The sequence below is a fragment of the Neptunicoccus cionae genome (assembly GCF_002860325.1).
Classification (GTDB): Bacteria; Pseudomonadota; Alphaproteobacteria; order Rhodobacterales; family Rhodobacteraceae; genus Amylibacter; species Amylibacter lutimaris.
In genome coordinates this window covers 1,078,399-1,134,953 of sequence record NZ_PKOJ01000001.1, presented here as the reverse complement: position 1 = coordinate 1,134,953, position 56,555 = coordinate 1,078,399, and the positions used below count along the sequence as shown (strand labels likewise).

General features: G+C 57.4%; 59 protein-coding genes (2 of these 59 only partly in view). 22 read left to right on the top strand and 37 right to left on the bottom strand.

What is annotated here, in order from left to right; all coding sequences use genetic code 11:
- Positions 1-777 carry the 5' portion of an NAD(P)/FAD-dependent oxidoreductase gene (locus C0U40_RS05495; RefSeq protein WP_101654684.1) on the bottom strand. It extends 450 nt beyond the left edge of the window, so only the first 777 of its 1,227 coding nucleotides appear in the window; its start codon is at positions 775-777; its stop codon lies off the left edge, out of view.
- A 108-nt stretch (positions 778-885) separates the two neighbouring features.
- Between C0U40_RS05495 and C0U40_RS05490 the strand changes: the two genes are divergently transcribed.
- From C0U40_RS05490 to C0U40_RS05460, 7 genes are all read left to right on the top strand, one after another.
- Entirely contained in the window at positions 886-2,250 is a 1,365-nt protein-coding gene (locus tag C0U40_RS05490) for a hypothetical protein (protein ID WP_101654683.1), read from the top strand.
- An 82-nt stretch (positions 2,251-2,332) separates the two neighbouring features.
- Positions 2,333-3,616, top strand: coding sequence for an ABC transporter substrate-binding protein (locus tag C0U40_RS05485; RefSeq protein WP_101654682.1), 1,284 nt, complete (start codon positions 2,333-2,335; stop codon positions 3,614-3,616).
- Between the two features lie 293 nt (positions 3,617-3,909).
- Entirely contained in the window at positions 3,910-4,836 is a 927-nt protein-coding gene (locus C0U40_RS05480; RefSeq protein ID WP_101654681.1) for a branched-chain amino acid ABC transporter permease, read from the top strand.
- A complete protein-coding gene (locus tag C0U40_RS05475) occupies positions 4,833-5,777 on the top strand; it encodes a branched-chain amino acid ABC transporter permease (RefSeq protein WP_101654680.1) in 945 nt (314 codons plus the stop codon). The genes C0U40_RS05480 and C0U40_RS05475 overlap by 4 nt, the downstream gene beginning before the upstream one ends.
- Entirely contained in the window at positions 5,774-6,490 is a 717-nt protein-coding gene (locus tag C0U40_RS05470; RefSeq protein ID WP_101654679.1) for an ABC transporter ATP-binding protein, read from the top strand. Before C0U40_RS05475 ends, C0U40_RS05470 begins: the two co-directional genes overlap by 4 nt.
- Entirely contained in the window at positions 6,483-7,178 is a 696-nt protein-coding gene (locus C0U40_RS05465) for an ABC transporter ATP-binding protein (RefSeq protein ID WP_101654678.1), read from the top strand. Before C0U40_RS05470 ends, C0U40_RS05465 begins: the two co-directional genes overlap by 8 nt.
- Before the next feature lie 12 nt (positions 7,179-7,190).
- Positions 7,191-8,354, top strand: coding sequence for an amidohydrolase family protein (locus tag C0U40_RS05460; protein WP_101654677.1), 1,164 nt, complete (start codon positions 7,191-7,193; stop codon positions 8,352-8,354).
- A gap of 144 nt (positions 8,355-8,498) precedes the next feature.
- Here the strand turns inward: C0U40_RS05460 and C0U40_RS05455 are convergent, their stop codons facing one another.
- The 9 genes from C0U40_RS05455 to C0U40_RS05415 all read right to left on the bottom strand — a co-directional run bounded on the left by C0U40_RS05455 (position 8,499) and on the right by C0U40_RS05415 (position 17,757).
- Positions 8,499-9,440 carry a fatty acid desaturase family protein gene (locus tag C0U40_RS05455; RefSeq protein WP_101654676.1) on the bottom strand — a complete coding sequence of 314 codons (942 nt, stop codon included), beginning with the start codon at positions 9,438-9,440 and terminating at the stop codon, positions 8,499-8,501.
- A gap of 60 nt (positions 9,441-9,500) precedes the next feature.
- On the bottom strand, positions 9,501-9,911 hold the full coding sequence (locus tag C0U40_RS05450; protein ID WP_101654675.1) for a MarR family winged helix-turn-helix transcriptional regulator: 411 nt from the start codon (positions 9,909-9,911) through the stop codon (positions 9,501-9,503).
- Positions 9,912-10,496 carry an amino acid synthesis family protein gene (locus C0U40_RS05445; RefSeq protein WP_101654674.1) on the bottom strand — a complete coding sequence of 195 codons (585 nt, stop codon included), beginning with the start codon at positions 10,494-10,496 and terminating at the stop codon, positions 9,912-9,914. It abuts the gene before it with no gap.
- Entirely contained in the window at positions 10,493-11,077 is a 585-nt protein-coding gene (locus C0U40_RS05440; protein ID WP_101654673.1) for an amino acid synthesis family protein, read from the bottom strand. Before C0U40_RS05440 ends, C0U40_RS05445 begins: the two co-directional genes overlap by 4 nt.
- Entirely contained in the window at positions 11,070-11,885 is an 816-nt protein-coding gene (locus C0U40_RS05435; protein ID WP_101654672.1) for a UPF0280 family protein, read from the bottom strand. The genes C0U40_RS05440 and C0U40_RS05435 overlap by 8 nt, the downstream gene beginning before the upstream one ends.
- A complete protein-coding gene (locus tag C0U40_RS05430) occupies positions 11,882-13,303 on the bottom strand; it encodes a 6-hydroxynicotinate reductase (protein ID WP_101654671.1) in 1,422 nt (473 codons plus the stop codon). Before C0U40_RS05430 ends, C0U40_RS05435 begins: the two co-directional genes overlap by 4 nt.
- Positions 13,296-16,034, bottom strand: a complete 2,739-nt coding sequence (locus C0U40_RS05425) for a molybdopterin-dependent oxidoreductase (protein ID WP_286134788.1) — start codon at positions 16,032-16,034, stop codon at positions 13,296-13,298. The genes C0U40_RS05430 and C0U40_RS05425 overlap by 8 nt, the downstream gene beginning before the upstream one ends.
- The gene (locus C0U40_RS05420) at positions 16,031-16,852 is read right to left on the bottom strand and encodes an FAD binding domain-containing protein (RefSeq protein ID WP_101654669.1); all 822 of its coding nucleotides are present in this window, start codon (positions 16,850-16,852) and stop codon (positions 16,031-16,033) included. The genes C0U40_RS05425 and C0U40_RS05420 overlap by 4 nt, the downstream gene beginning before the upstream one ends.
- Positions 16,853-16,983: 131 nt before the next feature.
- A complete protein-coding gene (locus C0U40_RS05415) occupies positions 16,984-17,757 on the bottom strand; it encodes a transporter substrate-binding domain-containing protein (protein ID WP_180957624.1) in 774 nt (257 codons plus the stop codon).
- Positions 17,758-17,895: 138 nt separating this feature from the next.
- Here C0U40_RS05415 and C0U40_RS05410 point away from each other — a divergent pair, with 138 nt between their 5' ends.
- From C0U40_RS05410 to C0U40_RS05395, 4 genes are all read left to right on the top strand, one after another.
- Positions 17,896-18,636: an amino acid ABC transporter ATP-binding protein gene (locus C0U40_RS05410; RefSeq protein ID WP_101654667.1), complete on the top strand. Its 741-nt coding sequence runs from the start codon at positions 17,896-17,898 to the stop codon at positions 18,634-18,636.
- Positions 18,637-18,645: 9 nt separating this feature from the next.
- Complete coding sequence (locus tag C0U40_RS05405) at positions 18,646-19,404, top strand: amino acid ABC transporter permease (protein ID WP_101654840.1); 759 nt, start codon at positions 18,646-18,648, stop codon at positions 19,402-19,404.
- Positions 19,405-19,414: 10 nt separating this feature from the next.
- Complete coding sequence (locus tag C0U40_RS05400; protein ID WP_101654666.1) at positions 19,415-19,750, top strand: carboxymuconolactone decarboxylase family protein; 336 nt, start codon at positions 19,415-19,417, stop codon at positions 19,748-19,750.
- Between the two features lie 83 nt (positions 19,751-19,833).
- Complete coding sequence (locus C0U40_RS05395; RefSeq protein ID WP_101654665.1) at positions 19,834-21,072, top strand: NAD(P)/FAD-dependent oxidoreductase; 1,239 nt, start codon at positions 19,834-19,836, stop codon at positions 21,070-21,072.
- Between the two features lie 45 nt (positions 21,073-21,117).
- Here the strand turns inward: C0U40_RS05395 and C0U40_RS05390 are convergent, their stop codons facing one another.
- Positions 21,118-23,328: a PAS domain-containing hybrid sensor histidine kinase/response regulator gene (locus C0U40_RS05390; RefSeq protein ID WP_101654664.1), complete on the bottom strand. Its 2,211-nt coding sequence runs from the start codon at positions 23,326-23,328 to the stop codon at positions 21,118-21,120.
- 78 nt (positions 23,329-23,406) lie between these two features.
- Positions 23,407-24,426: a nicotinate-nucleotide--dimethylbenzimidazole phosphoribosyltransferase gene (cobT, locus tag C0U40_RS05385; RefSeq protein ID WP_101654663.1), complete on the bottom strand. Its 1,020-nt coding sequence runs from the start codon at positions 24,424-24,426 to the stop codon at positions 23,407-23,409.
- Between the two features lie 111 nt (positions 24,427-24,537).
- Between cobT and C0U40_RS05380 the strand changes: the two genes are divergently transcribed.
- On the top strand, positions 24,538-25,317 hold the full coding sequence (locus C0U40_RS05380; RefSeq protein ID WP_286134786.1) for an adenosylcobinamide-GDP ribazoletransferase: 780 nt from the start codon (positions 24,538-24,540) through the stop codon (positions 25,315-25,317).
- On the opposite strand, the gene C0U40_RS05375 is transcribed toward C0U40_RS05380, so the two are convergent.
- Positions 25,318-26,427: a pyridoxal phosphate-dependent aminotransferase gene (locus tag C0U40_RS05375; RefSeq protein ID WP_101654662.1), complete on the bottom strand. Its 1,110-nt coding sequence runs from the start codon at positions 26,425-26,427 to the stop codon at positions 25,318-25,320. It lies immediately after the preceding gene.
- Positions 26,428-26,696: 269 nt separating this feature from the next.
- Between C0U40_RS05375 and C0U40_RS05370 the strand changes: the two genes are divergently transcribed.
- Positions 26,697-26,885: a hypothetical protein gene (locus tag C0U40_RS05370; RefSeq protein WP_101654661.1), complete on the top strand. Its 189-nt coding sequence runs from the start codon at positions 26,697-26,699 to the stop codon at positions 26,883-26,885.
- Positions 26,886-27,024: 139 nt separating this feature from the next.
- Here the strand turns inward: C0U40_RS05370 and C0U40_RS05365 are convergent, their stop codons facing one another.
- From C0U40_RS05365 to C0U40_RS05345, 5 genes are all read right to left on the bottom strand, one after another.
- Positions 27,025-29,937 carry a valine--tRNA ligase gene (locus C0U40_RS05365; RefSeq protein WP_101654660.1) on the bottom strand — a complete coding sequence of 971 codons (2,913 nt, stop codon included), beginning with the start codon at positions 29,935-29,937 and terminating at the stop codon, positions 27,025-27,027.
- A 98-nt stretch (positions 29,938-30,035) separates the two neighbouring features.
- Complete coding sequence (locus C0U40_RS05360; protein WP_101654659.1) at positions 30,036-30,770, bottom strand: maleate cis-trans isomerase family protein; 735 nt, start codon at positions 30,768-30,770, stop codon at positions 30,036-30,038.
- A gap of 21 nt (positions 30,771-30,791) precedes the next feature.
- On the bottom strand, positions 30,792-31,916 hold the full coding sequence (locus tag C0U40_RS05355) for a M24 family metallopeptidase (RefSeq protein WP_101654658.1): 1,125 nt from the start codon (positions 31,914-31,916) through the stop codon (positions 30,792-30,794).
- The gene (locus tag C0U40_RS05350) at positions 31,909-32,991 is read right to left on the bottom strand and encodes a pyridoxal-phosphate dependent enzyme (protein ID WP_101654657.1); all 1,083 of its coding nucleotides are present in this window, start codon (positions 32,989-32,991) and stop codon (positions 31,909-31,911) included. Before C0U40_RS05350 ends, C0U40_RS05355 begins: the two co-directional genes overlap by 8 nt.
- 86 nt (positions 32,992-33,077) lie before the next feature.
- The gene (locus C0U40_RS05345) at positions 33,078-33,845 is read right to left on the bottom strand and encodes a response regulator (protein ID WP_101654656.1); all 768 of its coding nucleotides are present in this window, start codon (positions 33,843-33,845) and stop codon (positions 33,078-33,080) included.
- Positions 33,846-34,026: 181 nt separating this feature from the next.
- Here C0U40_RS05345 and mce point away from each other — a divergent pair, with 181 nt between their 5' ends.
- A complete protein-coding gene (gene mce, locus C0U40_RS05340; RefSeq protein ID WP_101654655.1) occupies positions 34,027-34,431 on the top strand; it encodes a methylmalonyl-CoA epimerase in 405 nt (134 codons plus the stop codon).
- Positions 34,432-34,710: a DUF1467 family protein gene (locus C0U40_RS05335; RefSeq protein ID WP_101654654.1), complete on the top strand. Its 279-nt coding sequence runs from the start codon at positions 34,432-34,434 to the stop codon at positions 34,708-34,710.
- Positions 34,711-34,731: 21 nt separating this feature from the next.
- Here C0U40_RS05335 and C0U40_RS05330 read toward each other — a convergent pair whose 3' ends face one another.
- Together C0U40_RS05330 and C0U40_RS05325 are read right to left on the bottom strand one after the other, a co-directional pair.
- Positions 34,732-35,553, bottom strand: a complete 822-nt coding sequence (locus C0U40_RS05330) for an inositol monophosphatase family protein (RefSeq protein WP_101654653.1) — start codon at positions 35,551-35,553, stop codon at positions 34,732-34,734.
- Between the two features lie 80 nt (positions 35,554-35,633).
- Positions 35,634-36,017 carry a helix-turn-helix domain-containing protein gene (locus tag C0U40_RS05325; protein WP_101654652.1) on the bottom strand — a complete coding sequence of 128 codons (384 nt, stop codon included), beginning with the start codon at positions 36,015-36,017 and terminating at the stop codon, positions 35,634-35,636.
- 365 nt (positions 36,018-36,382) lie between these two features.
- Here C0U40_RS05325 and C0U40_RS05320 point away from each other — a divergent pair, with 365 nt between their 5' ends.
- Positions 36,383-37,345: an NADPH:quinone oxidoreductase family protein gene (locus C0U40_RS05320; RefSeq protein ID WP_101654651.1), complete on the top strand. Its 963-nt coding sequence runs from the start codon at positions 36,383-36,385 to the stop codon at positions 37,343-37,345.
- 81 nt (positions 37,346-37,426) lie between these two features.
- On the opposite strand, the gene C0U40_RS05315 is transcribed toward C0U40_RS05320, so the two are convergent.
- Positions 37,427-38,311, bottom strand: coding sequence for a LysR family transcriptional regulator (locus tag C0U40_RS05315; protein WP_101654650.1), 885 nt, complete (start codon positions 38,309-38,311; stop codon positions 37,427-37,429).
- A gap of 125 nt (positions 38,312-38,436) precedes the next feature.
- Here C0U40_RS05315 and C0U40_RS05310 point away from each other — a divergent pair, with 125 nt between their 5' ends.
- The 3 genes from C0U40_RS05310 to C0U40_RS05300 all read left to right on the top strand — a co-directional run bounded on the left by C0U40_RS05310 (position 38,437) and on the right by C0U40_RS05300 (position 40,354).
- A complete protein-coding gene (locus C0U40_RS05310; protein ID WP_101654649.1) occupies positions 38,437-38,649 on the top strand; it encodes a DUF1127 domain-containing protein in 213 nt (70 codons plus the stop codon).
- Between the two features lie 157 nt (positions 38,650-38,806).
- The gene (locus C0U40_RS05305) at positions 38,807-39,571 is read left to right on the top strand and encodes a Bax inhibitor-1/YccA family protein (protein ID WP_101654648.1); all 765 of its coding nucleotides are present in this window, start codon (positions 38,807-38,809) and stop codon (positions 39,569-39,571) included.
- Positions 39,572-39,664: 93 nt separating this feature from the next.
- Complete coding sequence (locus tag C0U40_RS05300) at positions 39,665-40,354, top strand: NAD-dependent deacylase (protein ID WP_101654647.1); 690 nt, start codon at positions 39,665-39,667, stop codon at positions 40,352-40,354.
- On the opposite strand, the gene C0U40_RS05295 is transcribed toward C0U40_RS05300, so the two are convergent.
- The 5 genes from C0U40_RS05295 to C0U40_RS05275 form a co-directional block, all read right to left on the bottom strand.
- Complete coding sequence (locus tag C0U40_RS05295; RefSeq protein WP_101654646.1) at positions 40,351-41,316, bottom strand: 2-hydroxyacid dehydrogenase; 966 nt, start codon at positions 41,314-41,316, stop codon at positions 40,351-40,353. The genes C0U40_RS05300 and C0U40_RS05295 overlap by 4 nt on opposite strands.
- Before the next feature lie 53 nt (positions 41,317-41,369).
- The gene (locus tag C0U40_RS05290) at positions 41,370-41,723 is read right to left on the bottom strand and encodes a tRNA-binding protein (RefSeq protein WP_101654645.1); all 354 of its coding nucleotides are present in this window, start codon (positions 41,721-41,723) and stop codon (positions 41,370-41,372) included.
- Positions 41,720-42,541, bottom strand: coding sequence for a pyrroline-5-carboxylate reductase (gene proC, locus C0U40_RS05285; protein ID WP_101654644.1), 822 nt, complete (start codon positions 42,539-42,541; stop codon positions 41,720-41,722). The genes C0U40_RS05290 and proC overlap by 4 nt, the downstream gene beginning before the upstream one ends.
- A 101-nt stretch (positions 42,542-42,642) precedes the next feature.
- The gene (locus C0U40_RS05280; RefSeq protein WP_101654643.1) at positions 42,643-43,146 is read right to left on the bottom strand and encodes a YbjN domain-containing protein; all 504 of its coding nucleotides are present in this window, start codon (positions 43,144-43,146) and stop codon (positions 42,643-42,645) included.
- A gap of 268 nt (positions 43,147-43,414) precedes the next feature.
- Positions 43,415-44,116, bottom strand: coding sequence for an orotate phosphoribosyltransferase (locus tag C0U40_RS05275; protein WP_101654642.1), 702 nt, complete (start codon positions 44,114-44,116; stop codon positions 43,415-43,417).
- Between the two features lie 112 nt (positions 44,117-44,228).
- Between C0U40_RS05275 and C0U40_RS05270 the strand changes: the two genes are divergently transcribed.
- Positions 44,229-45,428 carry an AMP-binding protein gene (locus C0U40_RS05270; protein ID WP_145991888.1) on the top strand — a complete coding sequence of 400 codons (1,200 nt, stop codon included), beginning with the start codon at positions 44,229-44,231 and terminating at the stop codon, positions 45,426-45,428.
- On the top strand, positions 45,425-46,525 hold the full coding sequence (locus tag C0U40_RS05265) for a thiolase family protein (protein ID WP_101654640.1): 1,101 nt from the start codon (positions 45,425-45,427) through the stop codon (positions 46,523-46,525). Before C0U40_RS05270 ends, C0U40_RS05265 begins: the two co-directional genes overlap by 4 nt.
- A gap of 1 nt (position 46,526) precedes the next feature.
- Here the strand turns inward: C0U40_RS05265 and C0U40_RS05260 are convergent, their stop codons facing one another.
- The 11 genes from C0U40_RS05260 to coxB form a co-directional block, all read right to left on the bottom strand.
- Positions 46,527-47,075, bottom strand: a complete 549-nt coding sequence (locus tag C0U40_RS05260) for a biotin transporter BioY (RefSeq protein ID WP_101654639.1) — start codon at positions 47,073-47,075, stop codon at positions 46,527-46,529.
- Between the two features lie 10 nt (positions 47,076-47,085).
- Positions 47,086-47,688, bottom strand: coding sequence for an energy-coupling factor transporter transmembrane component T family protein (locus C0U40_RS05255; RefSeq protein ID WP_101654638.1), 603 nt, complete (start codon positions 47,686-47,688; stop codon positions 47,086-47,088).
- Entirely contained in the window at positions 47,682-48,377 is a 696-nt protein-coding gene (locus C0U40_RS05250) for an energy-coupling factor ABC transporter ATP-binding protein (protein ID WP_101654637.1), read from the bottom strand. Before C0U40_RS05250 ends, C0U40_RS05255 begins: the two co-directional genes overlap by 7 nt.
- 3 nt (positions 48,378-48,380) lie before the next feature.
- The gene (locus tag C0U40_RS05245; protein WP_101654636.1) at positions 48,381-49,646 is read right to left on the bottom strand and encodes a M16 family metallopeptidase; all 1,266 of its coding nucleotides are present in this window, start codon (positions 49,644-49,646) and stop codon (positions 48,381-48,383) included.
- The gene (thrC, locus tag C0U40_RS05240) at positions 49,643-51,031 is read right to left on the bottom strand and encodes a threonine synthase (RefSeq protein WP_101654635.1); all 1,389 of its coding nucleotides are present in this window, start codon (positions 51,029-51,031) and stop codon (positions 49,643-49,645) included. Before thrC ends, C0U40_RS05245 begins: the two co-directional genes overlap by 4 nt.
- Positions 51,032-51,042: 11 nt before the next feature.
- Positions 51,043-51,738 carry an SURF1 family protein gene (locus C0U40_RS05235; protein ID WP_180957622.1) on the bottom strand — a complete coding sequence of 232 codons (696 nt, stop codon included), beginning with the start codon at positions 51,736-51,738 and terminating at the stop codon, positions 51,043-51,045.
- Positions 51,739-51,899: 161 nt separating this feature from the next.
- A complete protein-coding gene (locus C0U40_RS05230) occupies positions 51,900-52,703 on the bottom strand; it encodes a cytochrome c oxidase subunit 3 (RefSeq protein ID WP_101654633.1) in 804 nt (267 codons plus the stop codon).
- Positions 52,704-52,839: 136 nt separating this feature from the next.
- Entirely contained in the window at positions 52,840-53,436 is a 597-nt protein-coding gene (locus C0U40_RS05225; RefSeq protein ID WP_101654632.1) for a cytochrome c oxidase assembly protein, read from the bottom strand.
- Entirely contained in the window at positions 53,436-53,636 is a 201-nt protein-coding gene (locus C0U40_RS05220) for a hypothetical protein (RefSeq protein WP_101654631.1), read from the bottom strand. The genes C0U40_RS05225 and C0U40_RS05220 overlap by 1 nt, the downstream gene beginning before the upstream one ends.
- Before the next feature lies 1 nt (position 53,637).
- The gene (cyoE, locus tag C0U40_RS05215) at positions 53,638-54,585 is read right to left on the bottom strand and encodes a heme o synthase (RefSeq protein WP_101654630.1); all 948 of its coding nucleotides are present in this window, start codon (positions 54,583-54,585) and stop codon (positions 53,638-53,640) included.
- A 48-nt stretch (positions 54,586-54,633) separates the two neighbouring features.
- Complete coding sequence (gene coxB / locus C0U40_RS05210; protein WP_101654629.1) at positions 54,634-55,536, bottom strand: cytochrome c oxidase subunit II; 903 nt, start codon at positions 55,534-55,536, stop codon at positions 54,634-54,636.
- A 182-nt stretch (positions 55,537-55,718) separates the two neighbouring features.
- Between coxB and tldD the strand changes: the two genes are divergently transcribed.
- Positions 55,719-56,555 carry the 5' portion of a metalloprotease TldD gene (tldD, locus tag C0U40_RS05205; RefSeq protein ID WP_101654838.1) on the top strand. 591 nt of this gene lie beyond the right edge of the window, so 837 of the gene's 1,428 nt are visible here — the first part of the coding sequence; the start codon lies at positions 55,719-55,721; its stop codon lies beyond the right edge, outside the window.

The window sequence follows — 56,555 nt, the reverse complement described above, 5'->3', positions numbered from 1 at the left end:
GCGATCAAGCGGTTGTTCTGCGGCAAAGATGTAAGTGTAGCGTTTGCGCGGCTCTACCGGAAGGTCAATGCCCGCCATTGCCGCCGTCTGCGCTGCGCGCGGGCCGGATGCGTTCACAACGGTTCCGCAGGACACGACCTCCCCCGACTTCAGGGTCACGGATTCCACACGATCCCCTGCGACAGAACAGCCCAACGCGACCACCTCGTTTTCGATGTATTCGACGCCCCGCTCGCGACCGGATTTCTTCCACCAGTCAAACATTGTGCCGCCGTCGAAATAGCCTTCGTTCAGTCTGTTATGGTTCGCGGCAATGATATCGTCGAGTTGGTAAAACGGATATTCTGCCGCCAGTTCCGCCACAGACATATGCCGCGTTCCCGCGCCCTCTTGGGCTTGAAGACGTTGTACATCTTGCAATGTCTGTGCAAATTCCGGCGTATCGGCAAGGTAAAGATACCCGAAATTTTGCAGCACCAGATCAGGCACACGATCATCACCGCCCATGAATGCATTGAAATTATTCACAAATTCCGCACCAAACTGTGATACGTGAATATTTATGGCGCGACTGAATTGCTGCCGCATACAGCTGTTTGTGTGAACAGTCGAACAAAACTCATAGCTCGCATCCCGCTCTACCACCAGAATACGCCCGTCAAATCCTGACATTTCTGTCAGCCACCATGAAATAGAAGCGCCGTAGATCGCGCCGCCTACAATGACCACATCGTAAGAATCGTATTTTGGAGTTTTCGGATAGATGCCCGCAGCCATGCCAGTTCCCTTCCCTGTTCCGATTACAAAGGCGTAGCTTGGGGCTGGCAGTGACACAAGCCCAGACTATAGCTGTTCAAACCCGAAATAGTTTTCTAACGTCCCCACATGCACAAGACCTGGCTGTCATTTGTCCTTTTGTTGGCGCCCGCCGCCGCCTTTGCCCACGCTGGCCAGCAGGGTCTGGTGCTGCTGTTGCCCACTGAAATCTATATCGTTTCCGGTGGCTTGGTGGTTGCGGCAACCGTGGGACTCGCAGCGTTGATGGAACATGACAGCTTGCACCGCCTGTTCCGCGCCCGTCGCCTTTTCGCAGTGCCTGCCCCATGGTTTGCGGGTCCGAGCCTGATCTCTACTGGGATGTTTTTCGCCTTTGTCTGGCTCGGATTGTTCGGGCCTTACGATCCGCTCGACAATCTGATGACATTGGGGCTTTGGACTGTTGTCTGGATTGCACTGGTGGTCCTTTGCGGCCTGTTCGGCAATCTTTGGGCTTGGTTGAACCCGTGGAGTGGGCTTTTTCGCCTGCTCTCCGGTCCTGATCCGACTCCGCCATTCAAACTGCCAGACCGGTTAGGATGCTGGCCTGCGGTTCTGTTGCTGATGGCATTCAACGGGTTTGGCATCGCCAGTGTAAACGCCACTGATCCGCGGGTTCTGGCAATTCTTGCCAGCCTTTACTGGATGTTTACCTTCGTGATGATGATGCTCTTTGGCGCACAAAACTGGTTACAGCGTGGGGAGTTTCTGACTGTATTTATAGGATTGATCGCCAAAATCTCGCCCTTCAAAAGAGACTCCGCGCTTTACATCGGCACACCCGGCTGGCGTATCACAACGGCCGCTACCCCAAGTCTCTCACATGCAATTTTCGCGCTGCTCCTGCTTGGCACCGGAACTTTTGACGGTTTGAACGAGACCTTCTTTTGGCTGGTCCAACTTGGCGTAAACCCGCTGGAATTTCCGGGCAGATCGGCCATTGTAAAAGAAACCCTTAGCGGGTTAATCATCACAAATCTCTGTCTTTGTCTGCTTTTTTATCTCTGCGTGCGGATGACGGCGCCAAAGGGGCAAACCGGAAATCTGTTTCGCCAGCAAGCATTGACCATCCTGCCGATTGCGCTGGCCTATCACTTTGCCCATTTTTTACCCGGCTTTCTGGTGGACGCGCAGCACACGCTGGTTGCGCTGTCCAACCCGCTGGGCAAAGGGGCGGATTACCTTAATCTCGGCCCGTTTTTTGTGACCACCGGCTTTTTCAACACAACGGCCACTGTGCGGGTTATTTTTCTGTCCCAAGCAGCAGCAATTGTGATTGGCCATGTGCTAGCCATACTTCTGTCCCACCGCGTTGCAAGCAACTATTTTGCGACGAGACGCGCCATTCTGATCAGCCAGCTTCCCCTGTCCACCTTTATGGTCGGCTACACGATTTTGGGGCTATGGCTGCTGGCCACCGCGAAGGGAGCGTAAAAAAAATGTAGACAAATTGTTAGTGTACATACAGACTTGAAGAAAAAAGACTAACCCACCAACAGACGACTCGGAGGTTCCAATGAGTAAATTGATTAAGCCTACCCCTACGTTGACGCGCCGCACCCTGCTCGGAACAGCAGCCGCAGCGGCCGCCACCCCGCTGCTGGGCCGCTATGCCCAAGCGCAAAGTTCAGAGCCTATTCGCATCGGTTTTCAGGTGCACCGCACCGGCATCGGCGCATCCTACGGGCGCTGGTATGACCGTACCACCACCGCCGCCGTGAAGCGGATCAATGATATGGGCGGGATCAACGGCCGCCCTGTAGAGATCGTTGCTGAAGACGATGGCACCGACCCGAAACGGGGCGCCGAAGTGGTTGAAAAATTTGCCACCCAACACAATTGCGATATCGGGTTCGGGACGCTGTTCTCCCACGTAGTTTACGGTTCCGCCCCGCGTGCCGGCGAATTGAAACTGCCGTATTTCGTAGTTTCCGAAGGACACCATGTTGCCTCTGGGGCGTTGAACCGCTGGACCATGCAACCTGCGATCACAGATGTGAAATCACAGGTTCAGGCGATGGCACCATTTGTGGCCGACAATCTGGGCAAAAAAGTTACCATGATCTATCCGGATTTCGCCTTCGGTCATGATCACCGTGATTATTTCTCTGAAGCGATCGAAAAACAGGGTGGCGAAGTTGTAGCCAAGATCGCCATCCCGCCGAGCGAGACCTCCTTCACCAAATATTTCCCGAAAATCCCACGGGATACCGAAGTTATCTACCACGTAATGATCGGCCCCGCTGTTCTGACCTTTGTGAAGGAAATGGGCGAGTTCTTTGGCCCGTCGAAACCGGAAATCTTCGGCTTCCTCGACAGCCTTGAGGCCGTGGATATCAACTCCCCCGGCTTGGAGTTCCTTGAAGGCACTTATTTCTGGGAAGGTCATCCCCGCTATGCGCAAGCGGACCAGTCCAGCCATGACAAAATGTACCGCGAAGCTGTGGGCGTGGATGAAAACGGTGCGTCCGTGTCCGATCCCAAGGATGTTGCGACCTATTCCCATATGTTCGGCTGCTGGGAGACTCTCAACATCGTGAAACGCGGGATGGAGGCTGCCGATTACAAGAGCACAGCCGACCGGTCCAAGCTGATCGAGGCAATTGAGGAGATGTCCGATATGCCATTGTCGGATGATCATCCGCAGGGTGCGAAACGCTTTAATGGCAAAACCCACCAGACATTCGGCCACCAGTATATTTCCAAAGTGGACAGCGGAAAACTCGTTCTGGCGCATACATCTTCGATTGAAGATACGCTTTACGAGGACGAGGTGGATTACACCACACAAAGCTTCTGATCCACCGGAGCAGTCGGAAATTGGTAAGCCACCCTGCATTTTCATGCAGGGTGGCCCCCAAGGCATAACCGCCACATAACCGCTCAGTGGCGTGCCTTAACACTTGCATTCGGGACGGGGCATATACTGTGCCGCCCTTAGCCAAAGACGATCACCGCTTGTGCCGAAAGCCGCTAATGCCCCCAGTTTCATTCACTATTCATACAATCCGCGGGTTTCAGAATCTGTGCAATACCGCACTGTTTTGCAAACCTGTCGCCCCACCAATCACCACCTGCACGGGGACCTAGCCGATGGAATTTGGTCCCCACCTCCTTCTCGCCTCGCTTGAGGGCGCAACCACTGCCGCCGTGCTGGCGTTGACAGCCATGGGGCTGAGCATCGTTTTCGGGGTGATGCGGGTGGTGAACGTCGCTCACGGAGAGTTTTACATGGTTGGTGCCGTGCTCGCATGGTTCATCGCCACAAGCGTCGGGGCACACCCAGCACTCGGCTTTGTAGCGGCGCTTCTGATTGCGCCCCTGCTGGTAGGCTTTCTTGCAGCGGGGGTAGACAGGCTGATCCTGCGCCATATCAACTATGATCCGGAACGCACCATCGTTGCCACCATCGGCACGTTGTATATCCTGCAACAAACAACGCTGATGACATTCGGGCCGGATGCCCGCCCAGTGGAGCCGCCGTTCAATTCCCGCATCGCGTTGCCGTGGTTTGAATGGGGCGAGAACGGATTTGAATTTTACTTTCCGTGGGGGCTGTCGACCACATCTTACAAGCTGTTCGTGATTGCAGCCGCCGTTGTGATCCTGATTACCCTGTGGCTGGCCATCACCCGCACCAAGGCAGGGCTGGTGATGCGCGCCACACAACAGGACAGTGATATGGCCCAAGCCTTTGGTATCCCTGTCAAAACCGTCTATTCGGCCGTCTTCGGGCTGGGTGCGGGACTGGCAGCTATCGGCGCGGTTCTGGTGGTGCCGATCCAGCAGGCCTATTACCTGATGGGACATGATCCGCTGCTGCTGTCCTTTATTGTTGTGATTATCGGTGGGCTTGGTTCCCTGCCCGGTACCATCATCGCGGCCATTCTGATCGGGATGGCGGACGGGATTATTTCTGTCTTCTTCACGCCGACACTCGCCAAGATCTTCGCTACTCTGGTGGTTGCCATGGTGCTGGTGTTCCGTCCCAAAGGTCTGCTCGGGAAGTCCACATCATGAGCGATACAAGTAAATCTCACGGCTTGCATCTGGGGCTGATTTGCGTACTTGCGCTGGCCTATTTTGTGCTGCCCGCCTATCATTCGGGCAATCTGGCCAGTGTCATGGTCATCGCCATCTACGCGATGGGATACAACCTGCTTTTCGGCTACACAGGTCTGCTCTCCCTTGGCCATGCGCTGTTCTTTTCTGCCGGACTCTACGGGCTCGGGCTGATGATGCATCTGGCGGACTGGACGCCGCTGCCTGCCTTTGCCGCCGGTCTGATCGCCGCCCTTGTGGTTTCTGCCGTGATCGGGTTTCTGATCCTGCGCACCACAGGCGTTGCCTTTATGATCGTAACACTGATGTTCGCGCAGGCGGGTTATCTGACGATCCTCTACTTTGGCAAATACACCCGTGGAGACGAAGGCTTTGCTCTGCAACAGGCGAGCCGCCAGATTGCGGGCTATGATCTGACCGATCCGGGCGTGCGTTATTACTGTGCATTGGTGCTGTTCTCTGTCACGCTTCTGGGGCTGGCCTATATTATCCGCGCGCCATTCGGGCGGACATTGGTGGCCATTCGCGAAAACGAGGAACGTGCGCGGATGCTGGGCTATAACGTCACCGCGATCAAGCTGAAGGCGGTGATTGTGTCGGGTGTTGTTTCGGGCGCTTCGGGCGCGACCTACGCGCTGCTGTTCGGCTATGCGGGGGCCACATTTGCCACCGTACAATATTCGATTTTCCCCCTGCTCTGGGTGCTGGTCGGCGGGGCGGGCACAACTGTCGGCCCCTTTGTGGGCGCCTTGTTCATGTTCTATCTGATCGACTATGCCTCTGGCAAAACCGAGGCTTATCTGCTGGTGGTTGGTGTTACGCTGGTGCTGGTCACACTGTTTCTGCCCCATGGTATTGTGGGCACGATCCGAACCCGATTCCTGAGGTGGCTGCCATGATCCTGACGACACGCGGACTGACAAAAGCCTATGCCGGTGTGAAGGCCAATACGGATGTGGATTTCGATCTGCCCGCGGGCCAGACCCGCGCTATCATCGGGCCGAACGGGGCGGGGAAATCCACCTTTGTTGGCATGATTTGCGGGCGCATTCCGGCCACTCGTGGCACGGTGACGTTTGACGGGCAGGATGTGACCACCCTGCCCGCCCACAAGCGGATCGAGCGGGGCATGGCCTATACTTTCCAGATCACTTCGGTGTTTCCGGGGCTTCCGGTGCGCGAGAATGTTGCACTGGCCGCGCGGCGCGGGCTGGGCCGGAACAAGGCTGCGGTCCGGAATAAAACCGATGAGGTTCTGAGCCGCCTCAACATAAGCGACCGCGCCGACCAGATGGCTGGCGATTTATCTTATGGCCACCAGCGCATTCTGGAGATCGGCATGGGGCTGGCACAGGAACCACGCCTGTTCATCCTGGATGAACCCACCCAAGGGCTGGCGGAATCCGAAGTTGAGGATTTCAACACGCTGATCAAAACGCTGGATGCGGAAACCACAATCCTGTTGATCGAACACAATATGAACGTGGTGATGGAGGTGGCGGAGTACATCACTGTGCTGGATCAGGGAATGGTTCTGGCCAATGGCACGCCACAGGAAATCCGTGCCAATGCCGCCGTACAGGAAGCCTATCTTGGGAGCGGTCATGCTTGAACTTACACATATCCAGTCGGGCTATGGCCGTGTGCAGGTGCTGTTTGATGTCTCCCTCAGCGCGAAAGCGGGGGAAATCACCTGCATTATGGGCCGCAACGGAGCGGGCAAGACCACCACGTTGAAGGCGATCATGGGAATGTTGCCCCTTACAGCGGGTTCTGTGACGCTGGACGGTGTGAACCTGTCCGACCTGCCACCCCATGACGTACCAAAATCCGGAATCGCCTATGTTCCCCAAGGCCGGCGGCTGTTTTCCGAACTGACCGTGGCGCAAAATCTGGAGGTGGGGTTGCTCCACACCAAAGACAAAGCTGCCACACGTGAAGAAGTGCTGGATTTGTTCCCCCGCCTGCGCGAGCGGTTGAAACAACAGGCGGATACGCTTTCGGGGGGCGAACAGCAGATGCTTGCCATGGGGCGTGCGCTGTGTTTGCGCCCCAAAGTCCTGCTGCTGGACGAGCCGACAGAAGGGCTGCAACCCTCCATGATTGATTTGATCCGTGACGTGGTCTTGCAGATGAAATCCCGCAATCTGGCGGTTGTTCTGGTGGAGCAGCGCATTGATGCGGTTCTGAACATTGCCGATCAGGTGGTGTTCGTGGAAAACGGCCGCTCGCTGGAGACGACAGACACGGGTGCGCTGCGCGAAAACCCCGAAAAACTACACCACTACCTTGGCGTATAGAGGAGAGAGCCCATGGAAAAGACAGTGATCAAGAACATCGGATTAATGCTCTCCGGCCGGATCGAAGAGCCGATTCTGGACGCGGATTGCATCATCGCCATCGACGGCAAGATCAGCGAAATCGGCCGCGGTGCGGAAATGGACATAGAACAGGCCGACACGATGGTGGATGCCAATGGCGTCACGCTCGCCCCCGGTTTGATTGACAGCCATATCCACCCCGTTGTCGGGGATTATACCCCGCGTCAGCAGCAGTTGCACTGGATCGACAGCACCCTGCACGGCGGTGTCACCACGCTGATTTCGGCGGGCGAAGTGCATATGCCGGGGCGCCCCAAAGATGTGGTGGGGTTGAAGGCGATGGCGATCGCCGCCCAGCGCTGGTACGAAAACTTTCGTCCCTCCGGTATGAAAGTCCACGCCGGTGCGCCTGTGATCGAACACGGTATGGTGGAAGAGGATTTCAAGGAACTGGCCAGCGCCGGTGTCAAACTGCTGGGCGAAGTGGGGCTTGGCACCGTGAAGGATGGCAAGACCGCGCAGCAGATGGTGAGTTGGGCGCGCAAATACGGGATACAGTCCACTATCCACACCGGCGGGCCGTCTATTCCGGGTTCCGGTCTGATAGATGCCGATATGGTGCTGGAAACCGGCACGGATGTTGTCGGCCATATCAACGGGGGGCATTCCGCCCTGCCCGACGACCAGATCGTCTGCCTGTGCGAAAACTGCACCGCCGCACTGGAGATCGTGCATAACGGCAATGAACGGGCGGCTCTGCTGACGCTGAACACCGCGCGTGAGTTGGGCAAGCTGGATCAGGTGATCCTTGGCACGGACGGGCCCGCAGGATCGGGGGTGCAACCCCTTGGTATCATGCGGATGGTGGCAATGCTGTCCTCGCTCGGGAATGTGAAGGCAGAAACCGCCTTCTGTTTTGCCAATGGCAACACGGGGCGGCGGCGGGAGCTGGACACCGGCCTGATCGAAGTGGGCAAGGCTGCGGATTTCGTGCTGATGGATCAGGCGCAACATGCGCCCGGCAAGCATATTCTGGAAAGCATTGAACTGGGCAATCTGCCCGGTGTCGGGATGACGATCATTGACGGCAAGGTGACCTCGGGACGGTCCCGCAACACCCCGCCTGCGAACAGGTTGCCAGAGGTTATAAGCTGAAAATCCGTGCAGTCGGGGACGCGGACGCCGCTGACCGCCCGATCACCCTGCCCCCATGACGCGTCATATATGAAGCTTCATATTTGCAGGGTCATAATTAACCCTCTGTTAAGAAATCCTGCTAACTGGCTTCACGCCAGCCCTTCACCCCGCCGGACGGGATGCCGCCAGTTTCAGCACGTCCCAGTAATTCCGCCCGATCCGCATCTTATCGCCATAGCCCTTTTCCAGCATCAGCCGGTGCAACCGTGGCAGATGCCGACAGGGCACATGCATGATCAGGTGATGCTCCAGATGGTAATTCACCCAATACGGCGCCAGAAACAGCCGCATCAGCGGTCCCGCCTTGGTGGTGCGCACATTGCGCAGGGGATCGTCTGAAAACTCAACCACGCCATGTTCGGCAATATTGCGCACCCGCAGCACCAGTTGAAACCAAGTCAGCAGCGGCAGCGCCCAAAAGGCAAACCACCACCACCACGCGCCAACCGCCCACATCACCGAAAAAATCACGCCATTGGCGATCAGCGCACGCCCCAGCACCGGTCCGGAAAACGCCTGTGCGAGATCCTGACGGGACATGCCCTCCGCTTCGCCTGCCAGTTTGAAAGCCATCATGATCTGCTGGCTGCGCTGGCGAAATCCGGTCTGCCCCGTAATATCCCGCAACAGCTTGCGCCGCAGACTGGCCTTGGTCGTCGGAAAGGCGCGCGACAGGTTCAGGTCCGGGTCTTCTTCGGTCTGGGTGTGCTGGTGGTGCTTCAGATGATAGCGGCGGTATTCGAACATATCTGCAAGGATCGGCCGCCCGCAAAGCCACTCCCCCGCAAATTCGTTATACTTCCGCGTCTTGAACAGGGCCACATGGGCCGCTTCATGCATCAGGATTGCCAGCCCCAATTGGCGCGAACCGATCAGCATAACCGCCAGCACAAAGGTCAGAACATTGGGCCAGAGCGCAAACAACGCCAGCGCCAGTGCAATAACGCCCCAGCAATGCAACACCAGCCACGCGCCCCAAAGATCGGAACGGCCATTAAAGCTGCGGATTTCCTCTGTACTCAGATATGCACGACCCGGTGTCATGACGTCCTCCCGACTAGCGGGCACAACAACCGCTCTGGTTGCAGCCCCTCCCCGTCCAGATCACGTCAGACGCTTCAACATGTCCAGAAAAACCTTGCGTTCCGTATCGCTCAGGGGCGCCAGAGTTTCCTCTGTTACTTTTTCACCAAAGGCGTGAAGCTGGTCAATTACATCCTGCCCCTGCGCGCTGAGCGACACAACCGTGCGCCTTTTGTCACCGGGATCAGGGCTGAGTTGGATGAACCCTTTGGCTTTCAACCGCGTCACAACGCCCTTGATCGTGGCCACATCCATCGCCGTGCGTCGCCCCAACAGGTTCTGCGAACAGGCCCCCATTTCCCCGATCCGCACAAGGGCTGCAAATTGGGTCGGGGTCAGCCCGAGATCGGAGTGTTTGTTAAAGATCAGTGCATGCCGCTGGTTTGCCAGCCGCAGGATATAGCCTATCTGTTCGTCCAGACGATACGCCATTCAGCGCAACCCGTCCTTGCCTTCTGCCTGTTCGTGGGTAAGCCCGCCAACGCGCGGCAGCGGGCGCCCGCTGTCCGTCACCGCCACAGCCACAAGGATTTCATTGGCGCGGGGTGCATCATTCATCCGCACCTCTACCCCGTCGAAATGGCTGCGCACGTAAGCCGCATCCTTATGGCCCAGCGGCACGTCCAGATCCTGCCCCGGACCCCCCATTTTTTTCGACGAAGGCACCAGAGCCGCCCCTTTCTCAACCGCCTTGCGAAGCGGTGCACCCAGTTTGGGGTGCAGGATCGCAGCGGCGTGTTCCAGTTCACCGTTTTCGCCCACCATCGCGGACTTTCCATAGCTTTCCGCCTGCTCCGGTGTGATCCCAAGCGCCTGAACGCAGCGCTCTCCCAGCAGTCCACCCAGTTCAGCGCCAATGTCCATCAGCGGCGTCAGGTCTTCGGTATAACTGCCCGCGAAGGGATTTTCGATCACGGCAACAGCCACCGCCTTGCGCGTGGGTGGCGAAATCTCGCGGCCCATTTCCAGATGGGTTTCTTCCACCCAAACAGCGGTTTTTCTGATTTTCGCGCTCATCTCAACCCGTCCTTCCCTGTAATCTCGTCTGCGGCCAAACCACCGACCCGCGCATGAATGCGCGCGCCTGTGCTCATCACCAGAATGAAGGCCAACTCGTCGGCGCGGGGCGCATCATTCATACCGATTTCCATCGCGTCAAAATGGCTGCGCACGTAGGAAGCGTTGATATGGGTGATCGGCACGTCCAGCCGTGTCCCCGCCGCACCGACCTTTTTCGTCGATGGCACAATCGCCGCCGCATCTCCAAGCAGTTCGCGCATGGCATAGCCCCCCGGCGCATGCCAGAGCGCACCGTGTTCCAACTCTCCGGCGGTGCCCACGATAGAGCCCTTGCCATAGCCTTCAACAACTGAAGCATCCCCGCCCAAAAGCGCCAGCGCCTTTTGCGCCATCTCCAGCCCCAAAGGCTTCAGATTTTCCATAAATCCTGCGATATCAGCAACATAACTTCCCGCAAACGGATTTTTAATCACCGCTACAGCCGCGACACGGCGCAGGGGCACCTCCGGCTCGGGGCCGAATTCGTGATGGATTTCCTCCATCGTTGTCATAATCTTGCGAACCACTACGTCAGGCATGTGCCAGCTCCTCTATCCCGATCACACGGCTTTCCCCCTGCAACAGCAGGTAAGCCGCTTTTATGCGTCCTTGCGCCTGTAAATCCTGCGCAAGTCGCGCGCCATTTTCCAAGGCGCGCCTTTTGTCCTTCGCCCCCAAAGGGCCGCATCCCGTAACAACCATCCGGTCGCCCAGATCGCTGTCAGGGTCCAGCCGGTCTGCCCTCTCCCGCGTGATAGCGGGATGGTCCGGCAAATCAACCCTGTTGGCAATCAGTGTCGCTGCGGCATCCGCCACCGCCGCGCAGTCAGCCAGAACCGTCACGCTTTGGGCGATCCCAAGGGACAGGCTACGCCCGCCCTGCCCGCTGGTGGCAATCCCGCCAATCCCGTCACCCGAGCGCAGTGTCACATTGCCCAGCGCCGCTGCATCCAGTCCGGCAATACCCACGTTAAACGTTTGTCCTTTGGCCAAAAACACCGCGATGTCACCGCCGTTGTTCACATATGCCCGTTCAGGGCGTGTTTGCGTCCGGATCGCGGTTAAAACTTCATCTGCAACAGCCCCTGCCACCGCAGCCATGGGCGTGACGAAATCCCGATATCCCGCCGCCGCCCGCGCCATACGTTGTGCCACATGCCCGCGCGGCGCCACCGGCATCGGCTTGCGCAACAGGGGGAGTTCCGCGACAAGTTCTTCAAGGATCGTGGAAAAACGTGCTTCAGCGGCGGCAAACGCGGCTTCACGGTCACCGTCAACGCCGATGATCAGATCAATCGGCCCGTGCTGCAGGTGCAACCTGTCGGCGGAAATCCGTGCTGCGATCATTCTGCCGCCTCTGCGCCACCAATGCGGCGTTCCTTGCCGTCCAGCACCTCGTCAACCTTGCGAATCTCGGCTTCATACCCGCCCAAAGCAATATAATCGCTGCGACGCATGGTAAATTCGATCGGCGCGACAAGAGCGGGCGTCGGCACATAGCCAAAGGCGTTAGATGGCATTTGAGTCACATCGGCCATCACGGTGATGCCCCCACCCGGCCAGAGATAGGCCTCGGCGCCGCCTATCGTCACTTGTGTCAGCGTATCGCGCACGGATCGGGTCAACTTTACCGGATTTTCCGTGACCCCCGCCCGCAGGGATCCCCCTGCGCCGCCCATGAACAGCACCGAACAGACGGAAGGCTCGCAATTCTCGGCCACCCTTTCCGCACTGGCCCGCAACGCGGCGGGTGCTTCCGCAGGTTGGGGCACCAGATCCTTATCCAGCTCGAAATAGGCCCATTGTTCGCCAGTCGTCGAGATCATAAACAACCGCAATCCGGGCCATGCCACTTTGGGGTTCACGTTTTTGATTACTTTCAGCGGATCGGAAATATCGGTGCCGCCCCATCCCGTGCCCGGTTCGGCCACCTGAAAATACCGCCCCGGAGTAGAGCGGCGACCGACCACGCGGATGCCGCTCGGCGGGATGTCCAGCAGGACGCCGGCCTGATGTTCGGACAGTACACCGGTGATATGATCGTCCACCACAATCACCTCGTCTGCATGCCCCTTCCACTGGGCCGCAAACATGCCGATTGCGGCGGAACCACAGCCCACCCGCATCAGTCTTTCCTGCTCTCCGTTGATGATCGGCGCCTTACCTGCTTGTACAATTACAACAGAACCATCATCAATCTCCATCTCGACGGGCTCACAATTGCACAAAGCCAACAAAGCATCGCAAGTGACGCGGCCTTCCTTCTTCGACCCTCCGGTCAGGTGGTCCACCCCGCCAAGGGACAGCATCTTACTGCCATATTCGCTCGTCATCACATGACCGATGGGCTCTCCGTCCACGCGCACGATGGCCCGTTCCTCTCCTATGTGGCGGTCTGTGTCGATTTTCACCTTCACGCCGCAATAGCTGAAGATGCCTTCTGTCACGACCGTCACCATGTCCACGCCCCGCGTTTCCGCCGAGACGATAAACGGCGCAGGCTTGTAATCAGGATAGGTAGTGCCCGCACCAATAGCCGTCACAAACGGACGCGAACCTTGCACAATGTCCCCGTCCCATTCGGCCCCTTGCAGGAACGGCACAGCCGGACCGCCGTTTTCAATCACAGTCAACGGATCAAGCCTCACCAGTTCGCCGTCATGATTTGCATAACGGTCACAGGCACCGGAACGGCCTTCGGCGATGTAGCACAACACCGGACAGGCATCGCAGCGGATCTTCTCAACAGCAGCCCGTTCAGTCATGACGCGCCTCCTTCATTGCGGCTTTCAGACGGGAGGGCGTAACCGGAACCTGTCGCAATTGCACCCCTGCCGCGCGATTAATTGCGTTGATCAAGGCAGGTGCGGTGGGAATTAACACATGCTCTCCAAGCCCCTTGGCCCCATAAGGACCATGGGCGTCCGGTTCTTCGATAATCAGGGTTTCGATTGGCGGAATGTCTCCGATCGTCGGGATCAGATAGTCGTGCAGGTTTTCGGTACGTCCCGGGATAAACTCTTCCATCAGCGCCATGCCCAACCCTTGCGCAATCCCGCCGTGGACCTGCCCTTCTACCAACATCGGGTTCACCGCATGACCTACATCATGGGCCGCCACAAAGCGCACCGGATGCACAGTGCCATAGCGCATATCCACATCTACAACCGCCAGATGGGCGGCGTAACCGAATTGCGCGTAAGGCACGCCCTGTCCGTCTTTATCAAGCGGTTTGGTCGGTGGATCATAGGTTTCTTCGGCCCGCAGGACATAGCCTTCCGAGTCGCTTGCCAGACCGCCAAGGGCAACTTCGTGCCGCGCGGACCCGTCCCGCACGATCAGCGCACCTTCAGACGGTTCAATTACCGCCGCTGCGCTGTCAACATTGCACCGGCGCAGGATTTCCGCGCGAAGCGCCAGACCGGAGAGGCGTGCCGCATTTCCGGACACGAACGTCTGTCGCGAAGCACTGGTTTTGCCTGCGTCCGGCGTCACATCCGTGTCCGCACCGGTCAGGTGCAAGTGCTTCACATCCACCCCGAGCGCCTCTGCAAATATCTGGGAAATAACGGTATTTGCGCCCTGCCCGATGTCCATTGCCCCCTGATGCAACACTATCGTGCCGTCGCTGCGCACGCCCGACTTGATCGTCGAAGGGTTCGGCAAAGAGGTATTCCCGCAACCGTACCAGCCCGCCGCGATCCCGACGCCGCGGCGTAAGGGCCCGCCCTTTGCATTGAACGCCGCCGCTTCTGCCTTGGCCTTGGCCCAAGGTTCGCGCAGCGCTTTGAAACAGGCCTTGATCCCGACCCCCTGCTCAAACACTTGCCCGCAGACCGTTGGCGCACCATTTTCCAGCGCGTTCAGCTCGCGAAACTCCAGCGGGTCCATGTCCAGTTTGGCAGCGAGTTCGTCGAACAGAACCTCCTGCGCAATGGCAGCTTGTGGCACGCCAAAGCCGCGAAAAGCACCCGAAGGCGGGCAATGGGTATGTATACCCTTTGCCTCGGCGCGGTAATCGGCAATGCGATAGGGACCGGAGGCATGGACCGGTACGCGGTTGGCAACCGTCGGCCCCCAGCTTGCATAGGCGCCCGTATTGAACAGACCGTCAAAGCGGAAACCTTGCACGCGCCCCGTAGAATCCACACCAATGGTCAACTCGATGTCAGATGGATGGCGTTTTGTCGTGGATTGCATGGATTCCGCGCGGGAATAGGCCATGCGCACCGGACCGTTGATTTTCAACGCGGCCAGCGCGAGGTAAGGTTGCATCGAAATATCCAGCTTGGAGCCGAACCCGCCGCCCACAGCCGTGGGAACAATCCTGATCCTGTCACGATCAATTCCAAGAATTTCTTCCATAGAATCCAGATCCATAACCGGCGCTTGGGTGCAGCCGTGGATTTCCACCCGCCCGTCTGTCACTGTGGCGAACCCCGCTTCCGGTTCGATATAGGCGTGTTCCACAAAGCCTGTGCTGAAGCGGCCCGACACGCGCTGCGCCGCCCCGTTTAAAGCACGATCCGCATCGCCGCATTGGACAAATCCGCCGGTCATAACATTGCCACTGCGGCCCGAATGAAGCTGTGGCGCATCCGCTTCCATTGCAGGACCACAGTCCATTACGGCGGGTAACTCCTGCCATGTGACGGGAAAATCTGCCGGATCGAACCGTGCCATCAGTTCCGGTGTGCCAACAACCGCGGCCACGGCTTCACCTCGAAAACGGGTTTCAGCTACGGCAAACACCGGCTGGTCCGCAAAAGGCGGGATCACCCCGAAACAGTTACGCCCTTTAATGTCTTTCGCGCTCAGCACTGCCAGCACGCCCTCTGTGTGGGTGCGAAACCCTTCGAGATCGCCAAATTCAAAACGCGCCCGTGGATAGGGAGAGCGGATCACCTTTATTACCGGTGTGTCTGCGGGCGCGACATCGTCCCCGAAGGCTTCGCGCCCCTCTACCTTTGCCACACCGTCGAGCCGCCGGATTGATTTACCCATCCCACCGGACACAGGCAAAGGCCCCGCTCCGCCTGCCGCCGCCTCGGCCACAGCGTCAAGTATCTTGCGATAGCCTGTGCAGCGACACAACACGCCGCCAAGCGCATCTTCCACACTGCTGTTTTTATTTCGTAAATACGCAGTCGCAGACACCATCATACCCGGTGTACATATACCGCATTGGGCGGCGCCGTGATTTTGAAAGGCCTCTGCCAGTGCCCGGGTGTCTTGGTCGTACTGAACCAGACCGGACAGGGTTTCCACATGGCACCCGTCAGCCTGCGCTGTGGACATGAGACAGGCGCACACCGGCGCACCGTCCACCAGCACGGTACAGGCGCCGCAATCCCCTGCGTTACAGCCGATTTTCACATCCCGCTCCCCAAGACTTTCGCGCAAAGTTGCAGAAAGCCGTTCGCCAGCTGCAGGGCTGGACCGAACGGGTTTGTTGTTCAGGGTGAAGGCGATCCCTTCGGGGGCAGCATCTTTCATGTGCTCTCCAGACATCTTTCGATGGCTTCCTCTATCATCGGCGCGACGACCTCCAGACGGTATTCTGCTGACCCGCGCACATCATCAATCGGGGACAGCACAGAGAGGTGGTCCGGCGTGACCAGGCCCGCAACCTGCCTGCATCCTTGCAGTTCTGCCTCCAGTTCCGGCAGGCGCTGTGCCACTGGAGAACACGCCCCCACCGCCACCCGCGCGCGGGCGATTGCACCATCTTGAATTTCAATGAGCACAGCGACCATCGCAATGGAAATTACCAGATATTTGCGGCTGCCCAACTTGCTGAAGGCGCTGCGCGCCTGCCCAGCATCGGCAATATGTACTGCTGTCAGAATCTCTCCGGCTTGCAGGGTTGTTTTGCGCACACCAAGAATAAAATCTTCCAAGTGTAACAACCGCCTACCGGAAGCAGAGGTCAATTCGACCTTCGCCCCAAGCGTTAGCAACGGTGGAACACTATCCGCTGCCGGAGACGCATTGCACAGGTTTCCCGCGATGGTTCCGGCATTCTGTATCTGGATCGAGCCGACCTCTCTGGCGGCGGCTTTCAACCCGTCAAACGCCAGCGGAAGTTCTGCTTTCAGAATATCGCTCCAGCAGGTCGCACCACCAATGCGCCACCCTTCCGGCGTTCGGGTGATTCCGGTCATACCCTTTATCCGCGTCACGTCCAAAATCGGGCCTTCGGGCAGACGGTCGCCGTTCATCGGGAAAAAATCCGTGCCACCCGCCAGAATTCGCAGACCTTCTGTCTGCGCATCCTGCACAGCCTGATCCAGCGTTGTCGGTTGGAAGTACATGGGGCAGCACCTCTCGGCGGTTATTCGTTTGTACACTAATAAACAACCCAATCCCTGAGTCTGTCAACCAATAAACCGCAACGAAAAAGGGCTGCCCGATGGCAGCCCTTTCGCGCGTCTTTGAGGGTGGTTCAAAGACCCCATTTTTCCCGCGTCGCTTCAAAAAAGCCTTCGCCTTTTTTCAATTCGATCCAGTTATTCACATAGTTGATCCAGACCTGATCCGCTTGCGGCATGATCATTGCAATCGGCGTGCTCGACGGAGCTTCCACATTCTTGACCCGTGTCACCGGAAACTTGGCTTCCAGCGTGGACCCTTCGATGTTCGAAGTGATGAACACATCCGCGCGACCGGCGATAACCTCCTGAAACCCCCGCGCAGGTGCCTCAACGACTTTGATGTCTGCGTCCGGATACCAGTCACGCACCATCTTTTCAAACGACGTACCAAGAGTGGTCGCAACCTTCACATCCGCCTTGTTGATGCTGTCCGTCCCATCAAACCGGTCCGCTTTGTCCTTCGTAGTGAAGGGCACGATTTCTACCGCGATATAGCTGTCGGAAAATCCGGCAACCTTCATGCGCGCGGCAGAAATAGAAGCCGAGCCCGTCAGGTGGTATTTGCCCGCGACCACACCATTCACAAGCGTTTTCCAATCTGTGGGGACGAATTCCACCTCCACACCCAGATCTTTGGCCAGCTCGGTCATGATATCAATATCATATCCTTTGTAGCTGTTTGTTGCCGGATCTTTCAGCGTCATCGGGTTCCAATCCCCCGTTGTACCAACTTTCAACGTGCCGCTATCCAGTATTTCATTCAACGCGGATTGCGCTGAAGCACCGAAGGCCGCTCCAAGGCTCAAGAGGGCTGCGGTGATCCCGATTTTCCATAACTTCATCATGAATTTCCTTATGTCATCCCCGCACCATTTTGTGACGGGCTGCGTTTCATCGTTGAATAAGGGAATAATCCCCCGTTAAACTCAAGTGAATTCGTCCCCTCGGGGAAGTAACCCCCAATCAGGGAATGACGAGACACAATGTCTGACAACAAGATCGAAATGATCGGCGTGAACAAGTGGTTTGGCGACTTTCATGTGCTTAAAGACATCAATCTGACCGTTAAATCCGGGGAGCGTGTTGTGATTTGCGGGCCGTCGGGTTCCGGTAAATCCACTGTAGTGCGATGCATCAACCGGCTTGAGGAGCATCAAAGCGGCATCATCCGCGTGGATGGCATAGAGTTAACCAATGACAAAGCTGCCATCGCCACCATCCGCTCCGAAGTGGGTATGGTGTTCCAGCAATTCAATCTGTTTCCCCATCTCAGCGTGCTCGACAATCTGATCCTTGGCCCAATGAAAGCCCGTGGCCTGTCCCGTACAGAAGCCACCGATCGAGCAATGCACTATCTGGAGCGGGTGCGCATTCCCGAACAGGCAGACAAGCGCCCCTCACAGCTTTCGGGGGGGCAGCAACAACGGGTCGCGATCGCGCGCAGTCTGACAATGGAGCCAAAGGTCATGTTGTTTGACGAACCCACTTCGGCCCTTGATCCCGAGATGATCTCCGAAGTGCTGGACGTAATGGTTTCGCTGGCACAGGACGGAATGACCATGATCGTTGTAACGCACGAAATGGGCTTTGCACGTAAGGTTGCCGATCAGATGATCTTTATGGACAGCGGTGAAATTGTAGAGGCCGGTCCACCCGAACCGTTTTTCACTGCTCCTAAATCAGGGCGCTGTCAAAAGTTCCTCTCTCAGATACTTCAGCACTAGGGGGTGCCTTTGAAACTCCTTTCAGCCTTCCTCATCCTGCTCACACTTTCCGGCTGTGCCTCATCTGATGTGTGGGGCTGGTATGTTATTGATCCCACTACGAAATCCGGCTGGATCAATATCAAATTCCTGATAAACGGGATGGGAAACACCATCCTGATCTCTCTGATTGCCGCGTTTTTTTCCATTGCGCTCGGGCTGCTGGTGGCTCTGCCCGCCCTGTCCCATCGGCGTTGGCTTCGAATTGTTAACCGCATCTATGTAGAATTTGTACGTTCGATTCCATTGCTACCGATGTTGTTCTGGGTCTTTTACGGGCTGCCGATTATCTTCAAGTCCATGGGGCTGAATATCCCGATAGATCCTTTCTGGGGGGCTGTGATCACACTGGCCCTGTCAGACAGCGCCTTCACGGCCGAGATCTACCGTTCCGGCATACAATCCATCGCCCGCGGCCAGACCGAAGCGGCCCAGACTGTCGGGCTGAGCTATGCCCAGACCATGCGATATGTGATCCTGCCCCAAGCGATCAGGCGCATCCTTCCACCGCTGGCGAACCAGTTCATTTACATCGTTAAAATGTCGGCATTCGCCAGCGTCATTGGCATGCAGGAATTGACCCGCCGCGCCAACGAACTGGTGGTCAGCGAATATCGCCCGCTGGAACTCTACACATTTCTTATTCTGGAATATCTGGTGCTGGTTCTAATCATCAGCGCCGGTGTGCGCTGGCTGGAACGGCGCATGGGTGCGGACGAACGCAGTTAAGGAGAAAACGATGGATTGGGACGATTTTATGCAGGGCGCGCAGGCCGATATCGGGATGCTCTCCAAAGAGATTCCCGAAACTGTCGCCGGTTTCAACCAGATGGGCGCAGCGGCGAAAAAATCCGGCGCACTGCCAGAAAAGACAAAGGAAATTATGGCATTGGGAATTGCAATCACCACCCGCTGTGACAGTTGCATCGGCTTCCATGTGAAATCGCTTGTCCGGCTCGGGCTTACGCGGGAAGAACTATGCGAGGCTCTGGCAATGGCGACATACATGGGCGGAGGCCCGTCCTATGCCTATTCGGCCAAAGCGTTGAAAGCATATGACACGTTTTCAAAGTGAACTTACCTGACTGACAGGAACATTTCTTTTGCAAATCATACCACTGTAGATATTCCTGATAACAATGAAATTTGCGAGGCATCATGGCTGAAGTAGTAATTGCCGGAGCAGGCATCGTCGGGATTTCCACGGCGATCTGGCTGCAACGGGCGGGGCATTCCGTTACCATAGTTGACCGCGAAGGCCCTGCGGCGGGGACGTCCTATGGTAATGCAGGTGTGCTGGCTTCCGGTGCTATCGTGCCGGTGACGACTCCGGGCCTGTGGCGCAAGGCGCCTTTCATGGTACTGGACAAAAACAGCCCTCTGTTTTTGAAATGGTCCTATTTGCCTAAAATGATACCCTTTTTGTGGAAATTCATGCGCAATGCAACAGATGCCCATGTAACCGGCTTTGCTTCTGCTATGGCCGGTTTGCTGCATGACAGTGTGGACCAGCACCGCGCCCTTGCTGCGGGAACGGGTGCCGAAAAATTTATCACCGGAGAAGACTTCTGCTTTGGCTATCCCACCAAACAGAGTTTCGATGCTGATGCTTACGGCTGGAAACTCCGCAGAAACAACGGCGTGGTTTTTGAAGTTCAGTCGGGCGCTGAATTTGCCGGATATGACCCCCTTTACGCAGACAGTTTTGGCATTGTCGTGCGCTGTAAAAATCACGGTCGCATTAGCGATCCCGGAGCCTATATAAAGGCACTTGCCCGACATTTTGAAGAAGAAGGCGGCAAGATCATAATCGCACATGTGTCTGATGTGATCCGCGATGAAACCGGCCTGCGCGGCTTTGAAACCGATGCCGGAGAACTGCGCGGGGACCACGCAGTGCTGGCGCTTGGCGCATGGTCCAAACCGCTTGGCCGGAAGATGGGCCTTGAAATACCGCTTGAAAGTGAACGCGGGTATCATATCGAACTGGTTAATCCTTCCCACATGCCCAAAGCGCCGATGATGGTTGCAGCAGGAAAGTTCGTCATTACACCGATGGCAGGGCGCATCCGTTGCGCCGGAGTTGTGGAGTTTGGCGGTTTGACGAAGCCCCCCTCGGAAGCTCCGTTCAATTTGCTAAAGCGGCACATCCGCGACATCTTCCCCAAACTGACTTATGACCGGATGGACACCTGGATGGGCCATCGCCCGTCCACACCGGACAGCCTTCCCCTGATCGGCAGCACAGACGAAACAAACTCGGGATACGCCGCATTGGGCCACCAACACGTCGGGTTGACTGCGGGTCCGAAAACCGGCCGCATTGTTGCCGATTTGATCAGCGGACGAAAACCGAACATGGATCTCGCGCCTTTTTCCCCGGCCAGATATCGTTAAAACGGCGCAACTTGGTTTCCCTGTGTGAGGAACAGCAGAGCTGGATCAATGTATGAAAGCGGCCTCCCCAACTGAGCCTGTCCCGATATGCCCGATCGTTTCCAGAAGCCGCTTCCGGCTCAGCGGCTTGGCCAGAAAGCCGTCCATACCGGCCGCCGCACATTTTCTGCGATCCTCGCCCGAGGCATTGGCGGTTACCGCGACAATCGGACAGCGCCGTAATCCCCTGTCGGTTTCAATGGCGCGGATATCGCGGGTCGCATCAAGCCCGTTCTTGTTGGGCATGCTGATGTCCATCAGGATGCAATCATAGCGGTTGTCAGCATATTGCCGGACCGCCTGCACACCGTCATGTGCAAATTCCAGCGCGTGGCCCGCATTCTTCAGCATGGACTTGATCAACAGGCGGTTCGTACGGTTATCCTCCGCGACAAGCAGCCTTTTCTGCCGACAATTCTCTTGTCCCGCTTCCCCTGCGCAAGCCGCAACTACGGCAGGCGGGGCCTGAAGCGGCCCCAATGGCAGCGAAAGCCTGACAGTGCAACCTGCACTGGCGCCGGATTCGATGCTAATCTGTGCCCCGATCAAACGGGCAAGATCACGGGCGCTGGACAGGCCCAGCCCGGCCCCATCGAAGGGGCGGGTCATGGTGCTGTCTTCCTGTTCGAACACCTCAAATATACGCTGCAAATTCGCAGGTTCTATGCCAACGCCGGTGTCCTGAATGGCGATTTGCATACAATTGGCCGTATCCAAGGCGACCGAAACTGATATACCCCCGCTGACGGTGAACTTCACACTGTTGGACATAAGACGGCACAGAATGCGTCGCAGTATGACAGGGTCAGCGATCAGCGGGGCGCGCGCGGCGGGGGCGATCCCGACATGCAGGCTTAGCCCTTTTTCTTCCCGCTCCTGACGGTACGCATCGCTAACCTGTTGCAAAACTTCGTCAATTCTGAACTGCACCGGCGTATGTACGAGCTTTCCCGCTTCCAGATCGGCAACGACATTAATGTTTTCCACGATACCGGAAAGCCGTTTCGCAGAACTGTCCAGCATGGCCAGCGCAACTTCCCGTTCCCGACAGATATCTGCATCTTTCAAAAGTTCCACACCGCCGCATATTCCGTTGGCCGGTGTGCGCAACTCGTGGCTCATGCGGGACAGAAACTCGGTTTTTGCGGCGCCGGCGTCCTCGGCCCGCGCAAGCGCATCCAGCAAGACCTTCTCCTGCCGCACGGTCGCAGAGACATCCCGTTCAACGGCGATGTAACCGTCGACGGTTCCATCCTCGCCCAGAAACGGGGTCTGATGCGTTTCCATCCAGAATTCCCTGCCGGATTTGGTCTTGTTGCGGATGCGCGCGCTGGCAGGTTTCCCGTTGGATACCTTCTTCACCATCTTATCAATAACGCGCATATCCGTTTGCGGATGGTTCAGAAGCGCACCGATCGAACGCCCGATCGCCTCTTCCGCAGTGTAACCCGTCAGGGTAACGAAGCGCGCGTTAACCCAAGTAACCTTCCGCTCTTTATCCATAAGAACAATACTGTCGGACGCATGTTCAGCCACCAGCGCAAGGCGACCAGCCTCTTCGGATTTTACGATGAGGGCGCGCTCGGCCTCGCGGTTGCGGGCCCCTCTGTGGGTAAGATGGGAAAAAAGATAGGCAACGATCAGGATCATTGAAACGACCGCCGCCATTTCGGAAGCGATCATTTCTACCTTTGCAGTATCGTCAAGAACAGAATGAACCAGAATTATCGCACCAGCGAGCCCGAGCACATATAGCCTGACCTTATGAGACGGTGGATGGAAGCGGGCCATCAGCAAGGAATTCATGATGGCCCCGAAAAGATACGCCCAACTGAACATTCGCAGGCTTTCAGAATAGGTTCCAGCGATCACCATTCCAGCGCCAAGCCCCGCAACCTGAAGCAGGCTGACAAGCGTGACGCACAAGCTGACACGTATTCCCTCGAAATTCTTCCGACGTCGGATCCTCGCAAGGAGGAAATATTCCAGCATTTCCAGCGGGAAAACGACACTTCCGACCAATAGGGCATAAAGTGGAGAGATCAGGGCAGAAATTAAAGCACAACCGACCATCGCGAGTATAAGGCGGATCGGAAGGGCCGCGATACGCCCGCGAACGTACCGTCGCATCAGACCAGCCTCGGAAGAGGCTTCTTCGAACCGTTCCAGATCACTCAGAACTCGTGGTTCAACCTGCGAAATCGTTTCCTGTTTCAAAGCCTTGGCCCACCCATCCCGATTGGTACAGTAGGACGCTAGCTCTGTTTTCTTAACAATTTCTCTACCTGAACGGTTTTATCCGCCGTCCGCGACACCGGCCTCTGCAAAGGTTGCCATGCCGGAATGACAGGCAAGCGCTGTTTTTAAAACGCCGATTGCTACCGCAGCGCCGGAACCTTCGCCAAGCCGTAACCCCATGGAAAGTATCGGTTCCTTGGCGATTTCCCGCAAAGCCCTTGCGTGTCCTGCCTCCTCGGACTGATGTCCGGCCACAGCATGATCAAGCGCGCCCTTGCAGGCCGTTTCCAGACAAGCCGCCGCGGCTGTTGAAATAAATCCGTCAATTATTACGGGGATTTTATGAAAACGCGCCGCAGCGATTGAACCTGCCATGGCCGCCAGTTCACGTCCGCCCAGACAGCGCAGCGCCTCCAGACCGTTGCCTTTTGCCTGCGGATTGGCGGCCAGACCTTCGTCAACCACCTGCGCCTTGAGCGTCAATCCAGCATCATCCACGCCTGTGCCACGACCGACCCAATCGCTGGCACTGCCACCAAACAGGGCGGCGCAGATCGCCGCGCCGGAGGTGGTGTTCCCGATGCCCATTTCACCAGCCACAAACAGATCCGCCGCAGGATCCACCGCCTTCCAGCCAGTTGCAAGCGCCGCTACAACTTCGGCCTCGCTCATGGCGGGACCGGCGCTGAAATCCGCTGTAGGTGTATCAAGATCCAGCGCGATGACGTCGAGGCTTGCCCCGACAGAAGCGCAAATCTGGTTGATCGCCGCGCCGCCGTGTTGAAAATTCAGCACCATCTGGGCCGTCACCTCGGCCGGGAACGCCGAAACGCCGCGCGCGGCAACTCCGTGATTTCCTGCGAATACAACCACTTGGGGATTCTCGATCCGTGGCGCAGCCTCTCCGCGCCAGCCTGCATACCAGATTGCCAAATCTTCGAGTCGCCCCAAAGCACCCGGCGGTTTGGTGAGTTGGCCGTTCCGTTCCTGCGCGGCTTCAATGGCAGAGCCGTCCGGTGCACCAGCCTGTTCAAGAAGGGTTTGGAATTCAGCAAGGCTCGAAAAAGGTTGTGTCATAGATCTTTGGTTCCTGTTTACGCCCGTTCGCGGCGGAAGCTTTGTTGTCTGAAGCCGTGTTTACCCATAAATTCCCCTCTGTAACACCGGATTCGCGAAGGCCTACCCCCCATGAACGACATGCGTAGTACAGGTTTTGTGAAACCCGATCTCGATCCGGTGGACATCGCCGCAGCTTTCACCCTTCTGACGCGCATTCCCCTTCCCGTAAATCACCTCCGCGCCGGAGAGCGCGCGGCTCAGGCCGCTTGGGCCTATCCTGTGGTCGGGGCAGTGTTGGGATTGATAGCAGGCGCATTCGCCATAACCCTGCATTGGATCGGGGTTTCAACGGGGATCGCTGCGGCTTGCGGTCTGGGCGCGTTGATGCTGATGACGGGGGCTTTACACGAAGACGGTATTGCCGATTGCGCCGACGGGTTCGGGGGTGGAGCCACCCCTGCCCGCCGCTTGGAAATTATGAAAGACAGCCGTATCGGAGCCTTCGGTGCGGCAGCGTTAATCGTGGTCTTGCTGGCACGCTGGTCCGGCTATGGCACTGTAATCGAAGGAAACTGGCTGGCGGCATTTGTTGCCGCAGGTGCCATTAGCAGGCTGCCGATGGTACTGGTTATGTATGGCATGCCGCTGGCGCGAAGGAACGGGTTTGCGGCGACAGTTGGAATGGTCACCGCGCCGACGGCTATCGTTGCGGGTCTGCTGGCTCTGGTCATCGGGCTGCTATGTCTCGGCCTGTTGGCGATACCACTTATTCTGGTGGCAGTCCTGTCCTGTCTGCCGCTCTGCTGGCTGGCATGGCGGCGCATCGGGGGGTATAGCGGCGATGTGCTGGGCGGGTGCCAGCAAATCGCCGAGATCGCCGCACTGGCAGTTCTGAGCGCTGCTTTATAGTTAATCGCCGCTGGCCGCTTCCAGAGCGAGCGGGAATTGCAACTCGAACAACGACAGATCCGAAGGTGTTCCGACCGACAGGCGGATACAGCGGTTTTGCGGTGCCACGAAAGGCATCCGCACAAAGATATCCCGCGCAACCAGTTGATCCAGAACCGCCTTGGCAAAAGCTGCATCCTGTCCGCAATCAATCGCGACAAAGTTTGTGGCAGACGGCACCACGGACAGCCCCTGCTCTGCCGCGATTTTCTCGATCCGTTTCCGCCCCTGCGCCACGCTCTGGACAGTCTGTTGCAAATACCTCTGGTCTTGCACAGCAGCAAGCGCGCCTGCCTGACTGATCCGGCTCAGCCCGAAATGGTTGCGTATTTTGTTAAAACTGGTGATCAGATCCGCCTGCCCGATCCCGTAACCGATCCGTGCGCCAGCCATTCCGTAAGCCTTTGAAAAAGTGCGCATTCGGATCACATTGCGGTCTTCGGTATCCAGCGCAGGCGCGTGTCCTGCCGGGGCAAATTCGATATAGGCTTCGTCCAGTATGAACAGACAGTTGTCCGGAACCGCTTCAATCGCGGCCTGAATAACCTCGGCGCTGTGAACCGTTCCCATAGGATTGTCAGGATTGGAAAGGTAAACCAATCGCGCACCGACCTCAGCCGCCTTCTCTATCAACGCAACCGGATCTTCATAGTCCCCCTTAAACGGCACCGTCACCAGTTCCCCGCCAAAGCCGGCCACATGGTAGTTGAACGTCGGATAAGCCCCTGCCGAGGTTACAACCTTCACGCCGGGCTCAACAAACATCCGGGCGATATAGCCGAGCAGACCGTCAATTCCTTCACCAACGATGATATTCTCCGGCTCGATAAAGTGGAGCCTGCTCAGCGCCTGTTTCAACTCGTAGCTCTCGGCGTCGCCGTATTGCCATACCTCTCCTGCGGCTCTGGTCATGGCCGCGATCGCATGAGGGCTGGGGCCAAAAACGTTCTCATTCGCACCCAAACGCGCCGCAAAACTGCGGCCCCGCGCACGTTCCTGCGTTTCAGGCCCGACAAAAGGCACCGCTGACGGTAGGGTTTCTACCAGTTTTGTGTACATCGGGCCGGTCATGGCTGTCTCCTCGTCCGCAGTATTTTATCCTTGATACTCTTCAACACGATCACGGCTGAGCCTACAAGCCCAAGCGACCTGCCCGAAGGCTGCAAACCCGTGCAAGGTACTGTGATCGCATCACCCGCCTAGCAGATTCACGACAATCTGCTTCGTTAAAAAGCGGGATACCGGTTACCACAAAAAGCACACAATATACCGGTTATTGACGATCAACCCACGCGACCTACCTTATATAGTGTAAAAACTGTCACACAGGATGGCTGCCGATGAAACCGATAGAGTTGAAAGATTTCACAAACCGCGTGAATCGCGCGAAACGCGTGTTTCCCGTTCTCGATCTGCGCAAGCTAAATCTCATTCATGCCGCGCCGGTGGAAAACGATCAGGTTTTCCTGACACTGCGTCACGATCCAGCCACGGGAACACTGTTCCCAAGCCTTGGCCCGACGCACTGATCGTTTCGAAAAACGGCTCTTGCCCTTTGGGCTTTGGTTGCCTGTTTCTGCCTCACAGTCGCAACCCGCAGGCGTTCTTCGCCGCGCTGCCCAGACTGACCCCGGCCTTTGAGCCGGGGTATTTTTTGGGCGAAACGGATTAGCCGAGCGCGGCGACCCGATCAAAAGCCGCTTGTAGGGTATCCTGTTCCACACCTGCGGCTTCCAGACGGTCGCGGTTCTCGGCAACGACGGCTTCTGGCGCGTTGGCGACGAATTTTTCGTTCGCCAGCTTACCCTTCAACCCGCCAATTTCCTTGGCCAGCTTGTCGATTGCCTTTTGCAGACGGGCCTTTTCCTCTTCGATGTCAATAACATCGGCCAATGGCAGACAGAAGGAACCACCTTCCACCGGCAATGTCACAGCACCCTTGGGTGCTTCATCTGCCGCGGTCAGTTCGGAAATCCGCGCCAGACGCATGATCATGGGAAGGTTCCGGTCCAGCGCCGCCTTACCTGCATCATCCAGTGCCAGTTGTACCATCAGAATCTTCGCACCGGCATTTACACGCATTTCAGACCGGACAGAGCGTACCTGTTCAATCAGGCCGATCACCCAGTTCATTTCCCGATCTGCCTCTGCGTCGACCAGTTCCGCCCCATAGGTCGGCCAGTCTGCGTGGATCAGCATTTTCTGCCGCTCTGCAATATCGCCCCAAAGCTGTTCGGTGATGAACGGCATGATCGGGTGCAACAGGATCAGGCATTGATCCAGCGTCCATGAAAGGGTCGCTTTGGTTTCCGCCTTGGCAGCCTCGTCATCGCCCTGCAACAGGGGTTTTGACAATTCCACATACCAGTCACACACCTTGCCCCAGACGAAGGCGTAAAGCCCGTTGGCCGCGTCGTTAAACCGGTATTGTTCAAGCGCAGTATCAACGACTTCGCGCACTTTGGCAGTTTCGCCCACAATCCATTTGTTCAACGTTTGCTCGACCTTGGCGGGATCGAAATCAGGCTGTGGCGTGGCTTCGTTGAACTCTGCAAAGCGGGCCGCATTCCACAGTTTTGTGCCGAAATTCCGGTTGCCCTTCACGCGGTCCACCGACAGTTTCAGCGTACCGCCAAGGGCCGCCATAGAGGTCATGGTAAAGCGCAGCGCGTCTGCGCCAAATTCGTCGATCAGGTCCAGCGGGTCCACCACATTGCCGAGCGTTTTGGACATTTTCACGCCCTTCTCGTCCCGTACAAGTGCGTGCAAGTAGATGGTATCGAACGGAATTTCCTTTACCACCTCTAGCTGCATCATCATCATCCGCGCCACCCAGAAGAACAGGATGTCAAAGCCGGTGATCAGTGTCGAAGTCGGGAAGTACCGCTTCAGTTCCTCGGTGTCATTGGGCCAGCCGAGCGTCCCGATCGGCCAGAGACCGGAAGAAAACCACGTATCGAGCACGTCCGGATCGCGCCAGACCGGCACTGCTCCGGCCAGCCCGAGTGGACCGCCGAGACTCACGGTTTCGGGTTCTTCATCCACCAAGAGAACCGTACCGCCGTAGTATTCCATCGTCTGGTTGGTCAGATCGGATTCATTGGCCGCGCAAAATTCCTTCCAAGGTGCCTGCGGGATGATCTGGCCGTTTTCCATTCGCGGTCCGTACCAGACGGGGATCTGATGACCCCACCACAACTGGCGGGAAATACACCACGGCTCGATGTTTTCCATCCAGTGATAATACACCTTCTTGTCCCGCTCCGGCAGGATGCGGACAGTTCCGTCCTTAACCTTTTCCAGTGCCGGCACAGCCAGTTTGGCCGCGTCCACATACCACTGGTCGGTCAGCATCGGTTCCATCACCACTTTGGAGCGGTCACAGAAAGGTTGCATGATCTTCTTGTCTTCCACCTCGATCATCAGACCTTCGGCATCAATATCCGCGATCACCGCTTTGCGCGCCTCGAACCGGTCCATCCCGCGATAGGCGTCAGGCACCAGATTGATCTGCTCCACATCCGCCTCGGTGAACTCCGCCCCTTTGGCAAGTTCGCCGGCACGCTCTGCCGCCTGGGCGTAGGGCATACCATCGTCCCGCATCCGCGCCTTTGTGTCCATCAAACGGTACAACGGGATGTTGTTGCGCTTGGCCACGCCATAGTCGTTTGCATCATGGGCGCCGGTGATCTTAACCGCGCCAGACCCGAATTCGGGATCGGGATAGTCATCGGTGATGATCGGGATCAGACGGCGGTGCTCTTTCGGGCCAACCGGAATTTCGCAGAGCTTACCGACAATCGGCGCATAGCGTTCGTCTTTGGTGTGGACCGCAACCGCACCGTCGCCCAGCATGGTTTCAGGCCGCGTGGTCGCAATAGAAATATAGTCCCGCGTTTCGCGCAGGGTAACGTTGCCGTCTTCGTCTTTTTCAACGTATTCATAGGTTTCGCCGCCCGCCAGCGGGTATTTGAAGTGCCACATATGGCCGTCGATCTCTATGTTTTCAACTTCCAGATCGGAAATGGCGGTTTCAAAATGAGGGTCCCAGTTTACCAGCCGTTTGCCGCGATAAATCAAGCCCTTGTTATAGAGATCGACAAAGACTTTAAGCACCGCATCATGGAAATTCTTATCCATGGTAAAGGCGTTGCGTTCCCAATCTGCCGACGCGCCAAGGCGTTTTAGCTGGGAAATAATGGTGCCGCCCTTTTCGTCCTTCCACGCATGGACACGCTGCAAGAACGCATCGCGGCCCATTTCTGCGCGGGTCGGTCCCCCTTCGGCGGCAAGCTGTTTTTCAACCTGCAACTGGGTGGCGATCCCCGCATGGTCCTGTCCGGGCTGCCAGAGCGTATCGAAACCGCGCATCCGGTGCCAGCGGATCATAATATCCTGCAAAGTGTTGTTAAAGGCGTGGCCAACGTGCAGGGCGCCCGTCACATTGGGGGGCGGAATCATGATGGTGAAGGCTTCGTCGCGGGATTTGTTGGCTCCCGCGCGGAAGGCCCCTGCCTTTTCCCATTTTTCGAAAATTGCCGCCTCGGATTTGGCCGCATCAAAATTCTTTTCCATCGCCATAGGTTCAGTCCCGCCTAAAAGTCATCGCCACCTTCTAACCAGCCCGTGGCCAAAGGAAAACCCCAAGAAAGTGCTGTTTGCGCCTGTCAGTGCTGGGGTCAGAGCCGGAACAACCGCCCCGGTCCCGGCACATTACGCCCTGCCAGATGGGCCAGATGCCACGCCAGCGCAGAGTTGCTGGAAATCACCGGCTTGCCGATCCGCGCCTCGGCCTGTTCGATGATGTTGAACGCGCGCAGATTGGTGCAAGAGGCAAAGACCAGATCGCAATCCCCCTGTCCCAGTTCCTCAACCGCTGCCAGGACCGAAGATTCCGCGATCCGCGCCACCACTTTTTCGCGACCCTCTTCAAAGCTGGTAAAACCGGTGATGGCAAAACCGTTTTCTTCCAACAGCTTGCGCATCGCTGCCGAAACATCTGCCACATAGGGTGTCAGAAACCCGATCTTTTCCGCGCCAAGCGCACGGCAGGCGGCCATGACCGCCGTCATCGGGTTGGTCACCGGAACACCCGCATGGGAGGTGTGGACACAAGCAGCGACTCGGTCCTCCCCGATAATCGTCGCGCCAGAGGTACAGCCATAGCCGATCGCCCCGAAAGACACACCTTGTGGCAGAAGGGCCGCGCTTGCCGGCAAGTCCGCCTCCATTTGCGCCAGTGTTTCGGGGGTCACATCCGCCTGACTCGGCAAACGGCTGTGATAAACCGGCACTCTGGCCGGACCGAAAACACCGGACAGCTCCGGCTCCATCGTTTCATCGGTAGACAAGACAATCAGGCCCAGCGCCGCATTATCTCCGTATCCCTGATCCGTTTCAAACTGCTGTGCCATCTGCGCCCCTATTCTGTTGTGTCAGATCACCGGCAGCTCACGCGGTGCGCGCTGCGTCAGCAGCACGGGGGCGGAATTGGTGATCAGGATGTTTTCTTCGGCAACCATCATACGGGTTTCATCCAGCATTAGCGAGGGTTCCAGCGTCAGAACCATCCCCGCCTGCAATTCGGTGTGATCATGGGCCGCAATAGAAGGCCATTCCGTCAATTGCATCCCGAGCCCGTGGCCGAACCGCCCTACATCGGATCCGCCTTTCAGCACGCCCTGCATCGCCGCGAAGAGATCAGCCATCGTTTTTCCTGCGCGCGCCATATCAAATGCAGCTTCGGTGGCATCCCAAAGACGGGCATGGGCCGCGCGGGCAGCGTCATTGGCGGTGCCGATGGCGAAATTGCGGTCGAAATCGCAGAAATACCCCTTCAGGCTGGCCCCCGTGTCCAACATCAGAACATCCTCCTGCGCTAGTGGGGTTTCATCAGGCGGCGAGATCACATCCGTGTAGCCGCCAGGCCCAGCGCCGCCCACCAGATAGGGCGTTTCTTCGGCGCCCTCTTCCAGCAGGGCGATGCGAAAGCGGCGGAAAACTTCGGACAGGGCTGTGCCTGACTGCGCAAATTCCGGTACGCGGGCGAAGGCGCGGGAACCAATCTGGCAGATGTCTTTCAAAATCGCGATTTCCGCATCCGATTTCACCATCCGCAGGGATTTTATCAGCGGCGTACAATCCGCAAATTCTGCTTTCAGGGAAGTTTTAAGCGTTTGAAAATCAGTCAAAGGCATACGCAGACTGGATTCCTCGCCCATCGGCAGGCCGATTCTGCGGTATGGGATAAGCGCCTCGACCAGCAGGTTGATGCCTTCGTCAAATCCGCGCGGGCTGGGCCAACTGCGAATGTCGCTGACCCAAGTGCGCCCCATCAGGTCAGCACCGATGGCGGGAATGACGGCAACCGGCGCGCCGGATTGGGGCAGGATGACAAACCACGGGCGGGTCGGGCTCTGCCAGAACAGGCTACGAAATCCGGTGAAGTAACGAACCTCGGCCTCAGTGGTTAACAGGATCGCATCAAAATCTTCCGCTGCCATAAGGGTCTGGGCCCGCGCAAGGCGGGCCTCAAATTCGACAGCAGGAAAGTCAGTCATCCGCCGCACCTTCAGACAGGATCGCCAGCACCCGCGCCTGCGGGCCAAGCTGTGCGGCATCTGCCACAACACCTGCAAAGCCTGCACCGCCCGAGGGCGAGGTTTGAAGGCCAAAAGGTTCAAGCTGCTTTATTTTTTCCGCAACATCGCTGTCTTCCAGCGTCAGAAAACCGTCCGCATCCCGCGCCAGCGCCTTGAGTGCGAGATGTGAGGGTTCCTTACAGTCGAGTCGCCCCATATTGGATGCAGGCCCGTGGGTTTCAACAGGTTTTCCGGCGCGGATACTTTCCTGCAAAGCAGGAGCTGCAGTCGGTTCGACGACTGTAACCTGCACGTCATCGCCCCAGTGCTGGCGAAGGGATGCAGCAACTGCCGCGGCCAGACCGCCAACGCCCGCTTGCAAATAAATATGGGTCGGCGGCGCATCGTTTTCAGCATCATATTGTGCGAACATCTCTGCGCTCAGCGCAAGATACCCCTCCATTACATCCTTGCCGGAAGTGTCAGCTTCCCACGTACTATCCGACAAAAGCCGCCATCCGTTATCCTGCGCAGCTTTGGCGGCCGCAGCCATGCTCGCCTCATAATCGGCCCCTTCCACGACCACATCCGCCCCTTTATCCCGAAGACGCTGGGCAAACCCCGATGGCACGGTTTCCGCCAGATAAATAACGGAACGCGCCCCGAAAACTTTCGCCCCCGCAGCAACCGACAATCCGTGATTGCCCGCACTTGCGGTCACAAAAACCTGTCCTGTCAAAGCCTGGCTGGCAACTTGCGGGTCTGCCAAGGCATCTCCGGCCTTTTCATAGGCGGTCTTTGCAATAGAGAAGGCCGCGCCGAGGGCCTTGAAGCTGCCGAGCCCCATACGCCCACGTTCATCTTTTATGAACAGACTGCCAATGCCGAGCGTTTCCGCAAGTTCAGGTACCCCAACCAAAGGGGTGGCAGCATGAGCCGGACACAAGTTCAACAGCTTTAGCACAAGGTAATCATCAACAGTGATCTGACCTTCAGCCAAACCAGATTGCGGGGGCAGGCCCGCAGGCCGCCAGGGATTCGCGAGATATTTCATCCCTTAAACCTGCGCCGAAACAACCAAGACTGATAGTCCTAAAGCGGCATCACACGCCTGAAATGCCCCCCCTCCGGAGAGAGCATTTACGCCACATGTTCACGGTTGCGGATCAGCGGTGTGCTCTCGGACAGCTTGCGACGCAGTAATTCGAGCATCTGCCGCCCGCTTTTGTCGCTCTGTGCACCGGATTCGATCCGGCTGAAAAACACCCGGGCCTGTCGGGTCAGTTCCACGTCTCGGGCGGTCTGGCCGACGCTATCCACAAATTGTGCGCAATAACGTAATTTATGCCGGTCGTTTTCCGGCAGCGCGGTTTCCAGCAATTTGCGTATCCTGTCCAGATCATCAAACAACGCCTGCCGGTCCAGATCCGCCACGTCCTCGTCGCCCCGATCTGACACTTTTGTTCCGCTAACGCGCTCCATGCCGCTTGCTTTTAGTATTGCCACGATTTGGTCCTGAAATTTTGACAGGTTCTGGATCGGCTTACCAAGGAAACCCTGCGCCCCCGCCTTTTTCACCGCTTCCTGCACATGCGCGCTGTCATCCCCGCTTAGCGCGATTGTGATCTGGTTGGGTATTTTCCGACCGGCAACATCGCGTATCAGGTCAATTCCCGATCCGTCCGGCAATCCCAGATCGACAATAACGATGTCCGGTTTATAAAGCTTCAGGTGTTTGCAAGCGGATTTCACACTATCGACACGGCGCAACCGCGCCCCGCTGCGCAATGCCATCAACCGGACCGCTTCGGAACAGTACCTGCTGTCTTCAGCCAAGAGGATTGTCACCCCGACAAGGGGCCTGCTGCGCGCGAAATTGGCGGTGAAGGGATCAATATCATGTGGCATGTCTGCCCCCGGGCTGTTTCTGGAAACCTGCCTAATGGAACCTCAAATTTGCTAACAGTTCCCTAATAGACGTAAGGTTTTCATAAAACCTGCCTGCAGCGTGAACGGGTGCGCCCTTTGTCGCGTTGCCAAATCCGACCCTCCGCGCCATATCAGGCCTACGGGATTAGAGGAGATAATGATGATTGGACGTTTGAACCACGTGGCGATTGCCGTGCCGGATCTGGAAGCCGCATGCGCGCAATACCGCGATACGCTCGGGGCGAATGTGGGCGCACCTCAGGACGAACCGGATCACGGGGTTACCGTGGTGTTTATAGAACTCCCCAACACCAAGGTAGAATTGCTCTACCCGCTGGGTGAGAACTCTCCGATTCAGGGGTTTCTGGACAAGAACCCTGCCGGCGGCATTCATCACATCTGTTACGAAGTAGACGACATTCTGGCAGCACGGGACCGTCTGCAAGCAAGTGGTGCGCGGGTTCTGGGTAGCGGCGAACCTAAGATCGGGGCTCACGGCAAACCCGTCCTTTTCCTTCACCCCAAGGATTTTACCGGAACCCTTGTTGAACTGGAACAAGTCTAGATGACAATCGGCGCAGCTCTCGTACTTTATGCGGTGGTCTGGTTTATGACCCTGTTCATCGTCCTTCCGATAAAACTGAAGAGTCAGACGGAAGATGGTGCAGTTGTCAAAGGCACCCCGTCTTCCGCACCTGCAAATCCGCAGCTTGGTAAAAGAGCGCTGATTGTAACGGGTGTGTCGGTGGTGATCTGGCTGGGCCTGATGGGAATCATCGTTTCGGGCATCATTCCGTTGGAAACTTTTGATTTCTACAACGGAATTGAAAGCGGGCACTACTAACGCCCTGCTGTCTTTCACCAGTTAAACAATACCGTCGGCCTGTAATAATGTCAGGGCGGCGGCATGAAGCGAGGGATCACCGGCGGCAATAACCTGGCCACCGTTATAAGCCGGTTCACCGTGCCAGTCGGTTACGATTCCGCCAGCAGCTTCTATCACGGCCAAAGGCCCTTGGATGTCATAAGCGTTCAGCCCCGCCTCGATCACCAGATCCACCTGACCGGCAGCAAGCAGTCCGTAAGCGTAGCAATCTATACCATAACGGGTCAGTTTGACCCTATCCCGCACACGATTGAACGCGGCCTGTTCGTGCTGGGTCCCGATTTCGGGAAAGGTTGTGAACAGGATGGCATCCTGCAACCCTCCACAAGTGCGCGTCCCGAGCGCACGTTCCCCGGAAGGGTGCAGCCACTGTGCCTGCTTTGGTGTGCCAATGAACCGCTCCCCTGTAAACGGCTGGTCGATCATGCCAATAAGCGGGCCGCCCTCAGGACCGACAGCAATCAGAACGCCCCAAGTCGGGGTTCCCGAGATAAATCCCCGTGTTCCGTCAATCGGGTCCAGCACCCATGTCAGGCCGCTGGTGCCTTCATAGGCTGCAAACTCTTCGCCAAGAATACTGTCCTGCGGACGGTGCTGCGCCAGAATCTCGCGCATTTTCCGCTCGATCAGGCGGTCGGCCACAGTAACCGGATCAAAATCGCCATCCAGTTTGTTTTCGATGTCCTGCCCTGCCCCGCGAAAATACTGCAGTGCAATCGGCCGCGCCGCATCCGCCAGCAGATGAGCGACACGCAGCAGTTCGTCGTGGAGTGCGGAAGATAACGGGGCTGTCTCGGGCATAGGCGCGCTCGTCTGTTAAATAGTTGTCTTGGACAACTGCGCGTCTAGCCTGAAACGGACCGGTAATCCAGCCGGATGTCTCAGTTGGTGCTGAGAACCCGTGCGAGATCGAACAGCTTGCGGCGTTGGTTCTCGGGGATAGCATAGTAGGAACGCACCAACTCCAGCGCCTCTTTATCTGAAAGAAGGTCGCCTTGCTGTGCATCACCGGATGCTTGCATTTCCGCCTCGAGAATTTCTTCTGGTTTGTCGAAACCTTCGAAGAAGAAGCTGACAGGAACCTCCAGAGCTTCGGCAATATCCCAGAGCCGCGATGCGCTGATCCGGTTCATACCGGTCTCATACTTCTGGATTTGCTGGAACTTGATCCCAACCTTGTTGCCGAGCTGTTGCTGGGTCACGCCAAGCATCCATCGACGGTGCCGCACACGCTTTCCAACATGGATATCAACCGGATGTTTCATTCAAAAAGTCTCCACTGTCCTGTCTAACGACATGTTCCCGCAGCTGATCTTCATCTCTGACGACAGATGCGACTGATTTTCAAAATTTAATTTATTGTCTTTAACCTCGGGGCGACTCGTCCCACATACGCCCCTTGTACTTTCTTTTAACGTGCTAGACCGAATTGCATACAATCTAAAGATGATCGTTTAACATGTTCGCAGGTCTGGAAGCGAAAATGCAGATTTTTTTGCATTATGCAAAAACTTTTTCGCCGTTTCTTCCATTAAAAGTCTCAATTGTGCATTTATTCGGCGAAAATCCCCGTTTCCCCTCGTTGCGAACTTCGTTTAAACCACTGCACAGTTAAAGGAGGAACACCCGAATGCGTGCAATGCAAGTCACCCAACATGGAAGTCCGCTCGAACTACGGACGGTAGAAAAACCCGAGCCAGCCGACGGGCAGGTCCTGATCCGTGTCGCCGCCTGTGCGCTGAATTTCGGGGATCTGCTTCTGGTCAAAGGGACCTATCAGGAAAAACCGCAATTGCCCTTTACGCTCGGAATGGAGATTTCCGGAACGATTGATGCGGTCGGCCCGAATGTAAAAGGTTTGTCCGTGGGACAGAAGGTTATTTCCTACATCGGATTTGGCGGGATCGCCGAATTTGCCGCTGTGGATGCCGACATTTGTCTTCCCGTGCCAGACAGTATGCCAATGGTTGATGCGGCCGCGTTTCCGGTGGGATATGGCACCGCCCATCTGGCGCTGGATCACAGGGCGCGGATGCAACCGGGGGAACGGCTGCTGGTGCTTGGCGCATCCGGCGGCGTCGGCCTGACAGCGGTTGAACTGGGCAAGCTGATGGGAGCCGAGGTTATCGCGGTGGCACGCGGCGCAGATAAACTGAAGATCGCACAGGAAGCCGGTGCAGATCACCTGATTGCTTCTGACAGCGGCAATTTAAGAGAACAGGTAAAAGCTCTCGGCGGCGCGGATGTCGTCTATGATCCTGTGGGCGGCGATCTTTTTAAGGAAGCCTTGCGCGCCACGAACCCCGAAGGCCGCCTGATCCCACTCGGCTTCGCCTCGGGCGAGGTGCCACAAATTCCGGCCAACATCCTGCTGGTGAAAAACCTGACAGTGATCGGCTATTACTGGGGCGGATATTCCAAGACCAACCCTGCAGTGCTGAACGACAGCCTCGCAAAACTGCTGGAATGGTACGCGGACGGCAAAATCAAACCCCATGTCAGCCACACCCTGCCGATGGAACAGGCCAACGAGGGTCTGGAACTGCTGCGCACCCGCAAAGCGACCGGCAAGGTTGTCATCACGATTGATTAAGTGAAAAAGGGGGCACATGGACTGCCCCCTTTCTACTACTAGCATTTGCCTGCCGAACGCTCCTTTAGGGAGCCGTCATACTCAGACAGCAATCTGCATCCTTCGGGGCGGTTCCATAGAGCAGCAGTATTCCTCTCTGACCATTTCAGCCAGAAGCGGAGCCATTTCGTTGCGGCTGGCCGGAGCAATCATCATGTTGATCTGGAATTCCGGCAATTCGGGCAATGCGCCTTGCGGGACCGCCTCCAGATAAGGCGGGGCTGTCCCTTGTAACCGTGCCTGCACGCCAAGATCCGCACTTAAAGAGGCTTCCACAGTCATGGACGACATGGATTCCACGGCCATTTCCCAGGGAATCTGCGCCTCATCCAGAGATTTCAGGGCTATGGGGCGGAAAATACATTGGGACTCAAACGCGATCCGGAGCGGGCGTTCCTTCCATGTGGTCCCGCCCGGCGCGCCGTACCAGACAAGATCCAGACTGGCGAGACGGACGGAATCTTCTGCACCGCCGGTTTCTGTCGTCAGGATCACATCGCATTCCCCTGCTTCAAACTGGCGTTTCAGTTCGGACGTATAGCAGGACACCATCTTCACTTTCACCTTGGGATAGGCCGAAGCAAACCGTTTTAGAACCTTGGGGATGTGGGGATAGACGATGTCATGGGGCACGCCGAACACGATTTCGCCCTCAAATTTTTGATCGGTCATGCGGGACCAGACCTCGTCATTCAGCGCAAGCAGGCGCCGCCCGTAGCTGAGCAACACTTCCCCTTGTGCGGTCGGGGTCACACTCCGATTGGCGCGGTCGAGCAAGCTTTGTCCAAGCGATTCTTCGAGCCGTTTCAACTGCATGGAAACCGCTGATTGGGTCAGGTTGAGCTGCGCTGCCGCACGCGTAACACCGCCGGTGTCGGCCACCGCAACAAAACTGCGCAGAGCAGTTAAATCCAGATTTCGAGCCATATCAAATTCCCTGATGATTAAACCAACAAACATTCGTTTTAAAAATGGATACACCTATGGCAGTTATATATCAAGAAGTTTGATGCAAACCGGATTTGACATCCGAAATTGGAAAGGATAGCCTCATGACTTATACAGTTACCCCACTGCCCCGCATGACGAAACGCCCACGCGGTCTGTTCCGTCGCCTTGCGGACGCCTTTCATCTCCGCAGCCAGCGCCTTCGGTTAATGCAACTGACGGATCAGCAACTTGCCGACATCGGCCTTACCCGCGCTGATGCAGAAGCCGAGGCCCTCCGCAGCCTGTGGGACGCACCAAGCCATTGGAAAGGCTAATTCCCGCAACCATAGCGAAAATTGTGCTGCTTTAGGACTAACAGCACAATTTTCAACGGGTTTCTCTTGAAAAATCGCTCCATCCCACCGATATTCTTTGTAACCCTTCCGGACTTCCCGGAGGGATGTTCAACAGTTTTTCGAGGAGAAAACCAAAATGGCACAATACGAGACAGTCCGCCGCGCAGGTGTGGGTGTCGAAGCAACCCAGATCGACGCAGGGTTGCGCGCGCATATGAACAAAGTCTACGCCCTTATGGGTGTTGCAATGTTCATCACCGGCATCGTCGCCTATTTCGTCGGCACGGACTTCGCTCGCGCCGTCAACGGCGAAGCGACACTGATCTTCCCTGTGGCCATGCTTCAGGCCATGTTCACCAGCCCGATCAAATACGTCATCATGTTTGCTCCGCTGGCCGTGGTCTTCGGCTTTGGCGCGATGATTAACAAGATGTCACTGGGTACCGCACAAATGGTGTTCTGGGGCTTCTCCGCCCTGATGGGTCTGTCGATTTCCTGGATCTTCGCGGTTTACACCGGCTTTTCCATCGCACAGATCTTCTTTGTGACCGCGATCGCTTTCGCGTCCCTGTCCCTCTGGGGCTATACCACAAAGAAAGACATCTCCGGCTGGGGCAGCTTCCTGTTCATGGGTCTGATCGGCATTATCGTTGCAATGATCCTGAACATCTTCCTGCAGTCTCCTGCCATCATGTTCGCAATCAACGCGATCGGTGTGCTGATCTTTGCAGGTCTGACAGCTTATGACACGCAGAACATCAAGAACACCTACCTTGCTCACGCCCATCACGGCGACAACGAATGGCTTGGTAAATCCGCGATCATGGGCGCACTGGGTCTGTATCTGAACTTCCTCAACATGTTCATGATGCTGCTGGCCTTGTTCGGCAATCGCGAATAATCGCAGCCGACAGGATTGCTTACCGGATAACAGCCGGGGCCACTGGCCCCGGTTTTTTTATGAGTCATTAGCGAATACGCAAAGGGGCCGAACATGAAACTGGTCATTCTGACAGGCGCGGGAATATCCGCTGAAAGCGGCCTCGGCACCTTTCGCGATGCGGGCGGGCTGTGGGAAAAATACCCGATAGAACAGGTTGCCACCCCCGAGGGTTTCGCCGCCGATCCGGCCCTTGTGCACGAATTTTACAATGCCCGCCGCGCCAACTGTCAGTCCTCTGCCCCGAACGCTGCGCATGATGCGCTGGCGCGACTGGAAGGCGCACTCGGGGATGACTTGCTGATTGTGACGCAGAATGTGGACGATTTGCACGAACGTGCCGGCAGCAAGGCGGTCTGGCATATGCACGGCGCCCTGAACCGCGCTAGATGTGCCGCCTGCGAACAGACATGGGACGCTCCGGCAGAGATGCACCCCAATGACCCCTGCCCGAAGTGCAACACAGCGGCCACCCGTCCGGATGTGGTCTGGTTCGGGGAAATGCCCTATTTCATGGAAGATATTTACGACCGGCTGCATCGCGCAGACCTGTTTGTGTCTATCGGCACATCGGGCAACGTCTATCCCGCTGCCGGTTTCGTTCAGGAAGCCGCCGCCGCAGGCGCACGCACGCTGGAGTTGAACCTGGAACCCTCGCTTGGCGCATCGCTCTTTGATGAAAGCCGCACCGGTCCTGCCAGCCGGATCGTTCCGGAATGGGTGGACAGCCTTATAACGGGTTAAACCGTTACCCTATTGGGCACATCCTCACCCGCGAAAAAGGCCCGCAGGTTTTCTACCGCCATCAGCCCCATATCCGTGCGCACATCCAGCGCCGCCGTGCCCAGATGGGGCAGCAGCGACACGTTTTTCAGCTTGCGCAATGCCTCTGGCACCGTCGGCTCGTTTTCATAAACATCCAAACCAGCGCCACCGATGCTGCCCGATTGCAAGGCTGCGATCAAAGCCGCCTCGTCCACCACATCGCCCCGCGCCGTGTTCACCAGAATACCATGAGGCTTCATCGCCGCCAGTTCTGCCGCACCGATCATGTGCTGGTTCGCCGCTCCGCCCGGCACGGATAAAGACACGACATCCGCCGCCGCCATCACCTCGGCCACCGTACCAAGCTGACGGGCTGGCACACCACAATCGGCAACAGTCGAGCGGTTATAAAACACCACATCCATTCCAAAACCGAAGTGGCAGCGTTTGGCAATCGCCTTACCGATCCGTCCCGTGCCGATCACGCCAAGGGTTTTTCCGCTGACATGCAGGCCAAGATACTGGGTCGGATGCCAGCCCTGCCAGCTGCCATCCCGCACGGCGGCTTCGGCTTCGCTCGCCCGTCTAGCCGTCATCAACATCAGCAGTACTGCAATATCCGCCGTTGCATCGGTCACAGCGCCGGGCGTGTTTGAGACGACCATGCCAGCTGCCTCTGCCGCTGCTACGTCGATATGGTTATACCCCACTCCGAAATTCGCCAGAACACGGGCTCTCGCACCTTTACCCAGAACATCCGCACCCAGCGGGTCGCCCAGTGTCGGCAAAACCCCGTCATAGTTCCCCAAAACCGAAGCCATCTCACCCTTGTCGAGCGGCAGCGTCTCTTTGCGCACCGTCAACTCAAAATGCCGCGCCGCTTCTTCCAGAACCTTCTCCGGCAGAGGCCGTGTCACGAATACTCTTGGCAAGTCAGCCATCTTCAATGTTCCTCAAATACTCAAATTCCGAAAGATCGCAGCGCAGGTTACACTTAATGCAACCGCCCGCCTGCAGGCACAGTCTGGTCTGGCCGCACCAGAACGACTTCCCCATTGGCATCCGGCACGCCCAGCACCAAAACCTCGGACATCACCGGCCCTATCTGGCGCGGCGGGAAGTTCACTACCGCCATAACCTGCGTCCCGACCAGCGTTTCTGGGGTGTAATGAGCGGTGATCTGGGCCGAAGATTTCTTTTCCCCCAGTTCTCCACCAAAATCCACCCAGAGCTTGATGGCCGGTTTTCGGGCTTCGGGAAAGGGTTCGGCGCGGGTGATGACACCTACGCGCACGTCTACCTTTACGAAATCGTCAAAGCTGATGGTGTCGTCCTGATGATCGCTCATTTCGCCAACTCCCGGCTGCGGTCTGCGGCGGCTTTGACGCCCCGGCGCAGCAGGGGCGGAAAGCCGGTTTCCGCGTCCATCAGCACCTCAAGTGCGGCGGCTGTTGTCCCCGCGGGGGAGGTCACATTGCGCCGCAACTGTGCGGGATCTTCTTCGGCCTGCTCTGCCAGCGCCCCTGCACCAGCCACAGTGGCACGGGCCAGTTTCAATGACAGTTCAGCGCTCAGCCCTTCGGCCTCTCCTGCAGCGGCAAGCGTTTCGATCAGGTGGAACACATAGGCCGGACCAGAGCCGGACACAGCCGTTACTGCGTCCATCTGGCCCTCGTCCTCCAGCCGGACAGTCTGGCCGACTGCTTGCAGCAGATTTTCGGCCATCTGCATATCTGCTTCGGAAATATTTGCATTCCCGATTAATGCGGTAATCCCCTTTGACACCGCAGCGGGGGTGTTCGGCATTGCGCGGATGATCGGAGTTTTGTCCCCAAGAACCGCTTCAAAGGCGGCAATCGGTGTGCCTGCCGCAACAGAAATGAACACCGTGCTGCCGTTGCCCATCGCCTGCAAACGGGGCAAGGCTTCGCCCATCATTTGCGGCTTCACAGCGACGATACAAACCGCAGGCGCATTCGGCAAATCCGTGTTCACGCCCACACCGTCTGCCTGTAAGGCCTGCACCCAGTCCGAAGGGGACGGATCAAGGATGGAAACGGACGGCGGTTTTACCCCTTGGGACAACCAGCCCTGCAACATGGCAGAGCCCATTTTACCACAGCCCAGCAGCACTAGGCCGCCCTCATTTACGCGTTGTAAAGTCACGTTCTTTACCCTCTTAAAGTCCCGCCGATTCATGGCGGACCTTGAGGGATGCCCATAGGGAAATCAAGCCCGTCTCGCAGGCTTGTTCACTGCATCAGCTCTCAGGCGCGGCCGTAAGCTTCGGACATGGCAATATCCATTGCCCGCTCCACCGTTTCATCACCCCAGCAGATCAGCTGAAATGCCGGATAGAACCGCTCGCAGGCCATAACCGCTGCCGTGAGCATCTGGTCCACCTGCTCGGGTGCGGCTGAAACGCCCCCGCCCAGCATCAGGCCGTAACGGTAGACCATCAGTTGCTGTTCGTCCCAGAGCGAAAAAGACCCCGCCCAGCATTTGTCATTCGCCAAATTCATTGCCTGAAACAACGCCGGAAGTTTTTCCTCCGGCGGTGCCATCTCGAACGAACAGATCATTCGCAGAGTTTCATCATAGGCCGACCAGGCCAGTGTGATGGAATAGGTGCGCCACGCCCCTTCGATCGCCATGGCGATCTGGTCTTCGGCCACGCGGTCAAATGCCCAGTCGTAATGTTCGGCCAGTGTTTCGACCACATCAATTGGATGCATTTCGCCGCTATCAAGATATTGCTCTGTGCTTGTCATGCCTGTTGCCTTCTTGGTTGCCCACCCGATACGCGCCGCAACAAATTATAGGTGTTGGCGCTAGGTTTACGGATTATTCCCGCTGCCCTTACAAGATATGGTGTAAGCAATCCGGCTTCATGTAAAGAAAAAACTTGGAACCGCCCCCGTTCCATCCCCAGCTAATTCGGGCTTATCCACAGAAAAACGAAAAAACCCCCCGTTTTGACGCGGAGGGCTTTAACAGATTTTAACAATTATCAGGATTGCCGCACTGAAGCCGCGAATCCTATCCTGCGCTGGGGAGTTCGTAGACACCGCCATTCGCCTTGGACCATTCCAGCGGCGCATTCAGGAATGCCTCTACCTGATCCAGTGTTGCGTCATCGAAATTGCCCTGCGCACGCGCCACCTTCAGCACGTCCCACCAGGTTACCAGGTAGTGCAGCTTCAGGCCGTTCTCGGCCAGCATTTCGTGGGTGTTCTTGAAGATGTCATAGTAAAACACCACCAGCGTGTGATCACAGGTAGCACCCGCCTTGCGGATCGCTTCGGCAAAACGCAACTTGGAACCGCCGTCGGTGGTCAGATCCTCTACCAGCAGCACCCGCTGGCCTTCGGAAATGTCGCCCTCAATTTGCGCATCACGCCCGTAACCTTTTGGTTTCTTGCGTACATATTGCATCGGCAGGGCCATGCGCTCTGCGATCCATGCGGCGAAGGGAATGCCCGCAGTTTCACCGCCCGCAGCGGCGTCGAACTGTTCGAACCCCACATCGCGGTAGAGCGTTGCTACGGCAAAATCCATCAGCGCGCTGCGGATATGGGGATAGGAAATCAGTTTGCGGCAGTCGATATACACCGGAGAGGCCAGTCCGCTGGCAAAAGTGTAGGGTTCGTCCGCGCGAAAGTTAACTGCCTTGATTTCCAGCAGCATCTTGGCTGCCAGTTCGGCCATCGCGTCTTTGTCGATAAAACTGTTGGAAAACATGTGCAGCACTCCTTGGATCGCAAGTGACCCGCTCTTAGAACAAGACCGCCCGCAAGAAAAGCACAAGCCGCTGTTTGTCGGTAAAAAATGCACGGTTTGCCAGCATTAGACCGTGAAACCGGCAATCAGGCTCTGCTCCAACAGGATTGAGCCGGCCTGCAATCCCCGTTACACCGCCCGTATGAACAAGCTTATCTGGCACCCGAAAGCAGCGTTAACGGATTTTGACGGCGTCACCCTGACTGCGGCGCAGGCAGCGGCTGTACCAGCGACACGCCAAGGCAATCCTGCCGACCCAGCCCGTGCTATGGCAGGTTTCTTTCAGGCACTTGAAGCTGGTCTGTCTCCGGTCATCGGCCCGCCTGTGACCGCCCCCGATCTGGCAGGTCATTTTTTCACCCTGACAGGGGGCAGCAGTGGCCCGCCCAAGGTGATCCGGCGCAGCGCGTCAAGTTGGGGGTATTCCATTGCGGTGCTAGCCGGGCGGCTCGGCCTCGGACCGGATGCGCGGGTTGGAGTTTTCGGGGATCTCACCTATTCCCTCTCGCTCTATGCTGCTGTTGAGGCCCTGTGCTGCGGTGCGCATCTGCATTTCCTGCCGCGCAGCGGATTGGCTGCACGGGGCATCACCCATCTCTACGCCACCCCGACACAGTTGCGCCTGATCCGCCAGATCGCGCCAGATGTAACCCATGTCATCAGCGGTGGCGGTCCGTTTGATCCGGAAACCGCAGCGCATGTGGCAACGATTTTGCCCAATGCGCAAGTCTGGCGGTTTTACGGCGCCGCAGAGACCAGTTTCATCACTCTGGCCGACAGCTCTGCCCCCGCAAACGCGGTTGGTGCCGCCTTTCCGGGTGTTGATATAGAAATCCGCGATCCGAAGGGCCAGCCTTGTCAGAGCGGCGCAGAAGGTCTGGTCTGGGTGCGCAGCCCGATGCTGTTCACGGAATACGCCAGCGGGCAAAGCGGCAGTACGCAGGTCAAAGACGGATGGATCACTGTCGGGGAAATCGGCAGGTTAGGGTCGAACGGCTTTCTGTTTCTAACAGGGCGGCAGGATCGCATTCTTACAATTGCCGATACATCGGTATCGCTGGATCAACTGGAAATCGGCCTGATCACCGCTGGCGCAACGGCCGCTGCGGTTCTGCCCGTGCCTGATCCGCTGCGCGGTTATATCCTGCACGGATTTGTTGAGGGCGCGGCCCCCTGTCCGGCCGCACTGAAAACCCTGACCAACCTGCCCGAATTGCCCCGCCTTGCCTCTGGCAAACCGGATTACCGCGCTTTGGAGCGGTTGTTGCCATGAGCCAAGCCTTCATCATTGCCGGATACCGCAGCGCGGTCGCCCCCGAAAACGGCGCCTTTGCGCGGTTAGAACTGCACGAACTGGCGGCCCCTGTTCTGCAAGCCTGTCTTGCCGACTGCCCTTGCGATGTTGACGAAGTTATCCTGTCGAATGCGCTTTACGGAGGCGGTAATCCTGCACGGCTCGCCGCACTTGCTGCCGGCCTGCCGGAGACGGTGGCGGGCCTGTCCATCGACCGCCAATGTGCCGGCGGGCTTGATGCGATCCTGTTGGCAGCGCGTCTGGTGCAATCCGGTGCAGCACGTGCGGTGCTGGCCGGTGGCGCGGAAAGCCATTCCCGCCGCCCTGCCCGTTTACGCACTGATCCCGATGGCGGAGCACCGTCGGCTTACGACCGCCCCCCTTTCAGCCCTTGGCCGGAACGTGACCCCGACCTGCACGAAAGTGCAGCGCAACTTGCTAGGGATCTGGGAATCTCCCGCAGCGAACAGGACTGCTTTGCAGTGGAAAGCCATGCCAAGGCCCGCGCGGCGACCGAGCGACTGGGGCAGGAGATTGTAACACTGAACGGTTTGGACAGGGACGCCTTTACCCGCAAGCTATCAATTCGCACCGCAGAGCGTGCACCAAGTGTGACCGGCAGCCTCAGCGCGGCGAACACCGCCGTAAAGGCTGATGCGGCAGCATTTGTTCTGGTGGTAGATGAGAAGCTGGCCAGAGAAGTCACCCGTTTGAAGCCTGCGCGGGTTCTGGGTGGCGCCACACTGGGCGCAGCGCCGGAAACACCTGCTACAGCGCCAGTCGTTGCCATACAGCGCGCGCTCACACAGGCGGGTCTTGCCCCGGGCGCGCTGGCTTGTAGCGAGGTTATGGAGGCTTATGCCGTGCAGGCGATCGCTTGTCAGCGGGCAGCAGGGCTTGATCCGGACACAATGAACCGCGGTGGCGGCGCTTTGGCGCGGGGGCATCCCATCGGCGCGTCAGGCGCGATCAATGCAGTACGCCTGTTTCATGAATTGCAGCAAAGCGGTGGCACCGGCCTTGCCGCAATTGCGGCGGCGGGCGGGCTTGGAACCGCTTTGCTGTTGGAAGTCTAGATCAGGCGCGTGACATCACAGCGCGGGGACGTGCTTTGTAAACAGTGCCAGTGATGGCACCGGCAACAACGGCTTTGACCAGATCGCCCGGAATGAAGGGCAGCGCCGCTGTGGCAATCGCATCGGCCAGACCGGCCCCTGTCATCACCATATAATAAGGCACCGCAATAGCGTAGAGCGCGCCGATCCCGCCGATCACAGAGGCAACAGCTGCCACCACACCCACACGAGCACCGCGCAACCAGCGCATGACAAGTCCAGTCACAAAGGCCGCAACCGGAAAGCCGAAGAGAAAACCGGCCCAAGGCGTTGTAAACACGCCCAAACCACCACGTCCGCCCGCAAGAAGCGGCAGACCGAGCGCCACCAGCGCCAGAAACAGCAGCACCGCCAAAGCGCCTTTACGCGCACCCAGCACAGTCCCGCAGAGCATGATCCCCATGGATTGGGCAGTAATCGGAATACCGCTCATCAGGGTTACTTTCGGCAGTAGCCCGAGTGCAGCAATCAGTGCCCCAAAAACGGCAATATATACGATATTTCTTTCCATAGTCTTCCTCCTATTCGCGCAGACCGCCCCGCGCGCGCAGCGCCTCGGCAACCTGATCCGCATCATCCAGTGCCGACACCGCTAGGGGGGCAACAATTCGGGGTCCGACCCGACGCGCGGATCGCGCCCGCCAAGCCTCTGCCAGACGCGCGCCGCGCTGGCCTAGCACAGGGGTAAAGCGGATCACCAAAGCAAAAGCAAGTGCTATCCTTTCAGGCGGAAAACCAACCCTGCGTAAGGGCGAGAGCAGCCGGATGACCAGCTCCATCATGTCGCTAAGCTTGCTGGTCATGGTCACAAAATTCGCCGCGCTAAACAACAACAGCATTTTCAGAACAATAACCGCCCCCTGATGCAGACGCCCGACAAGGAGGTGGTAAACAAGAATAATCACCACAAACCACAGAACCGGACGCAACGCCCGTAGGCTCGCGCGGAATCCTGTACGCCCCAGACTGGTCCAACCCAGAACCACCAGCACAATCCCCGCTATCAGGGGGTCGAGCCGTTCAATCGGAAAGGTTACAAAAGTCAGAGCAAACAATATGGCCAGTTTCCAGCCAACAGGGATGCGATGGGCCCAGCTTTGCCGCTCCAGCGTCAGGCTCAACATGCGCCGCGATGCTCCATTTCTGATATGAAACCCGGCAGCACCTCTGCGGGTGCGCCATCTGACTCCACCCTGCCACCGTCGATCCAGATCACACGATCGTAGTCAGCCAGCAGCGCCGGATCATGGGTTATCATCACCAGCGATTGGGCCAGACCGTCCAACTGCCGGTGCAACTGCGCAGATGTGGGAATATCAAGCCCCGCATAGGGTTCGTCCAGCAGGATCACATCCGGCTCCATCGCCAGAACCGCCATCAGGCACAGAAAATGCCGCTGCCCGCCTGACAGGGTGTAACACTGCCGGTCCGCCCAATCCGCACGGTTCTGCTCTGCCAGAACGCGCAATGCGCGCGCATGTGCTTCTGCCTTTGATGCGCCAAGCTGGGTAAGCCCGAAAGCAATTTCCTCGGCCACGGTGGGAAACAGGATCTGGTGATCGGGGTTTTGAAAGATCACACCGATTCCCGCCAGCACCGCCTTACGGTCAGTGTAAACATCGCTGTCACCCAGTCGCACCTGTCCGCTGTCCGGCTTCACCAGCCCCGCCATCAAGCGCAGAAAGCTGGATTTGCCTGCTCCGTTCTGCCCGATAACCCCGATGCGACGCTCTGCCAGCACCAGAGAGGCCGGTCCGAAAACCTGCCGCCCGTCCAGTGTCAGGGATACATCGTCAAAGGTGATGCGGGCCACAGGTCAGGCCGCCAGCCGATCCGCCAGCACGCCCACTTCCGGCGCATCCGCAACCGGACCATAGAGCGCGAGCGACGGAACTCCGGACGCGCAAAGCCGTGCGGCATACTCCGCAACCCCCGCGCGATCCACACCGTCGATCTTGGCCACCACCTCGTCCAGTCCGGGCACACGGCCCCAGATCATCACCATCCGCGCCAGACGTTCACAGCGGGACGAAGGGCTTTCCAGCCCCATTAGCATCCCTGCCTTCATCTGCACACGGGCGCGGTTGACTTCGGCCTCGCCCATATCACCGGCGGCACGGCGCAGCTCGTCGATGCACAGGGTAGACAGGTCCGCCACATCCGAACCGCTGGTGCCGGCATAGATCGTCAGGGCGCCTGTATCGGCATAGGCGCCTGCCTGCGCGTAGATCGTGTAACACAGCCCGCGTTTTTCGCGGACCTCCTGAAACAGGCGGCTGGACATCCCACCACCAAGAGCGAGCGAAAACACCTGCGCGGTGTAGATTTCATCGTCCTTGTAGCTGGCTGTTTCAAATGCCAGTGCAAAATGCGCCTGCTCCAGATCTTTAACGACACGGTGTTCGCCGCCACGATAAAGCGCGGGTTGCAGCAGCACAGGTGCCCCGCCCCGTTCCATATGGCCAAAAGCTTCTTCTGCCAGTTTCACCAACTGGTCATGATCCACAGCCCCTGCTGCAGACAGAACCATCTGCTCTGGGCGGTATTGTTCTTTTACAAACGCCTGCAAATCTGCACGGGTGAAGGAGCGCACGCGCTCTTCAGGGCCGAGAATCGTGCGCCCGATGGGCTGGTCGGGATAGGACACCTCTTGCAGCCAGTCAAAGATCACATCATCCGGCGTGTCGAGCGACTGGCCGATTTCCTGCAGGATCACGCCCCGCTCGGTTTCCACCTCAGCCGGATCAAAGACAGAGTTCAACACAATGTCACTGATCACATCCATCGCCAGTGTCACATCGTTTTCCAGAACCCGCACATAATAGGCCGTCATCTCGCGGCTGGTGTAGGCGTTGATATACCCGCCCACATCCTCGATCGCTTCGGCAATCTGCAAGGCGTTACGTTTTTTTGTGCCCTTAAAGGCCATATGCTCCAGAAAATGGGCGATCCCGTTTTGCTCGGGCCGCTCGTGCCGTCCGCCCGCACCAACCCAGATGCCCAAAGAAGCTGATTTCAGCCCCGGCATATGTTCGGTAACAACGCGGAATCCGTTGGAGAGTGTGTGTATTTCTACGGTCAACCCGCAATCCTTTCTCGAATAACAGCCTCGACAGCTGCCAAATCGCCTGCGACCCGTGTCACGCGCTCGTCGCGTTCAAACAGGTCTGCCATACGTGGAGGCAGGGCCGGATGTTCGCCGCAAGCCGCCTCAACCGCTGCCGGAAACTTGGCAGGATGGGCGGTGGCAAGCGTGATCATCGGCACTTCGCCTTGCATTTCGTCCCCGATTTTCGCCCCGATGGCCGAATGGGGGCACAGTACTTCGCCGGTGCGCTGGTAAAAGTCCCTGATCGCAGCACTGGTTTCCTCTTCCGAAACGCGCCCTGAGTCAAATTCCTCCGCCATACGGCTCAACGCCCCTTGGGACAGTTTGAAAGACCCGACGTCTTTCAGTGCCTCGAACAGCTGGGCAACGGCCTCTCCTTCCCGATCATAAAGGTCAAATACTAACCGTTCGTAATTGGAGCTGACCTGAATATCCATGGAAGGGCTGATCGACGGCACAACACCTGTTTTCGCATGATCGCCCGATTGCAACGTGCGGTGCAGGATGTCGTTCTGGTTCGTCGCAATCACCAGCCGTTCAATCGGTAGCCCCATGCGTTTGGCCACATAGCCGGCAAAAATGTCACCGAAATTGCCTGTGGGCACCGTGAAAGAAATCTTCCGGTGAGGCGCGCCCAGCGACACGGCAGAGGTAAAGTAATACACCACCTGTGCCAGCACCCGCGCCCAATTGATGCTGTTCACACCGGCAAGCTGTACAGAATCGCGGAATTCGAAATCGTTGAACATATCCTTCAACAAGGCCTGACAGGTGTCAAAGTCACCATCCACCGCCAGCGCATGAACGTTGTCTTCAACCGGAGTGGTCATCTGGCGGCGCTGTACCTCGGATACGCGCCCATGGGGGTACATGATAAACACATCCACCGCGTCCAGCCCGCGAAAGGCTTCAATCGCGGCCGAGCCGGTGTCGCCACTGGTCGCCCCGACAATCGTCACCCGTTTGCCGGAACGTTTCAGCGCGGCTTCGAACATCTGGCCGATCAACTGCATCGCCACATCTTTGAACGCCAGCGTCGGGCCGTGGAATAGCTCCAGCAGATAGTGGTTGCTGTCCAGTTGCACCACAGGACAGCGGGCGTCATGCCCGAAACTGCTGTACGCCTTGGCGATGATCTCGCGGAATTCCGTGTCATCGAAGGTATCGCCCACGAAAGGCTTCATCACTTCAAAGGCCACATCCTCGTAAGATTTACCGGCAAAGCCCGCGATCTGGTCTTCGCTCAGGCTTGGCCAGCTTTCAGGCACATACAAGCCGCCATCGCGCGCCAGTCCTGTCAGCATCGCTTCTTCAAATGTCAGCTCGGGCGCCTGCCCGCGTGTGGAGATATATTTCATGCCAGCCTTGCCTAAACCGTTTTCTGCCTGATGCGCCACAACAGGTAAGCCGTCATCCCGAACCAGACAACCGCTAATGAAAACCATGTGATCGCGTATTCGCGGTGATCATTAGGGATATTCACCGAAACGGGCAACGGGGTTACGGCATCATAAGGCACCCAAGCGCCGTCTTTGCGGTATTCCGCTGCCTCAACCACTATCATAAAGGGTAGAACATCCAGCTTTTCCGCCAGCATCGGCAGATAGCGGGCGAACCAGATGTTCTTGTCCAGGTCGGGATCAGGTGTAAACGACTCATCATAATCATCGGGATTGAGGATATTCCCCACCACCCGAACCGGACCCGTAGGACGGGGCGCATCTTTCTCCGCCTCCGGTACAAACCCGAGATCAAGCATGAAGGCTTTATCGTTCCAGATCACCTCTTGCAGGATACGGAAACCGGCCCCCGTAAACTTCAGAGAGGTCAGCACATGGGCCTGTTTGTCCGTCAGCACCCCTTCAAAGGTTACACGGCGATAGTTGTCTTCCTCCAGCGGGCCGCTTTCGTGGAAATACGGCTCCAGCGGTGCCGCCGCCGCTGACTTGCGCGCCTCGATCTGGGCCAGACGGTCCTCTTTCCACGCAAGCCGGTCCAACTGCCAGAACCCCAGCCACAGCAAGGTAGCAACACCTGCAATACCGAACAGCAGGGGCAAAATCATTCGCGCGCTCATGCTTAAATGTTCTCCAAATACTCGTTTCCAACCGTCCGACATTTTCAAACGGCAAAGGCGCGAACCTTCCAGCCCGCGCCCTTTTATGTCTCGTATCCACTTAGCCCTGTCCGGTCTTCCGGCACCAGAGCATCAGGACAAGCCTCTGGTTATTGGCCCCAGATGTAGATGGCAGCAAAGAGGAACAGCCAGACCACATCCACAAAGTGCCAGTACCAGGCCGCAGCTTCAAAGCCGACGTGACGTTCCGGTGTGAAGTGACCCTTGTAGGCACGCACCAGACAAACCGCGAGGAAGATGGTCCCGATTACAACGTGGAAGCCATGGAAGCCTGTCGCCATGAAGAAGTTGGCGCCATAGATGTTGCCAGAGAAGCCGAATGCCGCGTGGCTGTATTCGTATGCTTGGAAGATCGTGAACAGGATCCCCAGCAGAACAGCACCCCAAAGCCCTTTTTTCAGGCCGTCACGGTCGTTCTCGTGGGCAATCGCGTGGTGTGCCCAAGTAGCCAGACAGCCGGAACACAGCAGGATCAGTGTGTTGATCAGTGGCAGGTGCCATGGATCGAAGGTTTCGATCCCTTGTGGCGGCCAGACGCCATCTACGATCGGAGACATTGGCCCCATCGGGTAGAGCGCGTGTTTGAAGAAAGACCAGAACCACGCCACGAAGAACATGACTTCGGACATGATGAACATGATCACGCCATAGCGCAGACCGATCACCACCACCGGTGTGTGATCCCCGACATGGGCCTCATCCACAACTTCGGACCACCATGCAAACATCACATAGAGCACCATCACAAGGCCGATCAGGAAGACCCAAGGGAAGGTGTGGTCGTTCATATAGAACACACCGCCAGCCAGCATGACGAAGGCGCCAAACGCGCCGGCCAGTGGCCAGATACTGGGGTTCAGAATGTGGTAGTCGTGGTTTTTTTCATGCGCCATGGTGGTTCGTCCCTATATTCGCATCTTGGGCTTTCCCGACGGGGCTGCGCTGCGGCCCTTCCGGAAATGCCGTTTTCAGGCATTGGTGTTGCTGGATAACGTGTTTGTGAGAGTGGTTCAACACAACAGGTTATCCCTAATTTACTGTTTTCGCGTCATCCACCGCAAGAGCAGCCTGCTCTTGTTCCGGCAGATCAGCCACGTGGAACGTATAGCTGAGCGTGATCGTTTTCGCGTATTTTGCCTCGCTGTCGTCCAGCATCTCGGGGTCGACAAAGAATGTGACCGGCATCATGACGGTTTCACCGGGTTGCAGAACCTGCATGGTGAAGCAGAAACACTCGATTTTGTTAAAATAGTTACCCGTTGCATAGGGGTAAACGTTATAGCTGGCCCGTCCCGCAACCGGTTTGTCGGTCGGGTTATGTGCTTCGTAGAATGCCAGACCGGTTTCCCCGATCCGCACTTCCATTTCATGCACGACAGGTTTGAAGGTCCAGGGCATGTCCCGTTCAAGGGACGCATCGAAGCGGATCTTCACGGTTTTGTCCAGAATGACATCGCTGTCAGCAACCGCCACATTGGTCACCCCGCCCCAGCCGGTCACGCGGCAGAACCAGTCATACAAAGGCACCGATGCAAACGACAGGCCCAGCATGAGAGCAACGATCGTGACCAGATTGAAGACCACTTTCTTGTTCTTGCCAGCGGGTTTTACCGGTTCGTCGCTCATTATTCAGCCTCCGTCGCCTTGAGTTCGGGATCGATGCTATAGCGGATCGTATGGTCGTAACCTTCCATACTGTTGCCGCCTGCCATCTTCACAATCGTGATCGCAAACACCAGCGCAACAAAGCCGCCCAGTACCGCGCCAAGCATCAGATTGGACCGTTTGCGACGGCCGTGAAGGGGATGTTCCTTACCCAGCGCCATATCAGAAAACCACCGGCAATTGGGGCATGAACGCGAAACCGCGCAGTGCTGCATCCACCAGAAGGGCCGCAAAATGTGCGAAAAGATAGACCAGCGACAGGCGGAAGAACTTGCGTTCGTCTGCGTATTTATCGGCCTCTGCGGCGCTGTCTTCCCGACGCCACAACCCGATTGCACCGCGCAGGAACAGTGCGTTCAGCACCAGCGTAACCGCCAGATAAACCGGACCGCCGATAGATGTAAACGCCGTGCCAAGTGCCACCAGCGCCAGCACTACAGTATAGCCCAGTATGTTATTACGGGTCACACGGGTGCCGTGTGTCACTGTCAGCATCGGCACACCGGCCTTTGTGTAATCGTCGTTCATGAACAGCGACAACGCCCAGAAATGCGGTGGTGTCCACACAAAGATCAGCGCGAACATCATTACGCTTTCGATGGATACCCCGCCTGTGGCCACAGCCCAGCCCACCATCGGAGGGAAAGCCCCCGCCGCACCGCCAATCACGATGTTTTGCGGGGTCGAGCGCTTCAGGAACATGGTATAGACAACGGCATAAAAGAAGATCGTAAAGGCCAGCAGCCCTGCAGCAAAGAAATTGGCAGTCAGCGCCAGCATCCCGACGGATAAAACAGACAGCCACAAGCCCATGATCATTGCATTTTTAGGCGTCACGCGCCCGTCCGGGACAGGGCGCTTTACGGTGCGTTTCATCACCGCATCAATATCCGCATCCCACCACATGTTCAGCGCACCAGAGGCCCCTGCCCCCAGTGCGATAAACAGAATGGAGGCAAAGCCGATGACAGGGTTTACCCCAACCGGCGCAACCAGCAGGCCAACAGCCGCAGTGAAGACCACCAGAGACATCACGCGCGGCTTCAGCAGCGCGAAATAGTCGTCGAACTGGGCATCCTGGCCATATTCATTCACGGTTGCATCGCTCATGGGGTGTTCCACTGGCTATGGGTTAACGGAGTCGGGATAGCGGGCAGCTTATTCGGCTGCCTGCGCGTCTTGGACCATCTGCATGTTCAGATCGGCAACTTTCACAGCGCTCGGCGTGCCGGCGTATTCTTCAATCGCCCCTTCCAGCCATGCGTCGTAATCCGCTTGGGAAACAGCTTTGACTGTGATGGGCATGTAAGAGTGGTCCTTACCGCAAAGCTCGGAACACTGACCGAAGTAAACGCCTTCCTTGCCTTCATCCACTTTGAACCAGAGCTGGGCAAGACGACCCGGAACCGCATCCTGTTTCACACCGAAGGCAGGAATGGTCCAGGAGTGGATCACATCCGCGCCGGTGACTTGTACAACGACAGTCTTGCCAGTCGGGATCACAACAGATGTGTCCGTGGCCAGCAGATACTCGTCGTCTTCAAAACCGTTTTCGGCCAGTTCTTCGCGGGGCAGCATGAAGCTGTCAAAGCCAAAGTCGTGGTCTACATATTCGTGTGTCCAGTACCACTGGTTGCCTGTTGCCTTGATGGTGATATCCGCTTCGGGGATCTCCTGCTGTTTGAACAGCAGTGTGAGGGATGGCGGGATGATCGCGATCAGGATCAGGATTGGCACAACGGTCCATGCGACTTCCAGAAGGGAGTTATGGGTGAATGTAGCAGGCACCTTGTTGCGCTTTTCATTGTAGCGGAACAGGCAGATCAGCAGCAGGACAGTCACGAAAATAGAGATGATCGTAATAATCCAGAGCAGGAATGTGTCCATCCAGATCACATCGCGCATAAGCTCTGTGGCCGGTTGTTGAAAGCCCATGCCGTCCTGATCCGGTTTGCCAAGGCTTGGCAGGTCCGGCAGTGCGTTTTGCGCCATCGCAGCGCCGGAGGCCATCAGACCGCCAAGAGTTACACCGATTTTCTTCAATGTGGCCACAGTTTGCATATGATCCAGTCCTATTCTGATCGGCCCAATCGCCGGTCGGGATTCGCACACCAATAGGCGCACCAGAATCCCCTGTTGTCTCCTGCGCCCTAAAAACAATATTACAGTCTAAAGGACAAGCGCTCTCTTTGCGGCATACCGCCGCTTGGGAGGCTGACCAGATCATAGAAGGAAATCCCGCTTTGGCCAAGGATCACGCCCCGTTTCGCCCGTTCGAAACCCAAATTGACGAAAATGCCGCACTCGCTGTGTTGAAATCCGCAACCGACGGGGCCGATGACGGAGAGATTTTTCTGGAGCGCAAACGTTCGGAAAATCTGGTTTTTGATGACAACCGCCTGAAAAACGCCAGTTACGATGCTTCCGAGGGCTTTGGCCTGCGCGCCGTCAAAGGCGAAACCACCGGTTACGCCCACTCCACCCAGATGACCGAGGCCGCGTTAAAACGCGCCGCCGAGACCGTCCGGCTCGCGGTTGGCGCGGGTGGTGCCACGCTGGCCCCGGCGCCGCAGGCCACCAACCAGCGGCTTTATACGGACAGTGATCCGATGGCCGACGCAGAGTTTTCGCTGAAAGTGGATACCCTGCGGGAGATTGATGCCTTTACGCGGGATCTGGACCCGCGGGTGGTACAGGTCTCGGCTTCGATGTCCGCCAGCCTTCAGGAAGTGGAAATCCTGCGCCCCGAAGGCATCCGCCTGCGGGATGTGCGCCCGATGACCCGACTGAACGTGTCGGTGATCGTGGATCAGAACGGACGCCGCGAAAGCGGATCGGCAGGAGGCGGCGGGCGCTATGGCCTGTCTGCCCTGATGGACCCTGCAAGCTGGAAGGCCACCGCAAAAGAGGCGTTACGCATCGCGCTGGTCAATCTGGACGCCGAAGCTGCGCCAGCCGGTAAATTTGACGTGGTGCTCGGGCCGGGCTGGCCCGGCATCCTGCTGCACGAAGCCATCGGCCACGGATTGGAAGGGGATTTCAACCGGAAGAAATCCTCGGCCTTTGCCGGGCTGATGGGG

Coding starts and splice junctions, on each gene's coding strand:
- mce (WP_101654655.1), top strand. CDS start 34,027: ATGATTGGACGTTTGAACCACGTGGCGATTGCCGTGCCGGATCTGGAA.
- C0U40_RS05275 (WP_101654642.1), bottom strand. CDS start 44,116: ATGTTTTCCAACAGTTTTATCGACAAAGACGCGATGGCCGAACTGGCA.
- C0U40_RS05395 (WP_101654665.1), top strand. CDS start 19,834: ATGGCTGAAGTAGTAATTGCCGGAGCAGGCATCGTCGGGATTTCCACG.
- C0U40_RS05490 (WP_101654683.1), top strand. CDS start 886: ATGCACAAGACCTGGCTGTCATTTGTCCTTTTGTTGGCGCCCGCCGCC.
- thrC (WP_101654635.1), bottom strand. CDS start 51,031: ATGAAATATATCTCCACACGCGGGCAGGCGCCCGAGCTGACATTTGAA.
- C0U40_RS05455 (WP_101654676.1), bottom strand. CDS start 9,440: ATGACACCGGGTCGTGCATATCTGAGTACAGAGGAAATCCGCAGCTTT.
- C0U40_RS05370 (WP_101654661.1), top strand. CDS start 26,697: ATGAAACCGATAGAGTTGAAAGATTTCACAAACCGCGTGAATCGCGCG.
- C0U40_RS05425 (WP_286134788.1), bottom strand. CDS start 16,034: ATGAAAGATGCTGCCCCCGAAGGGATCGCCTTCACCCTGAACAACAAA.
- C0U40_RS05225 (WP_101654632.1), bottom strand. CDS start 53,436: ATGAGCGACGAACCGGTAAAACCCGCTGGCAAGAACAAGAAAGTGGTC.
- C0U40_RS05320 (WP_101654651.1), top strand. CDS start 36,383: ATGCGTGCAATGCAAGTCACCCAACATGGAAGTCCGCTCGAACTACGG.
- coxB (WP_101654629.1), bottom strand. CDS start 55,536: ATGCAAACTGTGGCCACATTGAAGAAAATCGGTGTAACTCTTGGCGGT.
- C0U40_RS05280 (WP_101654643.1), bottom strand. CDS start 43,146: ATGACAAGCACAGAGCAATATCTTGATAGCGGCGAAATGCATCCAATT.
- C0U40_RS05380 (WP_286134786.1), top strand. CDS start 24,538: ATGAACGACATGCGTAGTACAGGTTTTGTGAAACCCGATCTCGATCCG.
- C0U40_RS05335 (WP_101654654.1), top strand. CDS start 34,432: ATGACAATCGGCGCAGCTCTCGTACTTTATGCGGTGGTCTGGTTTATG.
- C0U40_RS05230 (WP_101654633.1), bottom strand. CDS start 52,703: ATGGCGCATGAAAAAAACCACGACTACCACATTCTGAACCCCAGTATC.
- C0U40_RS05305 (WP_101654648.1), top strand. CDS start 38,807: ATGGCACAATACGAGACAGTCCGCCGCGCAGGTGTGGGTGTCGAAGCA.
- C0U40_RS05360 (WP_101654659.1), bottom strand. CDS start 30,770: ATGGCACAGCAGTTTGAAACGGATCAGGGATACGGAGATAATGCGGCG.
- C0U40_RS05310 (WP_101654649.1), top strand. CDS start 38,437: ATGACTTATACAGTTACCCCACTGCCCCGCATGACGAAACGCCCACGC.
- C0U40_RS05430 (WP_101654671.1), bottom strand. CDS start 13,303: ATGACTGAACGGGCTGCTGTTGAGAAGATCCGCTGCGATGCCTGTCCG.
- C0U40_RS05460 (WP_101654677.1), top strand. CDS start 7,191: ATGGAAAAGACAGTGATCAAGAACATCGGATTAATGCTCTCCGGCCGG.
- C0U40_RS05295 (WP_101654646.1), bottom strand. CDS start 41,316: ATGGCTGACTTGCCAAGAGTATTCGTGACACGGCCTCTGCCGGAGAAG.
- C0U40_RS05400 (WP_101654666.1), top strand. CDS start 19,415: ATGGATTGGGACGATTTTATGCAGGGCGCGCAGGCCGATATCGGGATG.
- C0U40_RS05345 (WP_101654656.1), bottom strand. CDS start 33,845: ATGCCACATGATATTGATCCCTTCACCGCCAATTTCGCGCGCAGCAGG.
- C0U40_RS05315 (WP_101654650.1), bottom strand. CDS start 38,311: ATGGCTCGAAATCTGGATTTAACTGCTCTGCGCAGTTTTGTTGCGGTG.
- C0U40_RS05410 (WP_101654667.1), top strand. CDS start 17,896: ATGTCTGACAACAAGATCGAAATGATCGGCGTGAACAAGTGGTTTGGC.
- C0U40_RS05415 (WP_180957624.1), bottom strand. CDS start 17,757: ATGATGAAGTTATGGAAAATCGGGATCACCGCAGCCCTCTTGAGCCTT.
- cyoE (WP_101654630.1), bottom strand. CDS start 54,585: ATGAGCGATGCAACCGTGAATGAATATGGCCAGGATGCCCAGTTCGAC.
- C0U40_RS05440 (WP_101654673.1), bottom strand. CDS start 11,077: ATGCCTGACGTAGTGGTTCGCAAGATTATGACAACGATGGAGGAAATC.
- C0U40_RS05330 (WP_101654653.1), bottom strand. CDS start 35,553: ATGCCCGAGACAGCCCCGTTATCTTCCGCACTCCACGACGAACTGCTG.
- C0U40_RS05290 (WP_101654645.1), bottom strand. CDS start 41,723: ATGAGCGATCATCAGGACGACACCATCAGCTTTGACGATTTCGTAAAG.
- C0U40_RS05480 (WP_101654681.1), top strand. CDS start 3,910: ATGGAATTTGGTCCCCACCTCCTTCTCGCCTCGCTTGAGGGCGCAACC.
- C0U40_RS05260 (WP_101654639.1), bottom strand. CDS start 47,075: ATGGAAAGAAATATCGTATATATTGCCGTTTTTGGGGCACTGATTGCT.
- C0U40_RS05475 (WP_101654680.1), top strand. CDS start 4,833: ATGAGCGATACAAGTAAATCTCACGGCTTGCATCTGGGGCTGATTTGC.
- C0U40_RS05235 (WP_180957622.1), bottom strand. CDS start 51,738: ATGATTTTGCCCCTGCTGTTCGGTATTGCAGGTGTTGCTACCTTGCTG.
- C0U40_RS05325 (WP_101654652.1), bottom strand. CDS start 36,017: ATGAAACATCCGGTTGATATCCATGTTGGAAAGCGTGTGCGGCACCGT.
- C0U40_RS05445 (WP_101654674.1), bottom strand. CDS start 10,496: ATGAGCGCGAAAATCAGAAAAACCGCTGTTTGGGTGGAAGAAACCCAT.
- C0U40_RS05485 (WP_101654682.1), top strand. CDS start 2,333: ATGAGTAAATTGATTAAGCCTACCCCTACGTTGACGCGCCGCACCCTG.
- C0U40_RS05375 (WP_101654662.1), bottom strand. CDS start 26,427: ATGACCGGCCCGATGTACACAAAACTGGTAGAAACCCTACCGTCAGCG.
- C0U40_RS05450 (WP_101654675.1), bottom strand. CDS start 9,911: ATGGCGTATCGTCTGGACGAACAGATAGGCTATATCCTGCGGCTGGCA.
- C0U40_RS05265 (WP_101654640.1), top strand. CDS start 45,425: ATGAGCCAAGCCTTCATCATTGCCGGATACCGCAGCGCGGTCGCCCCC.
- C0U40_RS05220 (WP_101654631.1), bottom strand. CDS start 53,636: ATGGCGCTGGGTAAGGAACATCCCCTTCACGGCCGTCGCAAACGGTCC.
- C0U40_RS05300 (WP_101654647.1), top strand. CDS start 39,665: ATGAAACTGGTCATTCTGACAGGCGCGGGAATATCCGCTGAAAGCGGC.
- C0U40_RS05420 (WP_101654669.1), bottom strand. CDS start 16,852: ATGTACTTCCAACCGACAACGCTGGATCAGGCTGTGCAGGATGCGCAG.
- C0U40_RS05365 (WP_101654660.1), bottom strand. CDS start 29,937: ATGGCGATGGAAAAGAATTTTGATGCGGCCAAATCCGAGGCGGCAATT.
- cobT (WP_101654663.1), bottom strand. CDS start 24,426: ATGACACAACCTTTTTCGAGCCTTGCTGAATTCCAAACCCTTCTTGAA.
- C0U40_RS05350 (WP_101654657.1), bottom strand. CDS start 32,991: ATGAAATATCTCGCGAATCCCTGGCGGCCTGCGGGCCTGCCCCCGCAA.
- C0U40_RS05355 (WP_101654658.1), bottom strand. CDS start 31,916: ATGACTGACTTTCCTGCTGTCGAATTTGAGGCCCGCCTTGCGCGGGCC.
- C0U40_RS05435 (WP_101654672.1), bottom strand. CDS start 11,885: ATGATCGCAGCACGGATTTCCGCCGACAGGTTGCACCTGCAGCACGGG.
- C0U40_RS05470 (WP_101654679.1), top strand. CDS start 5,774: ATGATCCTGACGACACGCGGACTGACAAAAGCCTATGCCGGTGTGAAG.
- C0U40_RS05255 (WP_101654638.1), bottom strand. CDS start 47,688: ATGTTGAGCCTGACGCTGGAGCGGCAAAGCTGGGCCCATCGCATCCCT.
- C0U40_RS05465 (WP_101654678.1), top strand. CDS start 6,483: ATGCTTGAACTTACACATATCCAGTCGGGCTATGGCCGTGTGCAGGTG.